Here is a 57671-nt window from a genome sequence, read left to right as displayed (position 1 = left end):
CATAGGCGTTGCCGGGGCCGACGATCTTTGCGACCGGCGCGATCGTCGCGGTGCCGTGCGCGAGCGCGGCGACGGCCTGCGCGCCGCCGACACGGTAGATCTCGGCGACGCCGCCGAGATGCGCGGCCGCCAGCACCAGCGGATTGAGCTTGCCGTCCGGCGAAGGCACCACCATCACGAGGCGCGAAACGCCTGCGACTTTCGCGGGCACCGCATTCATCAGCACCGAGGACGGATAGGCGGCAGTGCCACCGGGCACGTAGAGGCCGGCGGATTCAATCGCGGTGTAGCGCCAGCCGAGCTCGACGCCGAGCGGGTCGGTGAAGCGCTCGTCCTTCGGGAGCTGACGGCGGTGATAGGTCTCGATGCGGTCCCGCGCGAATCTCAGGGCCTCGACGGTCTTGGGGTCACAGGCCGCAACCGCGGCGTCGATCTCGGCTGCGGTAATGCGCAGGCCGGCCGCCTCGATATCGAGCCGGTCGAACTTTTTGGTCGCCTCGAGCAGCGCCGCATCGCCGCGGGCCGCCACGTCGTCGACGATGGCGCGGGTGGCGCGCTCGACGTCGGCCGATACCTCGCGCTTGGCCGCCAGGAAATCGCGGAATCGCTGCTCGAAATCGGCGCTCTGTCGGTCCAGGCGAACGGGCATGACGGCTTTCTTAGGAGGAATTCGGGTCCCTGCTCAATGGCGCGACGGATAATGGCCGTCAACCCTGTGCGTCGTCGTCCCGGCGAGGGCCGGGGCGACGGTGACTACCCCGGCGCCACGCCGAGATCGTCGGTGCCAAGATCGGTCAATTCGCACTCCAGGCACTCGACATCCAGCCGCAGCGCCCCGCCATGGCCGAACATCAGGAGGGCGCTGCCGCCCGGCGGGTCGGAGGCATAGAACTCGATCCCGAGCAGTTCCAGGGTGGCTTCCGGGGCCTCCAGGTCGATATTGCGCGACTTGCATGCCAGCACCCGGTCGAACCTGAGCGCGGCGATCAGCCGCCGCGAGCAGGTGCCGCCCGACAGTGTCTGCTCCCAGTCCAGCCGGCTCATTCCGACCACGAGCCGCTTCTCGCCCTGCCGCCAGATGATGTCGGAGGTCTGGACTCGGGCGTCCTGGACATGGGTCGAGATCACGGCAAGGTCGTCGGCGTCGAGCGCGATCAGTTTCAGCGGCGCGGGTGGGGACATGACGGTGGTTATAACGCCTTGCGGCCCAAGAGGTACCAAGAGGTACCAAGCGGTACCACGTGGCCTCAAGGAAACCCTGCTCAAGGGAACCGGCGAGCGCACGGCCAAAATATCGAAAACAACCCCATGCAAAGGAGATGACGGCGGCGGCGTTCGACAAGGCAACTTGACACGTCGGGCAAATCAGGGGTAATTTTTCTAATATTCCGAAATCACGCACCCCTCGCTCCACAACGGCCCCCGCCAAGGGGGGAACCCTACCGTCGGTGGCTGCCTCACTTTGGAGGCGGTGAAGCTGCGCGGCGTTGTGACAAGCGGTACGACGCGCAGCGCCGGCCGCCTCAGCCCTTGAAGAACGCCAGGAGATCGGCGTTGATGGTTTCCGCGTGCGTGGTCGGCATGCCGTGCGGAAAGCCCTTGTAGGTCTTCAGGATGCCCTTCTTGAGCAGCTTGGCCGAGAGCGGCGCGGAATCGGCGTAAGGCACGATCTGGTCGTCGTCGCCGTGCATCACCAGCACCGGCACGTTGATCTTCTTGAGGTCCTCGGTGAAATCGGTCTGCGAGAACGCGACGATGCCGTCGTAATGGGCCTTGGCGCCGCCCATCATGCCCTGGCGCCACCAATTCTGGATCACCGCTTCCGACGGCTTTGCGCCGGGGCGGTTGTAGCCGTAGAACGGGCCGGCGGGGAGGTCACGATAGAATTGCGTACGGCTGGCGGCGAGCTGGGCCTGCAAGCCGTCGAACACGCTCTTGGGCAGGCCGCCGGGGTTGGCCGCGGTCTGCACCATCAGCGGCGGCACGGCGGAGAGGATCGCGGCTTTCGCCACCCGGCTCTCGCCGTGGCGCGCGATGTAGTGCACGACCTCGCCGCCGCCGGTGGAATGGCCGACATGGATGGCGTTCTTGAGGTCGAGATGCGCGGTGAGCGCGGCGAGATCGTCGGCATAGTGATCCATGTCGTGGCCGTCGGCGACCTGCGCCGAGCGGCCGTGGCCGCGGCGGTCATGGGCGACGACGCGGTAGCCGCGCGTCACGAAGTACAGCATCTGCGCGTCCCAGTCGTCCGACGACAGCGGCCAGCCATGGCTGAACACGATCGGCTGGCCGGAGCCCCAATCCTTGTAGAAGATCTCGACGCCGTCTTTGGTGGTGATGGTGGGCATTTGAATTGCTCCTCTTGTATTCGTCATTCCGGGGCACGCGCAGCGTGACCCCGGAATCCAGATATTGGATTGCCAGATTCCGGGTTCGACGCTGCGCGTCGCCCCGGAATGACGACGGCTTGTCGGATCAGGCGAACGCCATCGGTCTGAAGCGGCGCCAGGCGCCGATGGTCAGCACCACGAAGAACACCAGCACGATGCCCTGCACCACGGCGAACACCGGACCGGACGGCGGCGCCGGCGGCACGGCCGGTGCGAGGGCGGCGAGCGCCGGCACCTTCAGGAACGACTGAATGACCAGCACGAAGACGTTGAAATAGAGCGAGATCATCGCGGTCACGATATAGACCGGGCGCCAGGCGCCCTTGAGCTGCATCGCATAGAGTGCAATGCAGGCGATCGCGAGCAGCACCAGCGAAAGCCCGCCGATGATGTGCGACGGCAGCAGCTTCTCGGTCACCAAAGGCGGGATCACGAAGCCGGTGGCGCTGGTCAGGATCGTCAGCACGAGGAAGATCGCGGTCAGCCCCGGCATCGCGCGCGAGCCGAGCAGCCCGAACATCACGAGCACGCCGGCGACGATTGCAATCAGGCTGATAATGACGTGCACGAGCACCAATGTCGTCATGTGGCGCACTCCCCGTTGAGACCCGCGTGCGAGGTTACGACGCGTGACGGAAAATTGCTACATGCTTCGATGGCAGGACGGCCGACATCTCATGAAGAATTTTGCCGGCGCCGGCGATTGCTGAAAATTTTCGCACGTATGTCACACGATGCGGCACGTGCGCCGTGTAAGAAGCCTCATCGATCATAGCGCGGGATCGGTCCGTTATGCGGCGTCTTGCGCTTCGACAGGTCGAACAGCACCTCGTCGACATAGCACCAGCCCCAGCCTTCCGGCGGATCGTAGCCCTCGATCACGGGATGGCCGGTGGCGTGGAAATGCGCCGTCGCATGCCGGTTCGGCGAGTCGTCGCAGCAGCCGACATGGCCGCAAGTGCGGCAGATGCGCAAATGCAGCCAGCGGCTGCCGCTCTTCAGGCATTCCTCGCAGCCGAGCGCGCTCGGCGTGACATCCTGGATGCCGGCGATATGGATGCAGCCTTTCGACATCATGCCTCCTACAGCGTCGGACTGCCCGCGTCGCCGAGATAGCCGTGCAGGGACGCCACGACCTGCGCGCCCTCGCCGATGGCGCCGCCGACGCGCTTGACCGAGCCGGAGCGGACGTCGCCGACGGCGTAGACGCCGGGCACCGTGGTCTCGAGCAGCGGCACGGCGCGCGCGCCTTCGCCGGTCTGCACGCCGGTCATCACGAAGCCGCCGCGGTCGACCTGCACGCCGCAGCCTTCGAGCCAGCCGGTCGCCGGATCGGCGCCGACAAACAAAAAGAGATTGCGGATATCCATGGTGAACTCGTCGGGCGCGAGCCGGCTGCGCCAGCGCACCCGCTGCAGCGTCTCCGCGCCGTCGAGCCCGATCATCTCGGTGTTGAACATCAATTCGATGTTCGGTGTCGCTTCGATGCGCTCGATGAGATAGCGCGACATGCTGGCGCCCAGGCCGCCGCCGCGGATGATCATGTTGACCTTGCGAGCATGCGCCGACAGGAACACCGCCGCCTGCCCCGCGGAGTTGCCGCCGCCGACCAGCACGACATCCTGGTTGGCGCAGAGCCGCGCCTCGACCGGCGAGGCCCAGTACCAGACGCCGCGTCCCTCAAAGGCATCGAGATTGTCGATCTCGGGCCGGCGATAGCGCGCCCCGCTGGCGACCACCACGGATTTCGCGCGCAGCGTATGCCCGCACGCGGTGTCGAGCACGAATGCGCCGGACGCTTTCGTGCAGTCGAGCGATTTGATCGAGACCGGGATCAGCATGTCGGCGCCGAATTTCTGCGCCTGGGTGAAGGCACGCGCGGTCAGGGCCTGGCCCGAGATGCCGGTCGGAAAACCAAGATAGTTCTCGATCCGCGCGCTGGCGCCGGCCTGGCCGCCGAAAGCGCGGGAATCGAACACCGCAACCGACAGGCCTTCCGATGCCGCATAGACCGCGGTGGCAAGCCCGGCCGGGCCGCTGCCGACCACGGCGACATCGTAGAGTTTTTCATGCGCGCTGTTGCCGATCATGCCGAGCGCCATCGCAAGCGCGGTCTCGGAAGGATTGCGCAGCACCGTGCCGTTGGGACAGACCACCAGCGGCAGCTCGGCGCGCGTCGGCGAATAGCGCGCGACGAGGTCGGCGGCATCCTTGTCGGTCTCGGGGTCGAGCAAGTGGTGCGGCTGGCCGTTGCGCGCCAAAAAATTCTGCAGCGAGGCCATATTGCCGACCGAGGCGGGGCCGATCAGCACCGGCCCGCCGGCGCCGCCCTGGATCAGATTGACCCGGCGCAGGATCAGCGCCCGCATGATGCGCTCACCGAGCTCGGCCTCGGCGACCAGCAGCGCGCGCAGCCGGTCCGACGGCAGCAGCAGCGTCTCGACATCGCCCTCGGCCCGGCCGTCGACCAGCGCCGGCTGGCCGGAGAGCTGGCTGAGCTCGGCCAGGAATTGCCCCGGCCCCTGGTCGATCACCGGGGTGACGTGGCCGAGCCCGTCGCGCTGGGTGATCGCGACCAGGCCCTTCAGCACGACGAACATGCCGGGGCCGGGCTTGCCGGTCTCGAACAGCAACTCGCCATCCTGGTATGCGCGCGGCTCGCCGAAGCGGCGCATCCGCTCGATCTCGTGCGCGGTCAGGGTCGGAAAGGTCTGCTCATGGCGCGGGAAGGCGTAGGCGGTTGCGCTCAGCCGGTTGATTGTCGTGTCTTCTACTACAGCCATGCCGGCGACCCGCTTCTCTTTGCCTACGTTCGTCATTCCGGGGCGTGCGAAGCACGAACCCGGAATCTCGAGGTTCCGGGTTCGCTTCGCGCCCCGGAACGACGTACCCTCATCACTTGCGCCATGCGGAAGTTCTCATTGGATCAGAACCGCGGCTTTAGCCTGTCACTTTGCCAGGCTCGCTTCCGCCATCGTCGTCCAGCGAGCCGTCATCTACCGGGCCGCCATCTAGCGAACCATGGGCGGCTTCGGAAGAGGCCGCATCATCACGACCGCGCGCCTGCGATTTCCGCCGCTTCAGGTTTTCGCGCAGCGCCAGCTTGAGACGATCCTGTCGTGAATCCTTCACGCGGGCTCCGGCCTGCCCGCCGCTTCTGTCCTGATCGCCTGTCATTGCAAAACTCTCGAACCGCCGCCGCCCTGCGCGAGGTGAGCATAGCCAATGGCGGGTGCCCGCGCACCCTGCCCGGTCGGCCAGTTGCGGCGATATGATTCGGCGGCAAGCGCAAATCGGAATAGTTTCGGCGCGATCGGGAACCCAATCCGGCCGAAATCGGCCAGATTGGCCGGAATCAACGGCGAGGCCGTCGATTTCTGCCGATTTCAAGGGCGACAGGGGCGCTGTTTCGCTTGCGCCAAAGGGAGGCCTGTGGCAAGAACCGCCCGCTTGGACGGGCCCTTGGGGCCGATTCAATTTTTCCCGGGCATGCTGCCGTAGCTCAGTGGTAGAGCACTCCATTGGTAATGGAGAGGTCGACAGTTCAATCCTGTCTGGCAGCACCAGCATCTTCATCGCACTGCGACTGAGCCGAAGACCTCCCCGCCCGCCCTGATCCCACTACCCCCTCGACAGCCCTCCGTCCTGAAAATCTACTTTTGGTTGATTTTCGGCCGGAGCTATACTTCTATGTAACTGTAGTTACATGGCGAATTTCAAGACTCCGCAATACGATTGGGAATTGGGGGATTTCACGTGCGCATCAAAACCTTGCTGCCGACGGCTCTTGCGCTGTTGGCATCCTCGTCCGCATTTGGCTTTGAGTTGGTCGATATTGAGCGTGCTTCGGGCTCGCCGCCGGTCATAAGAGCCTTCGACAGTCCCAGGGACGTCTTCGAATACGATCTCAAGGTCCGCAATCTCTGCGACAATGCGCAGAGCTTGAACAACGTGGCGTCGGGCTGGGTCGGAGCGAAGCGAACCGGCAACATATTCCAGGATGGGTTCAATATTCACGACAAGTCTGTCGCCCTGGCGGCCGTGGTGACCTTCCCGAACGCCAAGAGCAACGAGACCAAGCAGGTCAAAGTGCCGATCATAGCGAAAGCCAACTTTGGCGACGTTCAAATTCAGAACTGCGAAGGCACCATCATCACCGACGTTCCGGCGAACGCGAAAGTAAGGCTGCACTTTGAATACAAGCAGTCGGACACCATTCGATTCAACGACCCGACGAAGTTTGTGAGCGGGATTGCGACGGTCGGCACCAGTGCCGTCGCGTTGGGCTCCTTGGCCACGGGCACCGGTATTGGATCGGCGATCGTTCCTGTCGTCTCCTATTTGGAGAAGAACAGCAACGCCATCACCACGCTCAACAACGGGGTGAACTCGATCATGGCGTCGTTTGCGGAAACCAGATCGCCCGATCCCAGGCAGTATGAGATCAGGTCAACCGCCAGCAACATCAGCTACAGAAGCGGTCGAAAGACCGTCATCTCGATCGACAAGATCGTGCGTGACACCGGGCCGGATATTGACGGCGGAAACGGCTGGCTCGGAGTGGACAGGGCCTTTTCCGATCGCTACGGCGAGCTTCAAAGCCAATTCAACAATGCCCAGAATGCGGTTGATTCTCCCTGGTCGGCAAATCTGCCCAAGTTCTGCGCCAAGCTCAGAAGCTATGTGGATGGAGCGACCAAGGGAGACCGCTTCGCCTCGGCTCTCGGTATCGGATTTCACGCCTTCTACAACTCGACGGAGTATGGCGGGAAAACCTGTCTGAACTCATGGGAAATCGTCGCTCTGAAGGCGCACCACTTCGCTCCGCCGTTCCCTGGTGCCTGGCCGACCAATGCGACGCCATCCGCACCCGCGGTCGCTGCACGGTCTTTGCCAAGGCCGCCCGGCGCATCTGCCCGAATGGCCAACGCTCTCGCTTCACGCTGATGATCTGAACACACCCAGTCGGCGCCGAACGGAGGCGCCGGCAGGACGTGGCTACCGCCTCTCAGGGAGGATTATGCGATCCGGTTCCGGCGGCTACCGCCGGGCCTCAGCCGTCACGTGACCGCTCTATTATGACCGCTATCCGCGCAATCGGCCCTTCGCACCGCTTCCGCGGATCAACGCGCCAGCAGCGCGCCCATCCCGCCGATCGTCAGCACGACGTAGAACGCGAACACACTGCCGACCCATTTCCAATCGATCTGATCGTGTGCGGGGCTGAGGCTTTCGATGATGCCGTGCATGATGGTTTCCTTTCAGAAGCGTTTTCGAGCGAAGTGGGCACCCCTTCGCGTGAAGAAAACGCGTCAAAACAAGAATCTGGAGCCCCGTTCCGATTCAATCGGAACGGAAAAGGCTCTAGAAGTCGCCTGCGTGGCGTATAACCCGCGCCTCGAGCACGTCATGTGACTCACTTCACATTTTGCCATCGCGGAGCGGACCAAGCGTGACCGGCCCAGAACTGAAGAAATTGCGCGAACATCTCGGCGAGGCGCTGGGCCGCGAGCTGACGGCGGCTGACATGGCCAAGCTGTGCGGGTTATCGGCCGCCGGCGGCGCCGAGAAGCTGCGCAGATGGGAAGTCAGCGGCCCGACCCCGAAGGTTGCCGCCCTGCTGCGCGTGCTCGCGATGGCGAGCGAGCGCTATCCGATCCTGGAGAAGTTCGACATCTTCGATCGTCATGACGTTCCGGTCAGGGATCGCGCCGCGCGCCGCCAGGCGTTCCGCGAGCAGATGCGCGACGATGTGCGCAAGCGACTGGCCTGAAGCGCGACGAGATTGAGTTGAATCGTCAGCGCGCTTCAGCTCCTTGTTCGAGCATGATCGCTTCGGAAAACCGCTTCGCACTTTTCCGGATCATGCTCCAGCCGGCGGCTTGGTTAACAGGAACGCGGCTCGCGCGCACCGCGTTAAGCCTTGCTTCATTCCGCCTTAAGCGTTCGTTAGGCACAACAAAACGTTTCGCCGCAAAGGCTGCGACTTAACGCTCCGAGCAGCGTTCCGGTGACTGCATTTTATTCAAATGCGGTCTAAGGCGTCGCCGTGGATGGCGCCATTCACGCTGCGCCTCATGACTTGTCCGGAGACTGCCCCCATGAAGAAGTTCCTGCTCGCAACCGCCGCCGTCGCGGCGGCCGTCGCTGCCTTTGGCGCGACCGCCAACGCCGCCGATTTCAACCGTGGCTATTATCAGAAGGCGCCCGCGCCTGTTTACGCCGCTCCGCTCTACAACTGGACCGGCTTCTATCTCGGCGGCCATCTTGGCGGCGTGTTCTCCCAGAACAACAACTTCAACGGCCTCGCGCTGTCCGACTCCGACGCCCGCTTCATGGGCGGCGTGCAGGCCGGCTACGACTGGCAGCTGTCGCCGATGTGGGTGATCGGCCTCGAAGGCCAGTATTCCTGGGTCGGCGGCCATCAGCTCAACGCGATCTTCCCGGGCGGCTACGTCTACAACAACGACCAGCGCGGCCTCGGCTCGATCACCGGCCGCGTCGGCTACACCTGGGGCCCCGGCCTGCTCTACGTGAAGGGCGGCTATGCCTATTCGGACAACAACGAGAAGGTGACCGTGGGCGGCGTGCCGACCGGCTTCATCATCGACGGCGATCACCGCAACGGCTACACCGTCGGCGCCGGCCTGGAATACATGTTCGCCCCGAACTGGTCGGCCAAGGCCGAGTACCAGTACTACGACTTCGGCGACAGCCGCTTCGCCGCGCCGGGCGCGCTGGTGCCGGTCGGCAGCTTCCACAACGACGAGCACACGGTGAAGGCGGGCCTCAACTACCGCTTCAATCTCGGCAACCTCGGCGGCCCCGCTTACGGCCGCTACTAGAGCCATCCCCGTTCCGATTGCATCGGAACGGGGGCTCTAGATCCCTTGACGCGTTTTCTTCACGCGAACCGGAAACCCACTTCGCTCGAAAACGCTATTGAGAACACACCCACAACCAACAGTGGAAAAGGCCGGCGCAAGCCGGCCTTTTTGCATCCGATCGCGTGCATCGATTCCGCGCAGCGAACCGAGACGTCGCCACTGCGCGGCAGCCCTGAAAAATCCCGCAGATCGTCGCAATTTTCCCGATTTTGTTAACCGGCCGCACCGATACTCCCGCGCCGGGGAAACATCCAAGAGTAGTGGGCCAGGGGGCACAGGGGCAATGGCGTTTCGGTTCAAGCTCGGCAAACCAAATCTCAAGCGTATCCATCTGCCGCAGATGGGCGTCAGGGGCAGCCTGTTCGCGGCATTCGCTGTCATCGCAGGCATGGCGCTGGTGATCAGCGCAGGCGCCGGCATCGTGCTGCATCGGCTCGGCGGCACCATGACCGATCTCTCTGGCCGCGACATTCCGCGGCTTGCCGCGAGCCTGCAACTGGCCGCGCAAAGCGCTTCGCTCGCGGCGCAAGGCCCCGGCCTGCTCGCCGTGCAGAGCGAGGACGCGCTGAACGATCGCACCAGGAAGGTGCAGGACGTCGCGCGGCTCACCAACGCCAAGCTCGGCGAGATCATCGAGCTCGGCGCCGACAAATCCGTGGTCAGCGCGCTGCAGGAGAACGTCAAGAACACCGACGAGGCCACCAAGAGCCTAATCTCGGCGGCGCGCGAGCGGCTCGAGGTCGGCGCGCTGCGCGACAAGCAATACAACGCGCTGCGCAAGGCGCAGGCGGCGTTCGTCTCCGCCGCAAGTTCCGCGATGCTCGACGCGCAGACCCGGCTCAACGCCATCCTCGCCGCGGCCGAGGTGTCCGCGGACGACGCCACTGAAGCTGCCCGCACCGTCGGCCAGATCAGCAACGTGCTCGCCGCCGGCAATCTGATGGCCGCCGACATGACCGCGGCGCTGTCGGCCAATTCCAGCGAAACGCTCGATGCGATCGAGGCCGAGTTCAAGGCCGGGCGCGAACGCGTCAAGTCCAACCTCGAGGACTTTCCGAACAATCCGGCGATCGTGGCCGTGCGCGACACCGCCTCGCGGCTGCTGGTGCTCGGCGAAGGCAAGACCGGCGTGTTCAATCTGCGCGAGAAGGAGCTCGACTCCATCGACTATGGCCAGACCATCCTGGACGAGACCCGCAAGCTCAATGTCGGTCTCGGCATCAGCGTGCAGCAGCTCGTCGACGGCGTGCAGAAGGAGACCAACGCCTCGACCTTCCAGGCGCGGCAGGAGATTTCGCTCGCGACCATGGTGATGATCGGCCTCGGCGCGCTGACCCTGGTCGGCTCGGCGCTGTTCGTCTGGCTCTATGTCGGACGCAGCATCCTGCGCCGGATCGGCGGCCTGCAGCGCTCGATGCAGCTGTTGTCCGACGGCGACCTCGACACCGAGATCCCGCAGAGCCGCCAGCGCGACGAGATCGCCGTCATGGCCGACGCGCTGCAGGTGTTCCGCGAGAGCATGGTCGAGAGCCGCGAGCTCACGGAAAACCAGAACAAGGACCGCAGCGCCAAGGCGGAGCGCGCCTCGCGCATGGAAGCGCAGATCGTCACGTTCGAATCCAACGTCCGCAGCGCGCTCGGCAGCCTGCAGACCGCGGCGAATTCGATGCAATCGACCGCGCAGAGCATGTCGAACACCGCCGACCAGTCCAACGCGCTGGTGAACGCGGTCGCCTCCGCCGCGGAGGAAACGTCGGTCAACGTGCAGACCGTGTCGGCCGGCACCGAGCAGCTGTCCTCCTCGATCCAGGAGATCAGCCGCCAGGTCGTCACCTCGGCGGAGATCGCCCGCAAGGCGGTGGAGGAAGCCAGCGCCACCGACAGCACGATGCAGGGGCTCGCCGACAATGCCGCCCGCATCAGCGTCGTCGTCGACCTGATCCAGACCATCGCCTCGCAGACCAACCTGCTCGCGCTCAACGCGACCATCGAGGCGGCGCGCGCCGGCGAGGCCGGCCGCGGCTTCGCCGTGGTCGCCTCCGAAGTGAAGAGCCTGGCGAGCCAGACCGCAAAAGCGACCGAGGAAATCCGCCAGCAGATCGTCAGCATGCAGGAGGTGACGACGACGGCCGTCTCGGCCATCCGCAACATCTCGAGCACGATCGGCGAGATCAACGACGTCACCACGACGATCGCAGCCGCGGTCGAGGAACAGGGCGCCGCCACGCGCGAAATCGCCCGCAACATCCAGCATGCCGCCGGCGGCACCAGCGAAGTCTCCAGCAACATCGTCGGCGTCTCCACCGCGTCCGCCGAAGCAGGCGCTGCGGCAAGCGACGTGCTGAGCGCCTCGGACGCGCTCCGGCGCGAGGCCGACGTGCTGCGCTCGGAGATCGACGGCTTCCTGTCGAACATCCGCGCGGCGTAGATTGCGCGCGAAATTGCAGCCCTGACCTCCCCTTGAAAAGGGGAGGTCGCTTTGCTCTTCAGAGCAAAGCGGGTGGGGATCCGCTCTCTCGGCTTGCAGCGTCGCCTGCGGCTGACCCCCATCCCAACCTTCCCCCTTTCAGGGGGGAAGGAGAAGACAGAACCCGGCTTGCGCTTCGTTTGATCCGGGCTACGGAATTCCGGCGATTTCCCATCGCTTTCTCCGGACGACTATCTGATTTTTCGGCTGGCGCGGCGGGCAATGTGCCGCTAAGCCCGTAGCATGGACAAGAAGACCGACCCCGTGCACTCCTCGGCCGAGGCCCTGCGCTACCCCTGGGACCAGCATCCCGGCCACGACGAGATCGTCGAAGTCAGGCCCGGCGTGTTGTGGGCGCGGCTGAAACTGCCGTTCCGCCTCAACCACGTGAACATCTACCTGCTCGCCGACGGCGACGGCTATGCCATGATCGATGCCGGCTTCGGCAACGAGGAGACGATCGAGGCCTGGACCAAGCTGTTCGATGGACCGCTGAAGGGCATCAACATCACGCGCCTGATCGTCACCCACTCCCACCCCGACCATGTCGGGCTTGCAGGCTGGGTGGTCGAGCGGTTCGACTGCCCGCTGGTGATGTCGCAGGTCGAATATCTGCAATCGGTCTATCACCAGAACCGCGGCACCGAGGAGCGGCGCGAGGCGCAGCGGCTGTTCTTCCGCCGCCATGGCATGGACGAGTCGCTGACCGAGAAGCTGCTCGGCCGCGGCCAGGATTATCTCAAGCGCGTCTCGGTGCTGCCGCCGTCCTACCGCCGCATCTCGCATGGCGACGAGGTCGTGATCGGCACGCGCCGCTTCAAGGTGATCACCGGCGGCGGCCACGCGCTCGACCAGGTCATGCTGTATTGCGCCGACGACAAGCTGTTCCTCTCCGCCGACCAGGTGCTGAGCAAGATCTCGCCCAATGTCAGCGTCTGGGCAGTCGAGCCCGACCAGAACTCGCTCGGCGAATACCTGGCCTCGCTCGCGAGCCTCACCACCACCCTGCCCTATGATCTGCTGGTGCTGCCCGGCCATGGCGTGCCGTTCTATGGACTGAAGACCCGCATCAAGCAGCTCGCCGACCATCACGAGGAGCGCTGCCGCCTGATTGCGGAGGCCTGCCGCGAGATGCCGCAAACCTCGCGCGCCTTGGTGCCTGTCGTGTTCAACAAGCACGTGCTGGACGAGCACCAGATGGGCTTTGCCGCCGGCGAACTCGTCGCCCACGTCAACTATATGATCGTCGAGGGCCGGCTGACGGCCGAGATGCACGCCGACGGCATGCTGCGCTTCAAGACGACCTGAGCCCCGGCCGGGCGGCAAGCGTCGCCCGGCGATATGACCGAAATCGAGCCGAACGGTCCCCAGCTAGGGCAATTTGCCCAACTGCGGCGCATGCCCAGATGTGGGTCAATGCATGGACATTAGAGCTGGAAAAGCTCTAAGAAGAAGCAGTCATTCCGGTCAGGTTCCGCTTTCTGGGTTTGCCGATGGATTACAGCCAGTTCTTCAATACCGCCCTCAACCGCCTGCATGACGAGCGGCGCTACCGGGTGTTCGCCGACCTCGAACGGATCGCGGGACGCTTCCCGCACGCCACCTGGCATTCGCCGAAGGGCAAGCGCGACGTCGTGATCTGGTGCTCCAACGACTATCTCGGCATGGGCCAGCACCCGAAGGTGGTCGGCGCCATGGTCGAGACCGCGACGCGCGTCGGCACCGGTGCCGGCGGCACCCGCAACATTGCCGGCACGCACCATCCGCTGATCCAGCTCGAAGCCGAGCTCGCCGACCTCCACGGCAAGGAAGCCGCGCTGCTGTTCACCTCGGGCTATGTCTCGAACCAGACCGGCATCCCGACCATCGCAAAGCTGATTCCGAATTGCCTGATCCTGTCGGACGAGCTCAACCACAATTCGATGATCGAGGGCATCCGGCAGTCCGGCTGCGAGCGGGTCGTGTTCCGCCACAACGACGTTGCGCATCTCGAAGAGCTGTTGAAAGCGGCCGGCCCCAATCGGCCGAAGCTGATCGTCTGCGAGAGCCTCTATTCCATGGACGGCGACGTCGCGCCGCTCGCCAAGATCTGCGATCTCGCCGAGACGTATGGCGCGATGACCTATGTCGACGAAGTCCACGCCGTCGGCATGTACGGCCCGCGCGGCGGCGGCATCGCCGAGCGTGACGGCGTCATGCATCGGATCGATATCGTCGAGGGCACGCTGGCAAAAGCCTTCGGCTGCCTCGGCGGCTACATTGCAGGCCGCGCCGAGATCATCGACGCCGTGCGCTCCTACGCGCCGGGCTTCATCTTCACCACCGCGCTGCCGCCGGCGGTCTGCTCGGCCGCGACCGCCGCGATCAAGCACCTGAAGAGCTCGAACTGGGAGCGCGAGCGCCACCAGGACCGCGCCGCCCGCGTCAAGGCGATCCTCAATGCCGCCGGCCTGCCCGTCATGTCGAGCGACACCCACATCGTGCCGCTGTTCGTCGGCGATCCCGAAAAGTGCAAGCAGGCCTCCGACCTCCTGCTCGAAGAGCACGGTATCTACATCCAGCCGATCAACTATCCGACCGTCGCCAAGGGCACTGAGCGCCTGCGCATCACGCCCTCGCCCTATCACGACGACGGCCTGATCGATCAGCTCGCCGAAGCGCTGCTCCAGGTGTGGGACCGCCTCGGCCTGCCGCTGCGCGAGAAGTCGCTGGCAGCGGAGTAACCCTATCCGTTTCCGACCCCTAATTTGGGCCGGCCGTGCATCGCGCGGCCGGCCCTTTGCGTTATAATCCTGACAACCGGCCCTTCCCCAGCGGCCGGGACAGGAGATGAGCAGCGATGCTGCACGACTGGGGCGTAATCGCCACGGCGTTCGCCTACATCGGATTGTTGTTCTTCATTGCCAGCCGCGGCGACCGCACGTCGCCCGGCGAGCGCGGCCGTGCCAGCCAGTGGATCTATCCGCTGTCGCTGGCGATCTACTGCACCTCCTGGACCTTCTTCGGCTCGGTCGGCTTCGCCACCCGCACCTCGACCGACTTCCTCGCGATCTATCTCGGCCCGATCCTGATGATCGGGCTCGGCGCCGGCGTGTTGCGCCGCGTGATCCAGCTCGCCAAAACCCACAACATCACCTCGATCGCCGACTTCATCGGGGCCCGCTACGGCAAGAGCCAGGCGGTGGCGGCGACCGTCGCGCTGATGGCGATCATCGGTTCGGTGCCCTACATCGCGCTCCAGCTCAAGGCGGTTGCCTCCTCGCTCGAGACGATCCTGAGCGAGGACCAGGCCTTCTCGAAAATCCCTGTCGTCGGCGACGTGGCGCTGATGGTGACGCTGTCGATGGCCGCCTTCGCGGTGCTGTTCGGCACGCGGCAGACCGATGCCACCGAGCACCAGCACGGCCTGATGCTGGCGGTCGCGACCGAATCCATCATCAAGCTGATCGCCTTCCTCGCCGCCGGCATCTTCGTCACCTTCTGGATGTTCTCGCCGCATGAGCTGATCGAGCGGGCGATGAAGACGCCGGAAGCGGTGCGCGCGATCAACTATTCGCCGTCGATCGGCAACTTCCTGACCATGACGCTGCTGTCGCTGTGCGCGATCATGCTGCTGCCGCGCCAGTTCCACGTCAGCGTGGTGGAGAATTCCTCCGATGCCGAGGTCGGCCGGGCGCGATGGCTGTTCCCGCTCTACCTCGTCGCCATCAATCTGTTCGTGATCCCGATCGCGATCGCCGGCCTCGTGACCTTCCCGTTCGGCGCCGCCGATCCCGACATGTACGTGCTGGCGCTGCCGATGGAAGGCGGCGCCGATCTGCTCAGCGTCGTCATCTTCGTCGGCGGCCTGTCGGCGGCGACCGCGATGGTGATCGTCGAATGCGTCGCGCTCTCCATCATGGTCTCGAACGACCTCGTGGTGCCGCTGGTGCTGCCGCGCAGCGACGACGCCAGCGCCGGCCAGAAGGACTTTGGCGATTTCCTGCTGAAGGCGCGCCGCTTCTCGATCTTCGCCATCATGGTGATGGCCTATTTCTACTATCGCGCGCTCGGCAATACCCAGCTCGTCGCGATCGGCCTGTTGTCGTTTGCCGCGATCACCCAGCTGGCGCCGGCGTTCTTCGGCGGCCTGTTCTGGCGCAGAGCCACCGCGCGCGGCGCCATCGGCGGCATGCTGGTGGGCTTTGCGGTGTGGCTCTACACGCTGTTCATTCCGAGCTTCATGGATTCCTCGACGGCCGGCATCATGCTGCTCCAGCACGGCCCGTTCGGCATCGAGGCGCTGCGGCCGCAGGCGCTGTTCGGCGCCGACCTGCCGCCGCTGATGCACGGCGTCATCTGGTCGCTGTCGCTCAACATCCTGACCTATGTGCTGCTGTCGCTGGCGCGCCAACCGTCGTCCATCGAGCTGTTGCAGGCCGATCTGTTCGTGCCCAATACGCTCGCACCGATCTCCCCGAGCTTCCGCCGCTGGCGCACCAGCATCACCGTGCAGGACATCCAGACCACGGTGGCGCAATATCTCGGACCCGACCGCACCCGCGAGGCCTTCGCCTCCTTCGCCGTCGACCGCAACATCGTGCTGCTGGCGTCGGCGCCGGCCGATTTCGAACTGCTGCAGCACGCCGAGCACCTGATCGCGTCCTCGATCGGCGCGGCCTCCTCCCGCCTCGTGATGTCGCTGCTGCTGCGCAAGCGGACGGTCTCCGCCAAGGCCGCACTGAAGCTGCTCGACGACTCGCACGCGGCGCTGCATTTCAACCGCGAGATCCTCCAGACCGCGCTCAACCACGTGCGCCAGGGCATCGCCGTGTTCGATGCCGATCTGCAACTGATCTGCTCCAACCGGCAGTTCTCTGAATTGCTGGGGCTGCCGCAGCATCTGGTGCAACTCGGCATCCCGCTGTCCGAGATCCTCGAATTCATGGGCGCGATCAGTCCGCCCGCGGCCGGCGACGGCGACAGCCTGCTGCAGGCCCGCCTGCGCGCCTACACTACCGAGGGCGAGCCTTATCTGGAACGCTTCACCGACCGCCATCTGGTGATCGAGGTACGTGCCAACCATATGCCCGGCGGCGGCTTCGTCATCACTTTCACCGACGTCACGCCCACTTTCGAAGCCGCGGAAGCTCTGGAGCGCGCCAATGCGACGCTGGAAAAGCGCGTGCGCGACCGCACCGAGGAGCTGACGCGGCTGAACTCCGAGCTGGCACTGGCCAAGAGCGCGGCGGAAGACGCCAGCATCTCCAAGACGCGTTTCCTCGCCGCCGCCAGCCACGACATCCTCCAGCCGCTGAACGCGGCGCGGCTCTATGTCACGAGCCTGGTCGAGCGTCAGCACGAAGGCGAAGAGACGCGGCTGGTCGAGAACATCGACGAATCGCTGCAGGCCATCGAGGAGATCCTCGGCGCGCTGCTCGACATCTCCAGGCTCGATGCCGGCGCGATGACGACCTCGATCTCGAGCTTCAAGATGGCCGATTTGATGCGCTCGCTGGAGATCGAGTTCGCGCCGATCGCGCGTGCCAAGGGACTGGAGCTCAGCTTCGTGCCCTGCTCGCTGCCGGTCGAGTCGGACCGGCTCTTGCTGCGGCGCCTGCTCCAGAACCTGATCTCGAACGCGATCAAGTACACCCCGCGCGGCCGCGTGCTGGTCGGCTGCCGCCGCCGCGGCGCCTCGCTCAAGATCTGCGTCTACGATACCGGCGTCGGCATCCCCCCGGTCAAGCGCGGCGAGATCTTCAAGGAATTCCATCGCCTGGAGCAGGGGGCGCGGATCGCGCGCGGCCTGGGTCTCGGCCTGTCGATCGTCGAACGGCTGGCGCGGGTGCTCAACCACCGCATCGCAATCTCGGCCAATGTCAGCGGCGGCTCGGCGTTCTCGGTCACCGTGCCGGTCGCGACCGCAGTCAACCATACTGCGGCCGTCACCACCGCGACGCCGCTGTCGAAGACGCCGATGAGCGGCGCACTGATCGTCTGTATCGAGAACGATGCGGCCATCCTCGACGGCATGCGCACGCTCCTGAAGGCCTGGGACGCCGAGGTGATCGCGGTGCTCGACGCCGACGGCGCCATCAGCGCGATCGAGGCCGCCGGCGGCCGCGTCACCGGCCTGCTCGTCGACTATCACCTCGATCGCGGCAACGGCATCGCCGCCATCCGCGAGATCCGCCGCCGCTTCGGCGACGCCATCCCTGCGATCCTGATCACCGCCGATCGCAGCCCCGCCGTGCAGGTCGCCGCGCGTGAGGAGAAGGTCGCCGTGTTGAACAAGCCGGTGAAACCGGCCTCGCTCCGCGCCCTGCTCGGACAGTGGCGCACCCAGCAGATGGTCGCGGCGGCGGAGTAGCGCGCGGCGGCGCAATCCGGGCGCGCATCTCGCTTTGGATCATGATGCAATTGGATCGAATCGCATCATGAAGGCGCCGCAAGGACACTGCGCTCCCTCCCGCAAGCGCGAGAGGTGAAGCGAGCCTGCGGAGTGGCCGGCTCAACCGAAAATCACATGCTCCAGCAAGATCGCCAAGCGTCGGTTCAGTTCGGTCCCATTCCGGCCGACGCCGGGTGCCCTGGCACCTGAAAGCGCTTGCCTGTGTCGGTAACGTTGGTTCCGTCGACCTTGAGGATCGAGAAATCCTGGCTGAGGTAGTTCCCGACCAGGATGTATTTTCCGTCAGGCGTGAAGACCGCGGCCTCAGGCAGTCCACCGACTTCGATATCTCCGGTCTTGGTCACTTTCTTGCCGTCGATCTTCAGGACCGAGACGCTGCCGTTCTTCTCATGGAAGAACGCATTCTTCATGTTCGAGCCGCGCAGGATCACCGAGACTGCGAGATCCCCCTTCGGACTGACGGCAAGCCCCTCCGGCCCATCGCCGACCACCACGCGATCGATGATGCGCGGCGGCTTCGCTTCGAGATCGATGACGCTGGCCGTGTCGACGCTGCCGTCCGACGCGCCTGCGTTGCCATTGTCCGACGTCAACGCGATCTTGCTGTTCGGGGCCACTGCGACATTGTAAGGCCATTGGCCGGCCGGCAGGTCCATCTTGGTGTAGGTGACCTTGTCGCCGGCGATATCGAGCACCGATATCTTGTGCGCGGGAAAACGCACGGCCAGCGCGTGCTTGCCGTCAGGCGCGAACACGGCATGCGCGACACTGTCAGGCATCGATATCGTGTCGGTGATCTTGACGTCAGTGCCGTTGACCGAAAGTACGCTGATCGAATTGTCCCCGCGGTTAGCGACCAACGCCATCTTGCCATCGGGACTGAAGCTCAATCCCGATGGCTGCTTTCCGCCGGCAATGGTCGCGGCCAGCTTGGGCGGGGTCGCCTTGAGATCGATCACATAGATCTTGTTATCCGGCACCTGCTTCAGAGCGTCGCCTTCCTTCACCACGTCGACCGAATCCGCGACCAGCGCCACGGTTCCGGTCGGATCAATAGCGACGTTGACCGGGGGGCCGACTACCGAGTTCTTCAATGGGAGAGAAGCCGCAATCTTCGGGTTCTCGGGATCGGCGAGATCGACGATCAGCACTTGATCCTTGCCGGGCGCTGACAACACCGGCTTGCCGTCGTCGTCCCACAACAGCTTCTCATCCAGGCCGACGATCATCAGCGGCTTGGCCTGAGCACAATTGAAAGAGCTGGTACCGAGAAGGACTGCCGCAGCCAGAGATAGTCCGGCGACGCGAGTGACGGAAATCATGGCGTTCTCCCCAAAAGCACGCGGCCTCTCACGGGCCGATGCCGGACAGGATACTCGGTTTTCGACCGATGCGCAGTTTGAATGGGATCTGGATGGCTTCGCGAAAGCGTGCCATCGGGCGCGCTTTCGCGCCACCCGCCGGCTCGCGATGCCATGGCCCGAGCCCGGCAATCACAGCTGGAGTTGCTCGAGACTACGTCGGCGGCGTGCCCTGGCGCCATTGGCCGCCGGCGATCTTTGCGGCGGCGATTACGGCTTGGGTGCGGCTCTCGACGCCGAGCTTTTGCAGGATGGCCGAGACATGCGCCTTGATCGTGGCCTCGGAGACGCCGAGCTCATAGGCGATCTGCTTGTTGAGAAGGCCCTCCGACAGCATCATGAGGACCCGGACCTGCTGCGGCGTCAGCGTCACCAGGCGGTCGCGCAGACGGGTCATGTCGGGATCGGCCGCAGCCGACAGGTCGGTGTCGGGCGGAACCCAGACGTCGCCCTCCATCACCTTCATGATGGCATCCCGCAGCGTCTCGACGCCGAAGCGCTTGGGAATGAAACCGGAGGCGCCGAAGTCGAGCGAGCGGCGGATGGTTCCGGCATCGTCACTGGCGGAGACGATGACGACGGGGATCGCGGGATATTGCGCGCGCAGATAGATCAGACCGGAAAAGCCGGAGATCCCGGGCATCGAGAGGTCGAGCAGGATCAGGTCGACCTCCGAGGTCTGTTCCAGCAGCCCGGTCAGGTCCTCGAAGGATCCGGCCTCGTCGATCCTGGCCGACGGGAGAACACCCGCCACCGCCTGTCGCAGCGCATCGCGGAACAAGGGATGGTCATCGGCGATGACGAGATGAGTATTGGCAGCAGCAGTCATCTCAGTCCCACAAGCGGGCTTAACCCGCGTCGCCCGGTTTTCGCCCGCGCGGCAGTATCACGCAAGCGCTTGATAATACCAGATGCCAACGCAGTTAACCCGCGCAGCTTGTGCGCCGCAATAGACGCATGCGGAGGCGTTCCATCCTGCTCTTCCTTCTGAAGATAGGTTCGATCCTGAAAAGGCCAAAAGTCTTATTGGGGCGGGTTTCACTGCGATGTTACCTTCATCTCAAGCCGAGGGCCCATTCGGGCCTCACCCGCCAGCCGGGGGCGAGCATGGCAGCAATATTTCGGGGGGAGCTATCCAGATGTCTACAATGACTGCAAGTTCGGCGCGGCCCGCCGGCATGACGAAAGACGAACGGTTCGTCATTCTCGCCTCCTCGCTCGGTACCGTGTTCGAGTGGTACGACTTCTATCTCTACGGTTCGCTGGCAAGCATCATCGGCGCGCAGTTCTTCTCGGCCTATCCGCCCGCAACCCGCGACATCTTCGCGTTGCTGGCGTTCGCCGCCGGCTTCCTGGTCCGCCCCTTCGGCGCTATCGTGTTCGGCCGCATCGGCGACATCGTCGGCCGCAAATACACCTTCCTCGTCACCATCCTGATCATGGGTCTGTCGACCTTCATCGTCGGCCTGCTGCCCAACGCGGCGACCATCGGCATCGCGGCGCCGATCATCCTGATCATCTTGCGTCTTGCCCAGGGTCTGGCGCTCGGCGGCGAATACGGCGGTGCCGCGACCTACGTCGCGGAGCATGCGCCGAACGGCAAGCGCGGCTACTACACCTCCTTCATCCAGACCACGGCGACGCTCGGCCTGTTCCTGTCGCTGCTGGTGATCCTGTTCACCCGTTCCGCGCTCGGCGAAGCGGACTTCGCGGCCTGGGGCTGGCGCATCCCGTTCCTGGTCTCGGTGCTGCTGCTCGGCGTCTCGGTCTGGATCCGGCTTCGCCTCAACGAATCGCCGATCTTCCAGAAGATGAAGGACGAAGGCAAGACCTCCAAGGCGCCGCTGACCGAGGCCTTCGCGACCTGGAGCAACGCCAAGATCGTGATCCTCGCGCTGCTCGGCCTGACCATGGGCCAGGGCGTGGTCTGGTACACCGGCCAGTTCTACGCGCTGTTCTTCCTGCAATCGATCCTGAAGGTCGACGGCTATACCGCCAACCTGCTGATCGCATGGTCGCTGCTGCTCGGCACCGGCTTCTTCATCGTATTCGGCATGCTGTCCGACAAGATCGGCCGCAAGCCGATCATTCTCGGCGGCTGCCTGATCGCGGCGCTGACCTTCTTCCCGATCTTCAAGATGATCACCACCAACGCCAACCCGGCGCTGGAGAAGGCCATCGAGCAGACCAAGGTCGAGGTGGTGGCCGATCCCGCAGGCTGCGGCGACCTGTTCAACCCGGTCGGCACCCGCGTCTTCACCGCACCTTGCGACACCGCGCGCGCCTTCCTTGCCCAATCGTCGGTGAAATATTCGACGGTGCCGGGCCCGGCCGGCTCGCCGGTGAAGATCCTGATCAACGACAAGGAAGTGCCGTATACGGACGCCAAGACGTCGAACCCCGCAATTCTCGCCGCGGTGCAGGCGGCGGGCTATCCGAAGGCGGGCGACGCCGGCATCGTGAAGATGTCGCATCCGCTCGACATCTTCCGCCCGCAGGTGGCGGCGATCATCGGCCTGCTGTTCATCCTGGTGCTGTTCGTCACCATGGTGTACGGCCCGATTGCCGCAATGCTGGTCGAACTGTTCCCGACCCGCATCCGCTACACCTCGATGTCGCTGCCCTACCACATCGGCAACGGCTGGTTCGGCGGCCTTTTGCCGGCGACCGCCTTCGCCATCGTGGCCTCGACCGGCGACATCTATGCCGGCCTCTGGTACCCGATCATCTTCGCGTCCATCACCGTCGTGATCGGCGCGCTGTTCATTCCGGAAACCAAGGACGTCGACATCACCAAGACCTGACCGTCGACATCGCGATCAAATCAAACTGCATCGGCCGCGGAGCGATCCGCGGCCGATGTCATTTGGAGGCCAGGTCTAAAAAGATGGGTCGCGCGCGTCAGCGCGTGGCGCCGATGAATTGCAGCACGATCTCGCGGCGGTGCGGGCGGCTGCGATGCTCGACCAGATAGATCGCCTGCCAGGTGCCGAGCGCGAGCCTCCCGTTCAGGACCGGGACCTGGAGCGAAGTCTGCGTCAGCATGGTCTTGATGTGCGCGGGCATGTCGTCGGGCCCCTCGGTGTCGTGACGCCAGCCGCCGTCTTCGGGCGCCGCACGGTCGAGCGCCGTGGTGAGATCGACCAGCACGGAGGGATCGGCGTTCTCCTGAATCGTCAGCGAGGCCGAAGTGTGGCGGATGAACAGCGTCACCGCACCCTCGCCGGCGCGCGCCTCGCGCAGGAATTTGGCGACCTCGCGCGTGATGTCGGTGAAGCCGGCGCTCGACGTTTCGACGGTCAAGCGCGACGACACGATGCTGGTTGCCGCGACGGAGGATGGCGCCGAGTGCGTGATGGTCCTCGATGAGTTCATCTGTAACTCTCACTATGTCGTCCCAGCGAAGGCCGGGACCCATAACCACCGATGTTCATTAAAGCGCGATGAGATTAGGATGAATCGTCATCGCGCCTTAGGTTGTTGTTTAAGCATGATCTTTTCGGAAAACCGCTGCACACTTTTCCGGATCATGCTTTAGTTCGGCAGGACATCAACTCCGAGTCATCGAAATCGAGAGGCCGCGGCGTATGGGTCCCGGCTTTCGCCGGGACGACGCTGTCGTAACAGTGTCAGCACAAAATCAAATCTTGCCGCCATTGACGTCGCTCTGCACGCGGTTGGCCATGTCGATCAGCCGCCGCCAGGCCTTTTCCAGGAACGACATCACGCGATCGACGTCCTGGTCGCTCGGCAGCGGGATCTCGATCTTGCGCTCGCCCTCGGCGGCCTTGGGCTCCGCCTTCTTCAACTGGTCGGATTTCGGCAGCGCCTCGTCGATCTTGCCCGACGGTGCGCGCGCGGCGAGCTCGCCCTTGAGCTTGTCATTGTCGGCTTGCAGGCGCCCGATCTCGGTGTCCAGCGCCGCCCGCTCGTCCGGCACCATGTAACAGGCCCAGCCGGCGCTGTTCTTGGTGCAGGTCGATACCGTGCCGGTGCGCGTGTCGAGCCGCAGAAAACCATCGCCGGCGGGTGATAATGCGTAGCGGCCATTTTCGGTGTCCGGCGCGGTTTGCGCGATCGCCGCGCCGCCGCTTGCGATCAGGATGGCAGCAATTGCGATGGACAATTTCGACGGCGACATCGCGATGGGCATGGCTTGCTCCGCCTCAACCTGATTCCTGCCCTAGACCACAGAGCTATAGGGCTTGCGGCCCGACTTCAACGCGTCTTCAAGCAATTCGATCCGGTCCTGGCCCCAGAACACCTCGCCATCGAGCACGTATCCGGGCGAGCCGAACACGTCGGCGTCCAATGCATTCTGGCGATTCTGCTCATAGGCCGCGCTGATCGCTTCAGTGCCGGAGCGCTCGACCAGTTGCCGGCCGGGCAAACCGGCATCGTCGGCGAGCTTCACCAGCGTCGCAGGATCAGCAAGATTAAGCTGCTGCTCCCACACCGCGGGATAGGCCCGTTGCAAGAACGGCTCGGGGTCGAGGCCGGACTCGAGCATCGCGATCACCACGCCATCGGCGAGGCGCCCGTTGAACGGCCAGTTGGCCGGCTGCAGATGAAAATTCAGCCCCCGCTTGTCGCGCCAGCGCTGCAACTCGATCATCCGATAACGCTGCCGCACCGGATGGCGCTTGGCGAGCGGCAGTCCGCCGGTCTCCGAGAACAGATCGACCAGCAGCACGGGCCGGTAATTTACCTTGAGATCGTAAGTGCTTACGAGTCGAACGAAGGGCTTGTGGCCGATATAGGCCCAGGGGGATTGCAGCGAGAAGTAGTAATCGATCTGGCGCGGCATGCGGAACCTGACTGCGTGAGAGGACGGGACTTTCGGCGATCCCAGCAGAGCGGGAAAAGCCGCGCAATATCGCTCAATGCCACGCAAGCTGTTGCACTGCGATCACTGCGTCACTCTGACCTTGAATATCTCCAAATAAAGCCAGCAGAATCAAAGCAATAACTGGTTACGACGCAATCTTGACTTGATTAGACGCGGTAAGTATGGTCCGCGCGGCTTTTGAGGGTGACGGGCGCAATTTCCATCATCCGCGGCATCGGTTAGTGTTTCCAGCATGGCTGAGAACACCAACGACGGCGCAAATGGAAGTCGCGATCAATCGCCTCCTGACGAAGCTGCGCTTTCCGCAAGGCTCGGAAGTCTCGATCATCGGTTGTCAGAAATTCGCGACAGCCGCAGGAGCAAGACTGATCAATCCGGTACTGAAGGCGGGGACAGAGCGGCCAGAGCCTCGGCGATGGCGCTTGGTTTCCGGTTATCCTCGGAGTTGATCGCCGGCGTCGCTGTCGGAGGGGGGATTGGCTGGGGGTTCGACCGCTTGCTGTCGACATCGCCTTTCGGCTTCATCGTGTTCCTGTTGCTGGGCTTCGCCGCCGGCGTGGTGAATGTGGTGAGGTCCGCGGGCGTGGCCTCGGGCAAGCGCTGAGCGCTGGCGGGAAGTCACGACATTTGAAATTCGATTACCGGCACGATAGCCGGTGGACCAAGAGCCGCGCGGATGAAAATCGACCCGATCCACCAGTTCAACGTCGAACCGCTCTTCACGATCGGCCGTATCGGCGACCAAACGATCGCCTTCACCAATGCCTCTCTCTACATGTTCATCGCAGTGCTGCTGATTGCGCTGCTGATGCTGGCGAGCGGCCGGGAACTGGTTCCTGGTCGCCTGCAGTCTGTGGCCGAACTCTCCTATGAGTTCGTGGCCAGCATGATCCGGAGCACTGCCGGCGCGGACGGCATGCGGTTCTTCCCGCTGATCTTCTCACTTTTCATGTTCATCTGCGTGTCGAACCTGGTCGGCATCGTTCCTTACACGTTCACTGTCACGAGCCACCTCATCGTCACCGCGGCGCTTGCGCTGCTGGTGTTCTTCACGGTGCTGATCTACGGCCTCTACAAGAACGGCCTGAAATTCTTCAGCATCTTCGTCCCCCAGGGCGTTCCGGGCTACATCCTGCCGCTGGTCATGGCGATCGAGGTGCTGTCGTTCTTCCTGCGCCCGGTCTCGCACAGCGTTCGACTTTTCGCGAACATGCTGGCCGGCCACATCGCTCTGAAGGTGTTCGCCGGCTTCGTCGCCATGCTGGGCGCCTCGCTTGGCGTGGTCGGCTGGATCGGCGGCGTGATGCCGCTGGCGCTCGCCGTCGCGCTCACCGCGCTCGAACTGCTGGTCGCGTTCCTGCAAGCCTATGTGTTCGCGATCTTGACCTGTATCTACCTGAACGACGCCATTCACCCTGGACACTGAGCGGTCCGGGGAATCTCCACCCACCAATCTGTCTATCTTTCTCAAGGAGCTACATATGGAACCGGCAGCAGCAAAACTTATTGGCGCGGGCATCGCGTGCATCGGCATGGGCGGCGCCGGCATCGGCGTGGCCTTCATCTTCGGCAATTATCTGTCCGCCGCCATGCGCAACCCGGCAGCTGCCCAGGGCCAGTTCGGCAACCTGATTTTCGGCTTCGCCGTGACCGAAGCGCTCGGCATCTTCTCGCTGCTGATCGCTCTGCTGCTGCTGTTCGTCCCGCTCTGAACGGCACCCCGGTTCCGCTCTGCGGTAACCCGGTTCCGCTTTGCGGTAACCCCTTCGCGCCGCCCAAGGGTCGTTCCAAGGGCGGCGTGCATGACAGCAACAGGAGAACACCATGGCTGAGAGTCATGGCGAGGCAAAAGGCCAGAAAGCCGGCGCCCACACCGAGACCGACGGCGGACATCACGGCGGAGCCTTTCCGCCGTTCGATTCGTCCAATTTCGCCTCGCAGCTGGTGTCGCTGGCGATTGCATTTGTCGCGCTCTACCTGATCGTGTCGCGTATCGCCCTGCCGCGCGTCGGCGGGACGATCGATGCACGTCAGAACAAGATCGAGGGCGATCTGGCCGAGGCGCAGAAGCTGAAGGACGAGTCCGACGCGGCGCTGAAGGCCTACGAGACCGAGCTGGCGAATGCGCGCGCCAACGCGCAGGCGATCGGCAACGAGACCCGCGAGAAGCTGAACGCGGCCTCGGAAGCCGAGCGCAAGGCGCTGGAAGCGAAGCTGGCGGCAAAGCTCGCCGACGCCGAGAAGCAGATCGCAACGACGAGGACCAACGCCATGAGCAACGTCCGCGGCATCGCGGCGGATGCGGCCGGCGCCATCGTCCAGCAACTTGCCGGCGTCACGCCGGACGCCAATGCGGTCAACAGCGCCGTCGACGCGTCGCTGAAGGGATAGACGATGTTTTACGAACCGGAAACCTGGGTTGCGATCGCCTTCGTCATTCTGCTGGTCGTGTTCGGCTATCTCGGCGTCCATCGCACCCTGCTGACGGCGCTCGACCACCGCGCCGAGCGCATCAAGGCCGAGCTGGAGGACGCCCGCCGTCTGAAGGACGAGGCCAATAAGCTGCTCGGCGAGTACAAGGCGCGCCGCGCCAGCGCGGAGCGCGAGGCCGAGGAGATCATCTCCAGCGCCAAGGCCGAAGCCGAGCGGATCGCGGCCGAAGCCAAGACCAAGATGGAAGATTTTGTCGCGCGGCGGACCAAGACCGCCGAGAGCAAGATCGCCCAGGCCGAGGCCCAGGCCGTGGCCGATGTCCGCGCCGCCGCGGCCAACGCCGCCGTGACCGCCGCCTCGACCATCCTGTCGCAGTCGGTCAAGGGCTCGGTTGCCGACGACCTCGTCGGCAAGGGCATCGCGGAAGTCCGCTCCAAGCTGAACTGACGCGATCTCAACTCCTTAAAAAAAGGCCGGCGCGAGCTCATCGCGCCGGCCTTTTGTTTTGTCCAAATTCGTCCGTTTGACGCGTTTTCTTCACGCGACCGGTATCCACGTCGCTCGAAAACGCTCTGTTACTTCTTCTTGTGCGGCGCGCGGGCCTTGGGCTCCGGCTTCAGGGCCTGCGGGTCGAAGCCGATATAGAAGATGTAATTGTCGTTGTCGGCCGGCGACGGCGCCGGATAGACGACGTCCTCGGCAACCAGGCTGAATGGCACGCTGCCGCTTTCGTCCATCTGCACCGTGGTGGTGTAGGCCTTGGTCATGATCGTCTTCTCGCCGACGCCGCCCTGCACCACGGCGACGCGCAGCGGCACCTGAATGCTCGGTGGCGCGCCCTGGGGACCGACAATGATCCGCCCCTGGATGCCGATCTTGGCCGTGATCTGGCCGCTGTTCAGATTGCATTGCCGCGCTGTGCGCGTGATCGAGGCCAGGAACTTGACGTCGTTGCCGACCGCTTCCTTGCCGTTCGCGGCCACCGAATAGGTCGAGGCCCCGGAGCGGATCTGCACCGGCGGGCAGGTCAGTTCAGCGTCGGCATCGTTGAGCTGCTGCGGCGCCGCGGGCGTCGCCGGCTTGTCCTGGTCGGACGAGCTGCCGCCGAACAGGCTCTTGAAGCGGTCGCTCAGCGACTGCGCGGAAGCTGCCGAAGGCAGCAGCGTGGCACCGAGACCGATCGATACCGCCGCTGCGAGCGCGAACCTGATCACCCTTTCACCCATCAATATCCTCAAATTTCCCAACCGGGTTCCCTGTTTCGCGGCCGTTATAGCAAGGCAATGGCGGCGAACCCAAGGCATCGAGGGCGGCACCGCCCTCCGCAAAAAGGCTTACGGATCAGCCGCGGAAATCCTCGTGCAGCAGGCCGAACAGCAGGTGATCCTGCCAGATCCCATTGATGCAGAGATAACGGCGCGCCAGGCCCTCGCGCGAGAAGCCGCACTTCTCCAGCACCCGGATCGACGGCGCATTGGTGGGGATGCAGGCGGCCTCGACCCGGTGCAGATTGAGCTCGCCGAACAGCGTCGGCAGCAGCACCCGCAGCGCGGCCGTCATGTAGCCGCGATGGGCATGAGGCTGGCCGACCCAATAGCCGATGGTGCCGGCCTGCACGATGCCACGCCGGACGTTGGCAAGCGTGATGCCGCCGACCATCACCCCGTCCAATTCGCGGAAGATGATGAACGGATAGGAGCGGTCGGCGGCGATATCCTCGGTGTAGCGGCGCAGCCTGCGGCGGAAGCCGGCGCGGGTCAGGTCGTCGGAGGGCCAGATCGGTTCCCACGGCGTGAGATAGGCGCGGCTGAATTCGCGCAATTGCGCCCATTGCGGGAAATCCGACATCTGCGGCGCGCGCAGCAAGAGCCCGTGACCGCGCGGCATCAGTGCAGCGGGTCCATTGGACGGCAAACGAAACAGGGCCATGGCCCAACACTCCCCCGCCCATTCGGGCGTGACACCCTGCCCCGAGCCTCGCGGCCCCCTTAGTGCAGCAGCGTCTTTGCCTTCGACTTCGTCAATCCTTCCGCAAAAGATACGGCCGTGTCCAGACCCCTGCCACTGCCCAATGCGACAACGGCGGGCCGGCTCCGCGACAGCAGCGCACGCGCCGCGTCCCTCGTCGATTCGATGCTGACGGCATCGATCCGGGCCACCAGTTCCTGCGCCGTCTGCGGCCGCCCATAGGCGAGCACATGCCGGGCAAGCTGCTCGGCACGGGAGGAGCAGCTCTCCAGGGCCATCAGCAGGCCCGCCTTCATCTGCGCCTTGGCCCGGGCGATCTCGGCCTCGGTCAGCGTCTCCACCGAATCATTCATGATGTCGACCACGACCTCCATCATCTCCGGCGCGTCGGCCGGGTCGGTGCCGGTGTAGAGGCCGAAGAAGCCGGTGTCGGTATAAGGCGCGTGGAAGGTGTAGATGGAGTAGCAGAGGCCGCGCTTCTCGCGCACCTCCTGGAACAGGCGCGACGACATTCCGCCGCCGAGGATGTTGGTGAAGACCTGGAGCGAGAACAGCGACGCGTCGCTCTGCGGCACGCCTTCCAGCGCCAGCGTCAGATGCGCCTGCTCGAGCTCGCGATGCACCACCCGCGAGCCGCCCGTGCCGAACATCGCGGCCTGCGGCTGCGGCGCCGGCGTGGCGTCGAAGCTTGCAAACTTCTGCGTGACGTCCTCGACGATCCGCGCGTGATCGACCGCGCCGGCCGCCGCCACCACCATGTCGGGCCCGCGATAGTGCGTCGAGAGGTAGCCGCGCAGCATGTCGCGGTTGAAGGCGCGCAGGGTCTTGGCAGTGCCGAGCAGGGAGCGGCCCATCGGCTGGTCAGGATAACAGAGCTCGTTCAGGTGCTCGAACACGACATCGTCGGGCGTGTCCTGCGCGGCACCGATCTCCTGCACGATCACGTTCTTCTCGCGCTCCAGCTCGTCGGGCTCGAAGGCGGGATTGGCGAGGATGTCGGCGAGCACGTCGAGCGCGAGCGGCACGTCGGCCTTCAGCACCCGCGCGTAGTAGGACGTGGTCTCGGTCGAGGTGCCGGCATTGAGGTCGCCGCCGACCGCCTCGATCTCCTCGACGATCTCGCGCGAGGAGCGCTTGGTCGTACCCTTGAACGCCATGTGCTCGAGCAGGTGCGAGATGCCATGCTCGTTCGGCTTCTCGTCGCGTCCGCCGACGCCGGCCCAGACGCCGAGCGCCGCAGTCTCGAGATGGGGCATCTCGTCGGTGACGACGGTCAGGCCGCTCGGCAGCTTCGTGATTTCAACGCCCATCAGGCAACTCCCTGCTTGGCAGCACGGCTGACCGCCAGCACGAAGCGCTCGACCTCGGCGGAATCATTCTTCATGACCGTGATATGTTCGAATTTGCTCATCAGGCCTCCGAGCCAGACCGGCAGCTGCGGACGCACCCCGCAGGCGGCTTCCACCGCGTCGGGGAATTTGGCCGCGTGCGCGGTCGACAGCACGATGTTCGGGATCTTGGAATCCGAGGTATCGCGGTCCGCGACGGCGAGCGCCACCGCCGTATGGGGATCGACCAGTTCGCCTGCTTCGCGCCAGGCGGCGCGGATCGCAGCCGCAGTCTCGGTCTCGTCGGCGCGCCCTGCATCGAACTCCTCGCGGATCGCGGCGAGCGTCGCGTCGGGCAGCACGAAACGTCCGGACTGCTTCAGCGACTCCATCAGCCGGCGCACGCCTGCTGCATCGCGCCGGCTCGCCTCGAACAGCAACCGCTCGAAATTGGACGAGATCTGGATGTCCATCGACGGCGACGCCGTCGCGTGCACCTCGCGCACCTCGTAGATTCCGGTCTTCAGCGTCCGCGCCAGGATGTCGTTGACGTTGGCGGCGATGCGCAGGGTCCGCACCGGCAGCCCCATGCGCTTGGCGACGTAGCCGGCGAAGATGTCGCCGAAATTGCCTGTCGGCACCGTGAAGTCAACAGTGCGCTGCGGCGAGCCGAGCGCGACCGCCGAGCTGAAGTAATAGACCACTTGCGCCACGATGCGCGCCCAGTTGATCGAGTTGACGCCCGACAACGCCACCTGGTCGCGGAAGCGATGGTTGTTGAACATCCCCTTCACGATCGCCTGGCAATCGTCGAAGGTGCCCTCGATGGCGAGCGCATGGACGTTGGCCGCGCCCGTCGACGTCATCATCCGCCGCTGCACCTCTGAGATGCGGCCGTGCGGAAACAGCACGATGAGATCGACATTCTCGAGTCCCGCAAAGGCTTCGACCGCCGCACCGCCGGTATCGCCGGAGGTGGCGACCACGATGGTGGTGCGCTGGCCGCGCTTGGCGAGCACATGGTCCATCAGCCGCGAGATCAGCTGCATCGCGACGTCCTTGAAGGCGAGCGTCGGACCGTGGAACAGCTCCAGCACGAACTGGTGCGGCGACATCTGGCGCAGCGGCACCACCGCGGGATGGCGGAAGGTGGCATAGGCCTCGTTCGCCATACGACCAAGCTCGGCGTCCGAAATCTCGCCGCCGGCGAAGGGACGAATCAGCTCGACCGCGACCTCCCAATAGGGCCGGCCGAAGAAGCCGGCGATCATCTCGGTCGGGAGCTGTGGCCAGGTCGCCGGCACATACAGGCCCCCGTCGCGGGCAAGCCCGGTCAGCATCACGTCACAGAAGCCGAGTTCGGGGGCCTCGCCCCGGGTCGAGATATAACGAGTCAAACTGCCCTCCAAAGGCTTCGATCCGAGCCTTAAGCCTTTGATATCATGGAATTATCGAGTTCGCCTCGTGCGACCCGAACGGTTCACCATAGAAGATCGGACCGGCAATGGGTAGCCCGAAGCGCTGCGGGGTCGCCCAGACGCGGGGGGTGGTGTTGCCCGCGACTGACCATCACCGGCTCCGCATTCACCGCCGTCGTCCTGGCGAAAGCCGGACCCATAACCACCGCACTCGGTGATGAACGGGATGGCGGCCCCAGCATCGCGCAGCAATTAAGATTTGGGGTAATGGGTCCCCTGAGTTCGCAAACGAAGTGCAACACTTCCTTGAGGAGGTGTTGCCATGGGGCGGACTTACAAGCAGCTCTCTCTGGACGACCGATGCGAGATTGCCTGCCTATCGGCCAATGGCAGCTCGGTCCGGCAAATCGCGGCAGCTCTGGATCGCTCGCCATCAACGGTCTCTCGGGAACTGAGGCGCAATCGGGGGAGCCAGGTCGGCTACAAGCCAAACTATGCCCAGCACCAGATGCGAGCGCGGCGCTGGACGGGCGGACGCCTCGAACGGGAGCCCGGCCTGCGCCGCGCGGTGTTGGAACGCCTTCGCCGGGGCTGGTCGCCCGAGCAGGTCGCCGGCCGGCTGGCCCGCGAGTCCGGGCGCAAGGTGATCTCGCACGAGACCATCTACCGCTTCATCTATGCCCAACTCAGGCGCACCACGGATTTCAACTGGCGGCGCTATCTGCCGCGCGCCAAGAGCAAGCGCGGCCGCCGCGGCAAGAGGGGCGGCAGCCCCGCAAGCTTCATCGAAGGCCGTGTTTCCTTGGCAAATCGGCCGATCGAAGTGGCCGACCGCAGCGTGCCCGGACACTGGGAGGCCGACCTGATGATGTTCTCGAAATACGGTCAGGCCGTGCTGACCGTGCACGAGCGCACCTCGCGTCTGCTGCTCGGCATCCGCCTTGCCAGCAAGGTCGCGCGCGGTGTCGCCCGCCATCTCGTGGGCTTCTTCGCGACCCTGCCACAGGAGCTGCGCCAGACCGTGACCTTCGACAACGGCACCGAGTTCGCCGGTCACCTGGCGCTGCACCGCCTCTCGATCGAGACCTTCTTCTGCGATCCCCACGCCCCCTGGCAGAAGGGCGGCATCGAGAACGCTATCGGCAGGATGCGCCGCTTTATTCCCCGCAAGACCGATCTCGTAACCCTCTCGACCGCCAAATTCCGCCAGTTCATCGCCGCCTACAACAACACCCCGCGCAAATGCCTTGACTACCGCACGCCTGCCGAGGCCTTTGCTCAAGTGTTGCACTTCGAATGTGAATCTACCTCCCCGCTTTCGCCAGGACGACGAGGAGTTTGCTGCACGGCATTTCTTCGTCATTCCGGGGCTCGCGAAGCGAGAACCCGGAAGCCATCGGGCCACATCACATGGGTAAAAATGGATTCCGGGTTCATGCTCCGCACGCCCTCAGGTGCGCGATTGCGCACCGGGGAATGACGACGGAGGAAGACGCACACCCCCTACCCCTTCGGCGGCGCCAGCGGCTGGACGATCTCCTGGAACGGCGGCAGCGCCTCGCAGCGCGCGGCGTGGGCCTTGAGCGCCGGATAGCGCGCGTCGAACAGGTGCGGATGCGCCTCGCCGGTGAAGCGCAGCGCGCAGGCCACCGCGACGTCGGCATGACCGATGCGATTCTCCAGCCAGTACGGCGTCTGCACCGCCGCGCGCTCCTGCTCCAGCACCGCGAGCACGCCCGCGATCTGCGCCTCGCAGCGCTCGACCCAGAGCTTCAACTGCTCCTTGCGCAGCACGTGCTCATAGACAAGGCTCACCGCCTTGTCGGCGAGCCCGGTCGCCAGCGCCGTGATGCGCAGATGCTTGCGCCGCCCCTCGCCCGAGCGCGCGATCATCGCCTTGTCCGGACCGACCAACTCGTCGAGATAATCCAGGATCGCGCCGCTCTCGATCAGCGCCTCGCCGTCGTCGAGCACCAGGGTCGGCACCCGGCGCAGCGGATTGTACGGCGCGATCTTGTCGGCGTCGCCGAAGGTCGACCACGGCTTGTGCTCGAAGGCAATCCATAGAGCCGCAGCGCGATCGCGGTGCGGCGGACAAAGGGCGAGTCGTACTGGCCGATCAGAAACATCTGGCATCTCGTCGGTCATGCCGCGGCAGGCCGTTGCCGCGAAAGCAGGGCTTTCGAAGGTGTGGCGGCCAAGCCGGGGTCAAAGGTTGCGCTTTGCACCATCCTAGATGGGCCGCGCGGCGTTGCAAGACACTGAGTCATTCCAGTGACGCATGCCGGCAATTGACCCACATATTCAGTGTCGTCCCTGCGAAAGCAGGGACCCATAACCACCGGCCCCCGTTGTGGTGAAGGCTGGAGCCCCAGCGACGCAAACCAACTCACTTCGGTGGTTATGGGTCCCGGGTCGCGCTTGCGCTTGCCCGGGACGACGGCGGAGTTTGTGGCAGCAGCTACCCGATCACCGGCACATGCCTCGCCGAGTCGCGCGGCAGTTTACCGTCGAGCCTCGGATCATCCGCCACCTCGATCTGCCGCTTGAACGCACGAAAGCCGGAGCGCTGATAGAACGCGACGGCCGATGGATGGTCGAAAGTGCAGGTGTGGACCCAGACGCGGCCGACGTCGCGTGACCACGCCATCTCCAGCGCGCGGTTCATCAGGAAGCGGGCGGCGCCGGTGCCGATCAAGGGTGCGGTGACGCCGAAATAGAGCAACTGGCATTCGCCGGCCACGCTGAAATCAAGTTCGAGCAGGCCCTCATCCTGGCCGTCGACGGCCAGCCCGTAGAGCTCGTTGCCGGGGCCGTGGATCCTCGAGGCGAGATCAGCGTCATCGAGCCCGGTGCGGGTGAACCACAGCCACTCCTCGCCGACCCGGCGATAGATATCGCGATACCAGTCGAGCGCGGGCGGATCGACCTTGCACAGGCGCCACGCGCCGGGCGGATCATCGCGCAGCGGCGGACGCGCGGTCATTTCCAGATGGGTGACGACGGCAGCGATCTTGCCGTGGGGGATGTCGGAGTAACCGTCGGGCAGCAGCATCACGCGACCTCTGTTGCAGGCTGTCGGCGGGACATAACCGCACGTCGCCGCGGATGCAATGCAACGCTGCGCGCAATGCCTGGTCAGGAGAATCAGACGAGGTAATCCGCCGCATCCGCTGCTGCTCATTCGAGCGGCCAGGTCCAACGAGCGGGATAAATCAGTTTGAACGCGCTTTGAGGGAGGGCTCCCCAAGCCCTCCCGTACTCGGTTAGTTGCCGACCCATACGTTGCCGTTGGCGTCGAAATCGTTCTTCGGGTTGTAGCCGGACTCGCGAAGACTCCGCATACGCATCGCGCGGTCGCTGACGTCGCCATTGAGACTGGCGTTGGCATTGAGCACGGCAGGACTTAGTGTGGTACCCATCACGAGACGCTGGTGGGCCCTGTTTTGCGCCGTGCGTGCATCGGCGAGTGCCGCCGTGGACAGAGAAGCAACTGCGATCGAAACAAGAATGATTTTCGTCATGGTCAGCTCCTGTGAAGTAACCAGCTGAGCTTTCAATCGCTTCCAGAAAATACGTGCTCGCGCCGGATGTGAAAACCGTCACAGGCCGGCGGCGATCACGATCGGTCAGACTAGCAGGCAGAGGCCGACGCTTCTTGGACCCCCGCGCACAGCGTCGCGGGAAGTCCATGCGCAAATCGCAAACGTCAACTTGTAGTGATCCCGATGCGCCGCCACGTTGATGGCACAAAGTGAATAGTGGCTGACCGCCGCAGTCCGCGTCGGCATTCGCATGGATGAATCCCGGGTCGCGCTTCCGCCTTCAGGAGAAGCAGGAAAAGTGAGCGCGGTGCTCGCCACACGTTTGACGTCGTCCTGGCCTAGTGCGCAATTGCGCACGGGAGCCGGGACCACTACCACAGGACTACGTTGTTGAACGACGCTGTGGCCTCGACATCGCAAGACAATTGGCATTCGTGGTTATGGGTCCCGGCCTTCGCCGGGACGACGGCGGAGTTTGTGGCGCAGCCAGTGAGACGTACTCGCCCCCTCACCTCGGCGTCAGCGTGATCGCCTCCGCGGTTGCGGCTACAGCGGTGCTGAACACTCGGTGTCGTCCCGGCCTAGTGCGCAATTGCGCACGGGAGCTGGGACCCATTACCACAGGGTTGAGTTGATAAGGCAAGCTGCGGCCTCAACATCGCAAGACAATCAGCATTCGTGGTTATGGGTCCCGGGTCGCGCTTCGCTTGCCCGGGACGACAGTGGAGTTTTGGGCGACCGCCCTGCTCACCTTGGCGTCAGCGTGATCGCTTCCGCGGTTGCGGCTTCGACGGCGCTGCGGCTGTAGAGCAGCGGCACATACTGGCCCGTCGCCCATAGCGGCGCGAGGTCGCGGTAGTGGCCGCTGAAGGGATCGCCGGATTGGCCGGGCGTGTTGACGGCGCGGCTCGCATCCCAATTGCCGACATCGAGCACCATGCGGAATGAAGCGCCGGAGATCAGATGATAGTCGGAGCGGCGATAGGTGGCGGCGCGCGGCACGTTGGCGGCGCCGCCAAAGGCGAGCGGGCCGACCTGCATCTGCGCCGCGGTCGCCTTGTCGGCGAGCGGCATCAGCGCGTGATTGAATTGCGCGACATGCAGCCGGCCCCAGCGCCAGGACGCATCGCTCCCGAGCTTGCCGGCAACATCGGCGACCGCCTCGCCGAGACTGTCGCGCAGCACGCGGTCGCGCTCCGCTGCCGGATCGCTGCCGAGCGCCGCGTCCGGCTTTTCGAGATAGCCGACAATGGCGGAGATGCTGGAGGCCTCCGGCGCGATCAGTTCGGCCGCCTTCGGCGCGGTGGTCTTGAGCAGCACCGGGCCGAGATGGTTTGCGATCCACACCTCGTAGACCGCGGCGGCCGCGCTATCGGCCGCATCACGCGCATCCCACGCCTTGAGCAGATCGAGGCCCTTCCTGACGTTCGCGTCATCCGACGTGAGCGGCTTCAGCAGCGCGACGAGGCGCCGCGCGAGCATGCCGGTGTCGTCGTTCTGCAGCGCCATCGCGTCCGCCAGCGTCACCTTGCTGTTGGCCTGCAGCACCTCGGTGATGCGCTGCCAGCGCGCGCTGTCGGCCCATTCGAATCCGACCCTGCGCTCACCCACCGGATAATCCGCCGGCAGATTCATCTGGTTGGCGGTGGCGATAAAGCCCTGCTTCGGCTGATACAGCTTCGGCAACTCGTCGAGCGACAGAAAGCCCTGCCACTCGTAGCGGCCGTCGCCGGGCACCGGCATCAGGCCGTCGAAACTGGTGCGGCGCGGCGTCTTGCCGGCGGCGACCCAGCCGATGTTGCCTGACGTGTCGGCATAGACCTGGTTCTCCGACGGCGCGCCCCAGCGCCGCATCGCGCCGAGGAAGCCGTTCCAGTTCTTCGCCGTCATGTAGTCGGACGAGCCGAAATAGGCCGAGGTGCCTGGCTCGAACCAGATCGAGCGCACCGCGAAGGCATGCTTGTTGTCGGCGTCGACGAAGATCACCGGGCCGTGGCGGGTGAACTTCAGCTCGAGGTCGCGGTCGGCCTCGCCCTTCACCGCTTCCTTCTCATGCACGATCCGCATGTCCTCCCAGCCGCTGCCATAGCGGTACTGGTTCGGATTGTCGGGGTTGAGCTCGTAGACGTAGAGGTCTTCCTGGTCGACGTTGAAGATGGTCAGCCCGAACGCGATGGTGTCGTTGTGGCCGATCGAGATGCCCGGCAGCGCCGGCTCGCCGGCGCCGATCACGGAGATGCCGGGCGCGTTGAGGCCGACGATGTAGCGCAGCGACGGCACCGAGTGCTCGCGATGCGGATCGTTGGCGAGGATCGGACGTCCGGTCGCGGTGCGCGTTGCCGCGATCACCCAGTTGTTGGAGCCGATGGTGTCGCGCTGCTGGTCGGCCTCGGCGAGGTACGTGTCGGGATCATGCGCCAGCGCCGCCTTCTGGTCCTTCGGCGCGGCGAACTTCACCGGCCGCGTGGCAAGATCGTAGGCGGCGAGCACCGCCTTCGGCACGCTGCAGGGATCGAGCCCGTCGGGGATCCTGGTGGTCCAGGCGGGCTCCAGCTTGACGCGGAAACGATCGGCATCGAGGCCTGCAGCGCAGGCCACCCGCGAGCGCTTCACCTCGGAGGCGACGTTGCGCGTGAGACCGTGGCTGCGGACGCGCACGACATCCTCCGCCGACCACAGGTCCGGCATCGTGCCTGCGATCCTGAACTCGATCGGCAGCGCGCGCTTGCCCGCCTGGACGTCGGCGACATAGGCGTTGACGCCGGCGACGAACGCCTCTGCATAGGATTTCGCCTTCGGGCCATAGGCGGCCCATTCCGCATTCATGTCGCCGCGATAGAGGAACAGACGCAGCGCCTTGTCCTGCTCGGCATAAGCGGGGCCAAAGTCCTTCGCCAAGAGGCCGAGCCCGCGCTTGCGCCAGAGATCGATCTGCCAGAGCCGATCGCGCGCGGCATTGAAGCCCTGCAGGAAGAACAGGTCGTGCTCGTTGCCGGCATAGATGTGCGGGATGCCCCAGACATCGACGAGGATCTGCCCCGGCGCCTTCAGCCCGGCGACGTCGGTCTTGACCTCGCGCGCCGCGACGAGCGGGCTCGGCTTCTCACGCGCGGTGGCGGGTGCAGCAAGTATTGCGGCGCAGAGTGCGGCAGTGAGTAGCTTGGCGACGCGGTTGAGATCCGTGTTCATGTTGTTCTCCGATGGTTGTTATTGATTGTTGTGCACACTTGGCGAGATTGAGCAGCAGCCGCAGCGAAGCTTCGCCCCCTCTCCCGCTTGCGGGCGCGACGGGCAAAGCTCGCGCTGAGAGGGTCAGGGTGGGGGTTTCGCCGCTTGCGACACTCTTGGTGAGGAGAGAGCCCCCGATCCGTAGCGCATCCGACGATGCGCTACGACCTAAGAGCGAGCTTCGCTCGTCTCGACCCCGCAAGCGGGAGAGGTGCAGCGAGCTTGCCGCAACATCAGTTCATCATTCCCCCTCGTCGCTCGCCAGCACGCCCTTTACCGCGCGGGCCCAGCCTGCGAGCTTGCGCTCGCGCGTCGCCTGGCTCATCGCCGGCCTGAAGCGGTGCTCGAGCCGCCAGTTGTCGGCGAATTTTGTCGGCTCGGGATAGACGCTCGCCTGGAGGCCGGCGAGGTAGGCGGCGCCCAGCGCCGTGGTCTCCTGGATCACGGGGCGATCGACCGGCGCGTCCAGGAGATCGGCGAGGCGCTGCATGGTCCAGTCCGACGCCGTCATCCCGCCGTCGACGCGGAGCACGGTGTTGGCGGCGTTGGCCTCCGGCCAGTCCGCGCGCATCGCGGCCCAGAGGTCGTAGGTCTGGTAGCAGACGCTTTCCAGCGCGGCGTGGGCAAGCTCGGCCGGGCCGGTGTTGCGGGTGAGGCCGAACAACGCGCCGCGCACGCGCGGATTCCAGTAGGGCGCGCCCATGCCGACGAAGGCGGGGACGAGATAGACGCTCTGCATGGAGTCCGACTGATCGGCGAGCGGACCGGTCTCGGCGGCATGCTTGATGATGCCGAGGCCGTCGCGCAGCCATTGCACCGCCGAGCCTGCGACGAAGATCGAGCCTTCGAGCGCGTAGGTGCGCTTGCCGTCGAGCTGATAGGCGACGGTGGTGAGCAGCTTGTTCTTGGAGACGACCGGCGTGGTGCCGGTGTTGAGCAGCGCGAAGCAGCCGGTGCCGTAGGTGGACTTCATCATGCCCGGGCGGAAGCAGGCCTGGCCGATGGTGGCGGCCTGCTGGTCGCCGGCAATGCCGGAGATCGCGATCGCGCCGCCGAACAAATCGGGCGTGCTCTCGCCGAAGCGGGCGGAGGAATCCTTCACCTCGGGCAGCATCGAGCGCGGCACGCCGATGATCTCCAGCAGCTCGTCGTCCCACTGGCCGGTGTGGATGTTGAACAGCAGCGTGCGCGAGGCATTGGTGGCGTCGGTGGCGTGCACCTTGCCGCCGGTGAGGCGCCAGAGCAGGTAGCAATCCACGGTGCCGAACATCAGCTCGCCGCGCGCGGCGCGCGCCCGCGCGCCGGGGACGTGGTCCAGGATCCAGGCGACCTTGGTGCCGGAGAAATAGGGATCGATGATCAGGCCGGTCTTCCTGGAGATCACCGGCTCGCGGCCCTCTGCCTTGAGTTTCGCGCAGATGTCGGCGGTGCGGCGGTCCTGCCACACGATGGCGCGGTGCACGGCCTGGCCGGTGGCGCGGTCCCACACCACCGTGGTCTCGCGCTGGTTGGTGATGCCGATCGCGGCAATATCCTTGGCGCTGATGCCGGCCTGCTCGATCGCCTCGCGGCAGACCATCACGGTCGAGGTCCAGATGTCCTCCGGCTCGTGCTCGACCCAGCCCGAGGCCGGAAAGTGCTGCGGGAACTCTTGCTGCGCGACGGCGGCGATGGAGATGTCGCCGCGAAACACCATGGCGCGCGACGATGTGGTGCCCTGATCGATGGCCAGCACGAAAGACATGAGCGTTTCCTTTGGCGCTTAGGAGAATGCGTCAAGGCCAAAGGAGCGGATTACCGTGGCAAGGTCAAGCTTGGGAAGGTGGTGGTGAGCGACCCGTGGCCCTAAGGCGCGAGTGGCGCCACACGCTCCGCTGTCGTCCCGGCCTAGTGCGCAATTGCGCACTAGGCCGGACGACATTGAATGTTTGGTGCCGCTGGTGATTCATGCACCTACATCTCTGACGCGCGCCAACGGGTCCGCGAAGAGAGAGCCGATCACATCGGCCGGTACGTCCGCACGTCCGCGGGCACGTTCACCCCGAGCTTGATCTGGCCGACGGAACGGATGATGTCGTCACCCAACAGCTGAGCGAAGCAGGCATAGCCCCAATCGTTCATGTGCAGGCCATCGGCGATCACGAAGCCCTCGACCGGAATGGCCTGCTTCTCATGCCAGTCGCGCATCACCTCGAAGCGCGGGAAGATTCCGACGTGACGGAGCTCGGCGACCTTGCTGAGCAGCTTCACCATCTTGCCTGCGCTCTCGGCGCGCTGGTTGACGGCCGGCGAATATTGCGGATCGACCAGCACGATGTCGGCGCCTGACGCCTGAAGGCGCGCCATGCCGTCCTCCACCATCTTGGCGGTTTCGCCGGGATCGAGATTGCGCAGCACGGCGTTGGTGCCGACCTGCCAGATTACCATGTCGGGATGGACGTCGATCACTTCGGTTTGCAGCCGCGCCATCATCTCGGGCGCGTCCTCGCCGCCCTTGCCGCGATTGAGCACGGTGATGTCGGCGGACGGATACTGCCGGCGCAACTGTCCGGCCAGCCGGTTCGGATAGGTGAATTCCGGCGCCGACGATCCATAACCCTGGGTCGAGGACGAGCCGAACGCGATGATGACGACCGGCTTGCCGGCGGCGAGCTTGGCCGCGACATGCGGCAGCGAGCCGGTGCTGTTCGGCACGCCCTTGGGCTGATGACAGGGCACGCGGTGGAAGATGTCGCTGGCTGATTTCGCGGCCTGCTTCACCCTGTCGAGCGCCTTCGCGGCGACGCCGGGTTGCGGCGGATTGGTCGCATCGGCCGTCGCAGCGGGCTGCATCGCATCAGGCTTTGCAGCCTCGGTCTTGCCGTCGGACGAAAGCGCTGCATGCTGGTCGGTCTGCGCGCGCGACGGCACGACCGCGAGCAGCGTCAGCACCGCAACGGCGCAGAGACCTCGCCCTGCGGAAGCGCGAAAAGGGAAGGCAAAACGCATTTACTCTGCTTCCTTAATTCTGCTGCACCGGGCCCAGATGGGCCGCATCGATCACGAATTTCGCCAGTGCGCGGCCGAGACAGGCATGAACCTTCTTGGCCAGATCGACACCATGCGAGGTGCTGAACAGGTCAAAATATCCGGCGTCGCTCCACTGCTTCATAATCGCGAACCGGTCGAACAGCGGAACGTCGTGCTGCTGTGCCACCACCTTCATGTTGTCGAGATAGGGCGGCGCAGAGATCATCGTCTCCGTACGCGGGCTGTATTGCAGATTGACCAGCACCACGTCAGTCCCGGCGTCCCGCAACGCAACAACGCCTTCGTTGATGGCGGTACGGAAATCGTCGGGATCGACCGCTCGCATAGCATCGACGGTTCCGGTCTGCCAGATAACCAAAGTAGGCTTTTTTGCTTTAACAAGCTTAACAAGAGTTCCCGCGGTCTCCTCGGCGGTGCTCTTACCCTGTAGTTCTACGGATAGATCGATCGTCGATGACGGCAACGCTTCCTTCAGCGCCGCCTGCAGCGTGGCCGGATAGGCGCTCGCCTCGTTGCCCTGGATGGTCGAGGAGCGGCTGCCGACCACCAGCACGTTGAGCGGCCGGTTGGACTTGATGGCGTCGGTGACCTTGGGCAGCGAGCTCTCGCTCGTAAGCAGATAGGCAGGCACGTCGCAGGGCGGCGGCGGTGGCGGCTCCGCGGTGTCGCCGGCGCGCGCGGGCGCCGCCGCCAAACCGGCCGTCAGGCAGGCTGCGAGCAGCGTCAGGCCCAGCATCGTCCGCGCGGACTTCATGCTCCCCCTCCCGCCAGATCGGCGTTGCCGGCGGCGCCTTTTTTCGAGGCGCCTTTGTCGGCGGAGTGCTTGTACCACGAAATGATCCACGCCATGCCGCACATGATGAGGATGCCGCAGACGCTGATCAAGGCGTGCAGTGCGGCACCGCCAGAGACTTCGGCAAGCACGAAGTGACCGGCGAAGGCGAGGAAGACCCCGAGGCAGAATATCTCAAGGGAATGCTGGCCGCACAGGATTAGCGGCCGCAGCCAGGGCGACTTCAGGCCCGGCCAGTCCCGCGGCAGGAAGCGCACCGTGAGCGCGGCCAGCGCCAGGAAATGCGTGAAGCGCAGCACGTCAAGATCGGTCTTGTTGATCGGATACATCCATTGCTCGACCAGCTTCGGCATGAACTGGGAGAGCTGCGGCACATACCAGGTCAGCGTCACGTAGAACGACGCGACGAGATAGGCGATCGCGAGCCACATCGTGACGCGTGACGACAGAATACGCGACATGCGGCGCGCACCTCCGAGCGCGCACCAGGCTCCGAACACGAACAGCAATTGCCAGGCAAAGGGATTGAAGGCCCAGAAGCCGTTCGGATAGGCCGACAGATAGAGATCGTACTCCCAGGTGACCGCGTAGAGCAGGACCGAAAGGCCGAGGGTGACGTCGGGCCGCCATTTCATCGACCACAGGATCAGGGGCAGCGCCAGCATCAGCACGATGTAGAGCGGCAGCACGTCCATGTTGACGGGACGAAAGCGCAGGAGCAGCGCCTGCACGATGGTGACGTCCGGCTGCTTGAGGAAGTCCATGATGCCCATCTCTTCGGTGTAGAGCGGGTTCTCGAACCTGGTCGCCACATAGGAGATTTCAGCAAGGAAGATCGTGAACAGGAAGACGTGGGCGACGTAGATCTGCCAGACCCGGCGCAGGATGCGCGCGGTGGCGATGACGACGCCGCTCTCCAGCATCGCCCGGCCGTAGACGAAGGCGGCGGTGTAGCCGGAGATGAAGATGAAGATCTCGGTGGCGTCGCTGAAGCCGTAATTGCGGATCGTGAACCAGGTCAACAGACTCGGCGGCAGGTGGTCGATGAAGATCAGCCACAGCGCGAGCCCGCGGAACAGATCGAGCCGGAGCTCGCGCTCGCCGATGGCGGGCAGCGTGATGGCCGGCGCAGCAACCTTCGCCTCGGCCTCAGCCTTTACTTCGGTCTTGGCGTCGGCCGCCGGCGAACCGGCTATGGGGTCGGCAATCGAGCTCATCAAACACCGTGTCGGCTGCGGACGCCCCGCACGCCGTGCTGAAAAGATAATATCGGTCCGCGAGTTGCCGACAAAGCACGGAGTGCGGCGGCATGCGGCCGCGCTTTAGAGGGGAACTATGTTGAAACCGCGATGAACGGACCGCCCCAAATCCGGCTTTCCAAGTCCCGCTTTCCAAGTCCGCCTTTTCACGGCCTGGCAGGCGATTGGTTCCGGCTGACCAATTGGCTATGATAGCGCCCTGTTTGAGCATGATCCGGTCGAAAACGGAGCATGCGCCAGGACCATCGGATTGAGCCGCATGTACCGCGCCGTTACCCGCCAGATCGAAGTCACCGTCGAGCCGAACTTCATGCCGGAGCGCTCGTCGGTCGACCGGCGCGAATATTTCTGGTCGTACAAGATCGTGATCGTCAATTCGGGCCCGGAAACGGTGCAACTGCGGACGCGGCACTGGATCATTACCGATGCCTCCGGCCGCCAGCAGGAGGTGAAGGGCGAGGGGGTGGTCGGCGAGCAGCCGATCCTGGCCCCCGGCGAGCGCTTCGAATACACCTCCGGCGTGCCGCTCTCGACCGCCTCGGGCTTCATGACCGGCCGCTACCAGATGGTCAGCGAAACCGGCGAGCGCTTCGAGATCGACGTGCCGACGTTCTCGCTCGACAGTCCGAGCCCGGGCGGGAAAAGGGTGCTGAACTGACGCCTGCGTAGCCCGGATGGAGCTAAGTGCAATCCGGGGCAGGTGCATCCGCGGTTGGACCGACCCCGGATTTCGCTGCGCTTCATCCGGGCTACGATGACGAACGCGCCTACTCGACGCCGGCTTCCTGCGGCGTGAACTGGTACACCGACGAGCAGAACTCGCAGGTGACGACGACCTTGTCGTCCTTGACCATTGCGGCACGATCGTCCGGCGAAAAGCTCTTGAGCATCGAGGCGACCGCATTGCGCGAGCAGGAGCACTGCGCCTTGAGGACCGTTTGCGGATTGAACACGCGCACGCCGCGCTCGTGGAAGAGACGGTAGAGCAGCCGCTCCCCCGAGAGTTCGGGATCGATCAGCTCGACGTCTTCGACCGTCGAGATCAACGACTGGCCCTCGACCCAGGCGTCATCGTCCGGCACGCTATGCGTGGTCGTGCCTTCAGGCGCATCGCCGGGATGCAGATCGGCCTGCCGGGCGCGCTCCGGCGCCTTCGGCAGAAACTGCATCAGCATGCCCCCGGCCCGCCAGCGATGCTTGCCGCCGTCGCTCGAGCGCCACTCCTCGCCGACCGCAAGGCGCACGCGCGTCGGGATCTGCTCCGAGCGCAGGAAATATTCATGGGCCGCCTCTTCCAGGCCGCCGCCGTCGAGCGCGACCAGTCCCTGGTAGCGGCTGGTGTTGGAGCCCTGATCGATGGTCATCGCAAGGTGGCCCTTGCCGAGCAGCTCGCCCGAGCTCTGGCCATTCTTGAGGCGCGATGCGTCGTAGCGCGCATAGGCGCGCAGCCGGTCGGGCGCCTGGAAATCGACGATCAGAAGCGAGACCGGACCGTCGGTCCGGGTCTGCAGGATGAAGCGGCCCTCGAACTTGACCGACGACCCGAGCAGCGTGGTGAGCACGATCGCCTCGCCGAGCAGCTTGCCGACCGCGGGCGGATAATCGTGCTTGTGCAGGATCTCGTCGAGCGCGGGTCCGAGCCGGGTTAGCCGGCCACGCAGATCCAGCGCGCCGACCTCGAAGGCCAGCACGGCATCGTCGACAGGAACCGCTGAGGGCGCGCGAACCGGCGCCTCGGGCGTGATTTTGATGTCGGGGGATTGTGAAACCATGGCGCTCTATCTGGGGTCTCGGACCGCAAAACGAAAGGGGTTCAGCAGAACGGATCTATCCGTCGTCACTGCGAAAGCAGGGACCCATAACCACCAATGTGAGTTGCTGCATTCAGCTGGGGCTCCAGCTTTCGCAAAATTTACATCGGTGGTTGTGGGTCCCGCCCTTCGCCGGGACGACAGCATTGAATGGGCGCTACGCGACCGCGTCGAAGCACCAGGCCAGAATGCCCTTCTGCGCATGCAGGCGGTTCTCGGCCTCGTCGAAAACGACCGATTGCGGACCGTCGATCACGTCATCCGTGACCTCCTCGCCGCGATGGGCCGGCAGGCAGTGCATGAACAGCGCATCGGGCTTGGCCAGCGACATCAGCTTGGCATTGACCTGATAGGGCTTGAGCACGTTGTGGCGGTGCTCGCCCTCCTTGTCGCCCATCGACACCCAGGTGTCGGTGACGACGCAATCGGCGCCGCGCACGGCGGCTTCCGGATCGGTGCCGAGCACGATCGGCGCCCCTGACGTCTTGATCCAGTCGCGCATTGCCTTCTTCGGCGCGAGCTCCGGGGGTGTTGCGACGTTGAGCTGGAATTTGAAGCGCTCGGCGGCATGCGCCCAGGACGCCAGCACGTTGTTGTCGTCGCCGGTCCAGGCCACCGTCTTGCCCTCGATCGGGCCGCGATGCTCCTCATAGGTCATGAGGTCGGCCATCACCTGGCAGGGATGCGACCGCCGCGTCAGGCCGTTGATCACGGGCACGGTCGCATAGGCCGCAAGTTCCAGCAGCGCCTCGTGATTGAGGATGCGGATCATGATGGCATCGACATAGCGCGACAGCACCCGCGCGGTGTCGGCGATGGTCTCGCCGCGACCGAGCTGCATCTCGGCGCCGGTGAGCATGATGGGCTCGCCGCCGAGCTGGCGCATGGCGACATCGAACGACACCCGCGTCCGCGTCGAGGGCCGCTCGAAGATCATCGCCAGCGTCTTGCCTTCGAGCGGCCTGACCGGCTGGTGCGCCTTCTGCTTCGCCTTCATGGCGGCTCCGGCGGACAGCATGTTGCGCAGCTCGCCGAGCGGCAGCTCGTTGATGTCGAGGAAGTGACGGACCGGCTTGCTCATCATCCAGCCGCCTTCTTCGGCTGCGCCGCCGACAATGTCGCGCAGGCGCGCTCGAGCGCGGTGATCGACGTATCGATCTCGGCCTCGGTCACGATCAAGGGCGGCAGGAAGCGCACGACATTGTCGCCGGCTCCGACGGTGAGCAATTTTTCGGCGCGCAGCGCCGCGACGAGATCGCCCGAGGGCACCACGGCCTTGATGCCGATCAGGAGCCCCTCGCCGCGCACCTCGCTGACGACATCGTGATGGCGATCGATCACGGAGGCGAGCTTCTGCTTCAGCAACAGCGACATTTTCTGCACGTGATCGAAGAAGCCGGGCTTGAGCATGACGTCGAGCACGGCGTTCGCAGCCGAGATCGCGAGCGGATTGCCGCCGAAGGTCGAACCGTGCGAGCCCGGCCCCATGCCGCGCGCAGCGTCAGCGGTGGCGAGCACCGCGCCGATCGGGAAACCGCCGCCGAGCGCCTTCGCAAGCGACATCACGTCGGGCACGACGCCGGTGCGCTTGTAGGCAAAGAGTTCGCCGGTGCGGCCCATGCCGGTCTGCACCTCGTCGAAGGCGAGCAGCAGGCCCTTCTCGTCGCAAAGCTGGCGCAACGCCTTGAGGAACGCCGGCGGTGCCGAACGCACGCCTCCCTCGCCCTGGATCGGTTCGATCAGGATACCGGCGGTGTTCGGGCCGATCGCCTTCTTCACGGCTTCCAGGTCGCCATGTGGCACCTGGTCGAAGCCGTCCATCGGCGGACCGAAGCCCTCGAGATATTTTGCAGAACCGGTGGCGGCCAGCGTCGCCAGCGTGCGGCCATGGAAGGCGCCCTCGAATGTGATCAAGCGATAGCGCTCAGGATGCCCCTTGGAGAAGTGATGGTGGCGCACCAGCTTGATCACGCCTTCCAGCGCCTCGGCACCGGAATTGCAGAAGAATACGAAGTCGGCAAAACTTTCATTGCACAGACGCGCCGCGAGCTTCTCGCCGTCCGGGCTCTGGAACAGGTTCGACATGTGCCAGAGCTTCGTCGCCTGCTCCTGCAACGCCTTGACCAGCGTGGGATGCGCATGGCCGAGCGCATTCACCGCCACGCCGGAAGTGAAATCGAGATAGCGATCGCCATTGGTCGCGATCAGCCAGGCGCCCTCACCGCGCTCGAAGCCGAGATCGACCCTGGCGAAGACGGGGAGCAGATGCGACGTGGCAGCGTTGGTCATGGCGATCACTGACGGTTTGAAGCCGACAATTGCCGCGCGCCTTGACGCCAGCGCAGCAACGGCCAGCTTCGGAAAACAAAACGGCCGCCTTTGCGGGCGGCACGTGGCGGGCATTCTATGCTGCGGTCAGTAAGTGTCAATCGCCACGAAGTGGCCTTCCTGCAATGCGAAACGAGCGCAATCCGGAGCATTCCGGTGCGGTGGAAAACCCTCATCGAACTGCTTAACTGTGTGGGAACATGTGGACGCGAGTCGGCGGACTCTTGCGCGGGAGTCACGCCATATTGTAGCGTTTGGACTGTCAGATACGACATCTCGTGCAGCGGTACTGGACCCTCTAAGTAGCCTTCGTGTCTCGCGTAAACGTTCGGGCGCAACACCGTGCCCGGCGAGGGCTAAGGGATTCTGGCCGCAGGGATATTTGTCCAGATTGGCTCGCAGCGCCGCTCCAACGATTGGCCGGCGCTACGCGAAGGGAAGAATGCAATGACGGTTTTGACCTGGTCCGATGATCGCGTCGAGCAGCTGAAAAAGCTCTGGGAGGCCGGACTTTCGGCCAGCCAGATCGCGGCGGAGCTCGGCAATGTGACCCGCAATGCCGTGATCGGCAAAGTGCACCGGCTCGGCTTGTCCGGCCGCGCCAAGAGCCCTTCGTCGGCAGCGCCCCGGCCGCGCAAGGCGCGCCCCGCGCAGCACATGATGCGGGTGACCCGCCCCGTTGCCCGCGGCAACACCGCGCTGGCGCAGGCCTTCGAGGTCGAGGTCGAGGCCGAACCCGTCACCTACGACAACGTGGTGCCGATGAGCCAGCGGCTGTCACTGCTGGAGCTGAACGAGGCGACCTGCCACTGGCCGGTCGGCGATCCATCGAGCCCGGATTTCTTCTTCTGCGGCGGCAAGGCGCTCTCCGGCCTGCCCTACTGCGCCCAGCATTCGCGCGTGGCCTACCAGCCCGCCGCCGATCGCCGCCGGCCGTCGGCGAAACCGCAGATCAAGTGAGCACTCGGGAAAACGTCGGAAGAACTCAAAAACAAATCCCCGCGAAAGCGGGGATTTTTTTGTGTGACGTAGCTCGGCTATATGCCCAGCGTCGTCCCGGCGCATGCCGGGACCCATACGCCGCGGCCGGCGCAATCGGCAAGCGGCCAGACGGCTCTCTAACAACGCCCATTCGTGGTTATGGGTCCCTGTGTCTTGGAAGTCTGTCAGGATGGGTTGGGCGGGAAGCCGTTGGGTCCTTGGCGCTTGACGCCGTGAGCCGGCTCGGCCTCCCGCCCGTTCCATTACCAACCTGAACAGTTGCACGAGGCTGCGCCAACAGACCTCGCATCACAGGGACAGGCACCGTGATCATACCCCCTCGTTATGTCGGAATCGACGTCTCCAAGAAGCATCTCGATATCTTTGATGAAGCTGACGGCGTGTCCAGGCGCATCGCCAACGCGGCACAGGCCATCACACAGCAGGTGGCGCGTTGGCGATGCGATGCGCTGGTCGTCTTCGAGGCCACGGGCGCCTATGACCTCGCGCTTCGCGAGGCCCTAAGCCAGGCCGGTGTCCGCTTCGCTCGGATCAATCCGGCTCGAGCTCGCGATTTTGCGCGGGCCAGCGGCCAACTTGCCAAAACCGATCCGATCGATGCACGGATGCTGGCGGCCTTTGGCCGGGTCATGCAGCCGGCAACCGAGCGGGCCGCCAATCCCGCCCGCAACGCTTTGGCAGGGCTTGCAAAACGGCGGGACCAACTGGTTCTCATGCGCGCGCAGGAGAAGAACCGGCGCAGCGAGGCCGACGACCGCGCCATGGCCGAACGGATCAGTCGGCTCATTGAGGTTCTCGACGGCGAGATCGCCGAGATCGAGGCCGATATCAACGCATTGACCAAGGCCGAGCCGGAGATCGCGGACGATGCGCGGTTGATGCGCTCACTGCCGGGCGTGGGTCCCGTGGCTTGCATGCAGCTGATCGCGAAGATGCCGGAACTTGGACATGTTGGAGCGAAGCAGATCGCCGCGCTCGCGGGCCTTGCCCCCTTCAACGTCGACAGCGGCGCCTTCCGTGGAAAACGCAAGATCGCCGGCGGCCGAAAGCGCGTTCGTGACGCCCTCTATATGGCGGCTCTGAACGCGGTTCGTCGGGCCGATCCATTCAAGGCCTTCTACGCGCGGCTGCGACAGGTCGGCAAACCAGCCAAGCTCGCTCTCATTGCCGTCGCCAGGAAGCTCCTAACGGTCCTCAACGCCATGATGCGCGACAGAAAGCCCTACCTGCAGACCAAGCCGACATAACAGTTGCCGGCTCCCGTGCGCAATTGCGCACTAGTTGTGGCCGTTACGGCTGCGGCTCCGCCTTCGCAAACCGATCGTCCAGCGCATAACCGGCGCCACGGACGGTGCGGATCGGATCCTGCTCGCGGCCGAGATTGAGCAGCTTGCGCAGGCGGCCGATGTGGACGTCGACAGTGCGCTCGTCGATGTAGATGTCACGGCCCCAGACGCTGTCGAGCAGCTGCTCGCGCGAGAACACGCGGCCGGGATGCTCCAGGAAGAACTCCAGCAGACGGTATTCGGTCGGGCCGAGATCGATCGGCCGGCCCGAACGCGCCACGCGGCGCTTGTCGCGGTCGAGCTCGATATCGCCATAGGCGAGCACGGTGGCGAGCCGCTCGGGGCTGGCGCGCCTGAGCAGGCCCTTCACGCGGGCCAGCAGCTCCGGCACCGAGAACGGCTTGACGATGTAGTCGTCGGCACCGGTCGCAAGTCCCCGCACCCGCTCGCTTTCCTCGCCGCGCGCGGTCAGCATAATGATCGGCAGCTGCTTGGTTTCGGGACGGGTGCGCAGCCGCCGGCACAGCTCGATGCCCGACAGGCCCGGCAGCATCCAGTCGAGCACGATCAGATCGGGAATGTGCTCCTTGAGGCGGGTGTCGGCATCATCGCCGCGCATCACCGTCTCGACGTCATAGCCTTCCGCATCGAGATTGTAGCGCAACAGCGTCGTCAGCGCTTCCTCGTCTTCGACTACCAGAATGCGTGCGCTCATCGGTTTAAGTTCTTTCTCTGTGGTGATCCGTTGCCCAGACGCAAACCGAAACGCTTACTTCCTTGAGCATAGTCCCCGCGGAAACGAGTTGTCGAAGGACAATCCGGTTCCGCGCTTGCCGATCAAGCCTCAGCTGCCCGGCACCGTCGTGGCGAAGGTCGTCATGTCGCCCTTCGGCCGCTTGTCGGTGATCGCCTGGCCCTCGATCATGTAGAACACGGTCTCGGCGATGTTGGTGGCGTGGTCGCCGATCCGCTCGATGTTCTTGGCACAGAACATCAGATGGATGCAGAACGAGATGTTGCGCGGATCCTCCATCATGTAGGTGAGGAGTTCGCGGAACAGCGAGGTGCAGATGGCGTCGACTTCCTCGTCGCCCTTCCACACCGCCATCGCCGCCGGCAGATCGTGCGCGGCATAGGCGTCCAGCACCGACTTGACCTGCTGCTGCACGAGGTCGGTCATGTGCTCCAGGCCGCGGAACAGCTTGAGCGGGTGGAAGTCGGTCTCCAGCGCGGCGACACGCTTGCCCATGTTCTTGGCGAGATCGCCGATCCGCTCGAGGTCGGTCGCAACGCGCATGGCCCCGACGATCTCGCGCAGATCGACGGCCATCGGCTGGCGGCGGGCGATGGTGAGCACGGCGCGCTCCTCGATGTTGCGCTGCAGATTGTCGATCTCGATGTCGGCGGCGACGACGCGCTGACCGAGCGTGACGTCGCGGCGGATCAGCGCGTCGACGGAATCGACGATCATGCGCTCGGCGATGCCGCCCATCTCGGCGACCAGGCGCGTGAGTTCCTGGAGGTCGGTATCGAAAGCCTTTGCGGTATGTTCAGAACCCATGGCTTGTCTCCCTCAACCATGGTCCCGGGGATCATGGTTTCGTGTCCTGAATTTTAGCATGACCTGATCGGAAAACCGGTTGCCACTTTTCCGGATCATGCGCCGGTCAGCCGAACCGGCCGGTGATGTAATCCTGCGTGCGCCGGTCGCTCGGCGACGTGAAGATCTTGCTGGTGTCGTCGAACTCGATCAACTCGCCGAGATACATGAAGGCGGTCTTGTCGGAGACGCGCGCCGCCTGCTGCATGTTATGGGTGACGATCGCGATCGTGTAGTTCTCGGACAATTCCTGGATCAGCTCCTCGACCTTGGCGGTCGAGATCGGGTCGAGCGCCGAGCACGGCTCGTCGAACAGGATCACCTCGGGCCGCACCGCGACGGTGCGGGCAATGCAGAGGCGCTGCTGCTGGCCGCCGGAGAGCGACAGGCCGGAGGCGTTGAGCTTGTCCTTGACCTCGTTCCACAGCGCGCCGCCGCGCAGCGCCTTCTCCACGCGACCGTCCATCTCGGACTTCGAGATCTTCTCGTAGAGGCGGATGCCGAAGGCGATGTTCTCGTAGATCGTCATCGGGAACGGGGTCGGCTTCTGGAACACCATGCCGACCCGTGCGCGCAGCAGATTGAGGTCGAGCTTGGGGTCGAGCATGTTGGTGTGGTCGAGCAACAGCTGGCCGGTGGCGCGCTGGCCCGGGTAGAGGTCGTACATCCGGTTGAAGATGCGCAGCAGGGTCGACTTGCCGCAGCCGGACGGGCCGATGAAGGCCGTGACGCGATTGGTGCCCAGCGCCAGATTGATGTTCTTCAGCGCATGGTGCTCACCGTAGTAGAAATTGAGGTTGCGCGCGGTGACCTTCGGCGGCGCTTCCGGCAGCGGAACCTGGGGAACGTGGCCCGCGGCAGTCGTGGAGACAGAAAGCTCGGTCATTTTGCGGCCCTTTCGGCACCAAGGATACGCGCGCCGATATTCAACGCGAGCACGGTGAATGTGATCAGCAGCGCGCCGCTCCAGGCGAGTTGCTTCCAGTAGGCGTAGGGGCTCTGCACGAAGTTGTTGATGGTCACCGGCAGGTTGGCCATCGTCTTGTCCAGGCCGAGGCTGAAGAATTGGTTCGACAGCGCCGTAAACAGCAGCGGCGCGGTCTCGCCCGCGACGCGAGCCGTGGCCAGCAGCACGCCGGTGATGAGGCCCGAGCGCGCCGCACGGTAGGCGATGCGCTTGATCACCAGCGAACGCGGCAGACCGAGCGCGGAGGCCGCCTCACGCAGCGGGTTCGGCACCAGCAGCAGCATGTCCTCCGTGGTGCGCACCACCACCGGGATCACGATCACGGCGAGCGCCAGCGCGCCGGCGATGGCCGAGAAGCCTCGCATCGGAACCACGACCGCACCGTAGATGAACAGGCCGATGATGATCGAGGGCGCCGACAAGAGGATGTCGTTGATGAAGCGGATCACTGAGGTCAGCTTGTCGTTGCGGCCGTACTCGGCGAGATAGGTGCCGGCGAACATGCCGAGCGGCGCGCCAATGCCGACGCCGATCACGGTCATGATCACCGAGCCGACGATGGCGTTGCGCAGGCCGCCCTCGGTCGATCCGGGCGGCGGCGTGTTCTGGGTGAACAGCTGCACGCTGAGGCCGGCAAGGCCGTTATAGAGCAGCGTGATCAGGATCAGGGCCAGCCAGGTGACGCCGAACAGCGCGGCGCCGATGCAGAGGCCGCGGATGACGATGTCCCAGCGGCGGCGGCGCGAATTATAGATCGGGTTCATGGCTTCACTTTCCGGCCTTGGTTTCCAGGCGCATCAGCATCAGCCGCGCGGCTGCGAGCACGAAGAACGTCAGCACGAACAGGAGCAGGCCGAGCAGGATCAGGCCGGACTGGTGCAGGCCGTCGCTCTCGGCGAACTCGGATGCGATCGCCGCCGAGATCGTGGTGCCCGGAGCGAAGATCGACGAGGAGATGCGGAACGAATTGCCGATGATGAAAGTCACCGCCATCGTCTCGCCGAGCGCGCGGCCCAGCGCCAGCATGACGCCGCCGATGATGCCGACGCGGGTATACGGGATCACCACGCTGCGCACGACTTCCCACGTGGTGCAGCCGACGCCGTAGGCGGCTTCCTTCAGCACCGGCGGCACCGTCTTGAACACGTCGACCGAGATCGAAGTGATGAAGGGCAGCACCATGATGGCGAGGATCAGCGCGGCATTGAACAGGCTGAGATAGGACGGGGGACCTGCGAAGATCGCGCCGAGCACGGGCACGCCGTCGAACACCTTGATCATGAAGGGCTGGAAGGTGTTGGCCAGGAACGGGCCCAGCACGAAGAAGCCCCACATGCCGTAGATGATCGAGGGAATGCCGGCGAGCAGCTCGATCGCCATGCCGATCGGGCGGCGCAGCCATTGCGGACAGAGCTCGGTGAGGAAGATCGCGATGCCAAGCCCGACGGGAATGGCGATCAGCATCGCGATGAAGGAGGTGACGAGCGTGCCGTACATCGGCCCGAGCGCGCCGAGCACGGGCGGATCGGCCGAAGGGGCCCAGCGCTGCGTCCACAGGAACGACAGGCCGTATTCCTTGATCGCCGGGAGGGCGCCCACGATCAGCGAAATGATGATGCCGCCGAGGATCAGCAGCACCGAGATCGCGGAAAGCCGCGTGATCCAGTAGAAGGTGATGTCACCGAGCTTGAACGCGCCCAAGGCCTTGGCGCGATCATACGGTCCCGCGGCTTCCATCACATCGCTCTGAACAGCCATGTCTGCCACGCCAATCCCCTCTTTAGTATGCAAAAGCCACGCAAACCGCTACGCCCCGAAGCGATCTTCACTGACGCATTTGGCCGGGCGTCGTCGTTCCAGCCACGCCCCTTGAGGCGCGAACCCCGGCCTCGATCCCGCGCTTGTTGCCGCGGTGATGGAGACCGGGTCTTGGTCGCTCGACCTGTGCCTCGATCGAGTCGGCACAGGTCCTGTCGCAGCGTCGGACTTAGCTCTTGATGTCCGACGACCAGGTCTTCTCGATCAGCTTGACGACCGAGTCCGGCATCGGGATGTAGTCGAGCTCTTCGGCCGCCTTGTCGCCCTTCTCGAACGCCCACTTGAAGAACTTGATGGCTTCCTGGGACGCCGCCTTGTCGGTCGCATCCTTGTGCATCAAGATGAAGGTCGCGCCGGTAATCGGCCACGACGTCTCACCGGGCTGGTCGGTCAGGATCACATAGTAGTTCTTGGAGCCGGCCCAGTCGGCGTTGGCGGCTGCAGCCTGGAAGGCCGCAACAGTCGGCTGCACGGTCTTACCAGACTTGTTGATCAGGGCACCGTAGGTCAGCTTGTTTTGCTTGGCATAGGCATACTCGACATAGCCGATCGAGTTCTTGGTCTGGCTGACATTGCCCGCGACGCCTTCATTGCCTTTGGCGCCAACACCCGTTGGCCACTCGACCGCGGTACCGGCACCGACCTTCGACTTCCACTCGGCATTCGACTTGGAGAGATAGTCGGTGAAGTTGAAGGTGGTGCCCGAACCATCCGAACGGCGCACGACGGTGATCGCATCGCCCGGCAGGGTCAGCTTCGGATTGAGCTTGGCGATCGCCGCGTCATTCCACTTGGTGATCTTGCCGAGATAGATGTCGCCGAGCACTTCGCCCGACAGGACCAGGTCACCCGGTTTGATGCCTTCGAGGTTCACGACCGGGACTATCGCGCCCATTACCATCGGCCACTGCACGAGACCGTCCTTCTCGAGCTGCTCGTGCTTGAGCGGCGCGTCGGTGGCGCCGAAGGTCACCGTCTTGGCCTGGATCTGCTTGATGCCGCCGCCCGAACCGATCGACTGGTAGTTCAGACCGTTGCCGGTCTCCTTCTTGTAGGCGTCAGCCCACTTCGAATAGAGCGGGAACGGGAACGTCGCGCCGGCGCCGGTGATGTCGGCCGCAAAGGCTGCCGTCGAAGCGGCGATCATGCCGGCTGCGACGATTGCTTTGATGAAATTCATGGGTGGTCTCCATCCTGTGAGCGAAGCGCCGAATGCGCCCGATCGCGCTCACGCCGGTCCATCTAGGAGCGGTCGGTGCTGCTTTTACGAAGGTTGGATGACAGTTGGATGACAGCGCTAAGCTTCTGAAAACGCTTAACTTTGAGTTGGTAACGGGGTCTTCGCCTGGGGAAAACACGCCGTGAAAGTGGCGCCCTGCCTGGGCACGCTCTCGATCAGAAGCCGGCCGCGATGACGGTTAAGAATATGTTTCACCAACGATAATCCGAGCCCGGTCCCGCCTTGCGAGCGGCTGTCGCCGACGTCCACCCGGTAGAAGCGCTCGGTCAGCCGCGGCAGGTGCTCGGGCGCGATGCCGGGGCCGAAATCGCGGACCAGGACCCGGATTTCCGGAGCCCCCTCGCCCGATGCGCCCGAAACGGCCTGATTCAGCGACACGATGACGCGTCCGCCGGAGGCGCCGTATTTGAGCGCGTTCTCGATCAGGTTCTCGAACAGGCGGAGCAGTTCCTCGCGGTCCCCCGCGATCATCACCGGCAGCTCCGGCAGATCGATCTCCACCTCGACCTGGCGCTCGCGCGCCAGCGGCTCGAGCCCGTCGGCGACCTGGCGGATGATCGGTATGAGGTCGACCAGGGTGTCGGGCCGGACATGGGCCGACAGCTCGACCCGCGACAGCGACAGCAGATCGTCGATCAGGCGCGCCATGCGCGTGGCCTGGTTGTGCATGATACCGAGGAAGCGCTCGCGCGCCTTGGGATCGTCCTTGGCCTGGCCCTGGAGCGTGTCGATGAAGCCCGACAGCGCGGCCAGCGGGGTGCGCAGCTCGTGGCTGGCATTGGCGACGAAATCGGCGCGCATCTCCTCGACCCGGCGCAGCGGGGTCTGGTCGTGGAAGGTCATCAGCATGCATTTGTCGGCGCCGCCGAAGCTGGTCGGCACCGGAACCGGCGTGATCATGAGCTCCATCCAGCGATCGACCGGAACATGGTCGAGATAGGTCGCGCGCCGCGGCTCGGTGGTGGCGATCGCCTCGCGCAGCGCCGTGATGATCTCCGGCGAGCGCAGCGCGAACTGGGCGAGCTCGTTCCTGCGCAGCGCCGGTGCCAGCTGGGCGGCCGCGGCGTTGAGATGGATGACGCGGCCGGCGCGGTCGAGCAGCACCGCCGGATCCGGCATGCCGGCGACGACCGCGCTGACGGCGGCGGCCTCGACCGGATTGACGCCGCGGACATCCTCGCGCGAGGTTCCGGCATCATGCAGCCGCCACGGCACCAGCGCCGCGGCCGCGATGCAGACGAACACGGCGCAGGCGCGCACCAGCGACAACTCGCCGAGCGCGACCACCACGCTCAAGGCCAGCGCTGCGGCAAGCAGGATCAGCGCGGAATGGCGCAACCGGTCGGGCCAGGGCGAGAAGATGGAGGAATGCGAATCGTCAATTGCCATCGCGGCGGCTTTCATCCCGTCGGTTCATGTCTCGCCCAGGCGCGGTCACATCGACCTTCCCTCGGGAGGCATCGGGCCGCTTCATCAGACCCCGGAGTCACCGCGCTTGCGAACCAGAACCGCCTCATGGTGCGGCTCGGCGCGGGGACCCGAATCAGCCTGCGGCAGCCGTTTGAGTCGGGCGCCGATGATAACTTCGCGAAGCGTCAGCAAGATTACAGATAGGACGAAGGGAGACAGATAATAGAGGACGCGGAACAGCAGCATGCCGCCCAGAAGCTCCTCCCGGTCCATCTGCCAGAGGCCGACCAGCATGGCGGCGTCGAACACGCCTAGCCCCCCCGGGGAATGGCTGGCAAAGCCGAGCAGGGTGGCCGAGACGAAGATCACCGCGACCACGACGAAGCCGACATGGGGCTCGTCCGGCACCAGGACATACATCGCCAACGCGCAGAAGCCGAGATCGACGATGCCGATCGCGATCTGAAGCAGCGTCAGCGGGCCGCCCGGCAGCACCACAGTCCAGGGGCCGCGGCCGACCACCCGCGGCTGGGTCCAGACCCAGACCACGTAGCCGATCAGCGCCACGATGATCATCAGCGCCAGCGTCCGGTTCAGCCAGGGCGGAAGCTGGTCGATCGAGGCGGCAGCCTCCGGGTGATAGGCGATGCCGAGGCCGAGCACGGCGGCATTGCCAAGCCAGAAAGTCAGGCCGGCGAGGAAGCAGATTTTTGCGACGTCGATCGCGTTCAGCCCATAGGCCGAATAGATGCGGTAGCGCACCGCGCCGCCGGTGAAGACGCTGGCGCCGACATTGTGGCCGATCGAATAGCTGGTGAAGGCCGCGAGCGCATTGATGCGATAGGGCACATGGGCATGG

At 64.8% G+C, this 57671-nt stretch carries 52 protein-coding genes, 1 tRNA gene and 1 pseudogene (2 of these 54 running past the window's edge); 18 read left to right on the top strand and 36 right to left on the bottom strand.

Annotation, left to right across the window (positions count from 1 at the left end; all coding sequences use genetic code 11):
* From hisD to RX327_RS04680, 7 genes are all read right to left on the bottom strand, one after another.
* Positions 1–649, bottom strand: the 5' portion of a protein-coding gene (hisD, locus tag RX327_RS04710) for a histidinol dehydrogenase (RefSeq protein WP_317249627.1). 647 nt of this gene lie to the left of the window's left edge; only the first 649 of its 1296 coding nucleotides appear in the window; the start codon lies at positions 647–649; its stop codon lies beyond the left edge, outside the window.
* Between the two features lie 104 nt (positions 650–753).
* A complete protein-coding gene (locus RX327_RS04705; RefSeq protein ID WP_317249626.1) occupies positions 754–1182 on the bottom strand; it encodes a DUF2948 family protein in 429 nt (142 codons plus the stop codon).
* Positions 1183–1523: 341 nt separating this feature from the next.
* Positions 1524–2348, bottom strand: coding sequence for an alpha/beta hydrolase (locus RX327_RS04700; RefSeq protein ID WP_317249625.1), 825 nt, complete (start codon positions 2346–2348; stop codon positions 1524–1526).
* A gap of 127 nt (positions 2349–2475) precedes the next feature.
* Entirely contained in the window at positions 2476–2976 is a 501-nt protein-coding gene (locus RX327_RS04695; protein WP_317249624.1) for a hypothetical protein, read from the bottom strand.
* A gap of 176 nt (positions 2977–3152) precedes the next feature.
* Entirely contained in the window at positions 3153–3464 is a 312-nt protein-coding gene (locus tag RX327_RS04690; RefSeq protein ID WP_193395177.1) for a UBP-type zinc finger domain-containing protein, read from the bottom strand.
* 8 nt (positions 3465–3472) lie between these two features.
* Positions 3473–5173, bottom strand: a complete 1701-nt coding sequence (locus RX327_RS04685; protein ID WP_317249623.1) for an FAD-dependent oxidoreductase — start codon at positions 5171–5173, stop codon at positions 3473–3475.
* Positions 5174–5330: 157 nt separating this feature from the next.
* A complete protein-coding gene (locus RX327_RS04680) occupies positions 5331–5567 on the bottom strand; it encodes a hypothetical protein (RefSeq protein ID WP_152977373.1) in 237 nt (78 codons plus the stop codon).
* Between the two features lie 314 nt (positions 5568–5881).
* On the opposite strand from RX327_RS04680, the gene RX327_RS04675 reads away from it, so the two are divergent.
* Together RX327_RS04675 and RX327_RS04670 are read left to right on the top strand one after the other, a co-directional pair.
* Positions 5882–5956: transfer RNA gene (locus RX327_RS04675), tRNA-Thr, on the top strand.
* Between the two features lie 190 nt (positions 5957–6146).
* Positions 6147–7337, top strand: a complete 1191-nt coding sequence (locus tag RX327_RS04670; protein ID WP_050382331.1) for a hypothetical protein — start codon at positions 6147–6149, stop codon at positions 7335–7337.
* Positions 7338–7513: 176 nt separating this feature from the next.
* Here RX327_RS04670 and RX327_RS04665 read toward each other — a convergent pair whose 3' ends face one another.
* Positions 7514–7639 (bottom strand): hypothetical protein, encoded by a 126-nt coding sequence (locus RX327_RS04665; protein ID WP_283809382.1) that lies wholly within the window; start codon positions 7637–7639, stop codon positions 7514–7516.
* Positions 7640–7842: 203 nt separating this feature from the next.
* On the opposite strand from RX327_RS04665, the gene RX327_RS04660 reads away from it, so the two are divergent.
* From RX327_RS04660 to RX327_RS04635, 6 genes are all read left to right on the top strand, one after another.
* Positions 7843–8163 (top strand): hypothetical protein, encoded by a 321-nt coding sequence (locus RX327_RS04660; protein WP_317249622.1) that lies wholly within the window; start codon positions 7843–7845, stop codon positions 8161–8163.
* A gap of 328 nt (positions 8164–8491) precedes the next feature.
* Positions 8492–9235 (top strand): outer membrane protein, encoded by a 744-nt coding sequence (locus tag RX327_RS04655; protein WP_317249621.1) that lies wholly within the window; start codon positions 8492–8494, stop codon positions 9233–9235.
* Positions 9236–9560: 325 nt separating this feature from the next.
* Positions 9561–11705, top strand: a complete 2145-nt coding sequence (locus RX327_RS04650; RefSeq protein WP_317249620.1) for a methyl-accepting chemotaxis protein — start codon at positions 9561–9563, stop codon at positions 11703–11705.
* Positions 11706–11987: 282 nt separating this feature from the next.
* Positions 11988–13052: an MBL fold metallo-hydrolase gene (locus tag RX327_RS04645; RefSeq protein ID WP_317249619.1), complete on the top strand. Its 1065-nt coding sequence runs from the start codon at positions 11988–11990 to the stop codon at positions 13050–13052.
* Between the two features lie 185 nt (positions 13053–13237).
* Positions 13238–14467 (top strand): 5-aminolevulinate synthase, encoded by a 1230-nt coding sequence (gene hemA / locus RX327_RS04640; RefSeq protein WP_317249618.1) that lies wholly within the window; start codon positions 13238–13240, stop codon positions 14465–14467.
* A gap of 116 nt (positions 14468–14583) precedes the next feature.
* On the top strand, positions 14584–18096 hold the full coding sequence (locus tag RX327_RS04635; RefSeq protein WP_317249617.1) for a PAS domain-containing hybrid sensor histidine kinase/response regulator: 3513 nt from the start codon (positions 14584–14586) through the stop codon (positions 18094–18096).
* Positions 18097–18281: 185 nt separating this feature from the next.
* Here RX327_RS04635 and RX327_RS04630 read toward each other — a convergent pair whose 3' ends face one another.
* On the bottom strand, positions 18282–19460 hold the full coding sequence (locus RX327_RS04630) for a YncE family protein (RefSeq protein WP_317249616.1): 1179 nt from the start codon (positions 19458–19460) through the stop codon (positions 18282–18284).
* 193 nt (positions 19461–19653) lie between these two features.
* A complete protein-coding gene (locus RX327_RS04625; RefSeq protein WP_317249615.1) occupies positions 19654–20328 on the bottom strand; it encodes a response regulator transcription factor in 675 nt (224 codons plus the stop codon).
* Positions 20329–20677: 349 nt separating this feature from the next.
* On the opposite strand from RX327_RS04625, the gene RX327_RS04620 reads away from it, so the two are divergent.
* Positions 20678–22303 carry an MFS transporter gene (locus RX327_RS04620; RefSeq protein WP_317251203.1) on the top strand — a complete coding sequence of 542 codons (1626 nt, stop codon included), beginning with the start codon at positions 20678–20680 and terminating at the stop codon, positions 22301–22303.
* 97 nt (positions 22304–22400) lie between these two features.
* On the opposite strand, the gene RX327_RS04615 is transcribed toward RX327_RS04620, so the two are convergent.
* The 3 genes from RX327_RS04615 to RX327_RS04605 form a co-directional block, all read right to left on the bottom strand.
* Positions 22401–22874, bottom strand: a complete 474-nt coding sequence (locus RX327_RS04615) for a secondary thiamine-phosphate synthase enzyme YjbQ (RefSeq protein WP_317249614.1) — start codon at positions 22872–22874, stop codon at positions 22401–22403.
* Between the two features lie 265 nt (positions 22875–23139).
* Entirely contained in the window at positions 23140–23652 is a 513-nt protein-coding gene (locus RX327_RS04610; protein WP_317249613.1) for a hypothetical protein, read from the bottom strand.
* A 30-nt stretch (positions 23653–23682) separates the two neighbouring features.
* A complete protein-coding gene (locus tag RX327_RS04605; RefSeq protein ID WP_317249612.1) occupies positions 23683–24306 on the bottom strand; it encodes a 2-hydroxychromene-2-carboxylate isomerase in 624 nt (207 codons plus the stop codon).
* Positions 24307–24580: 274 nt separating this feature from the next.
* Between RX327_RS04605 and RX327_RS04600 the strand changes: the two genes are divergently transcribed.
* The 5 genes from RX327_RS04600 (at position 24581) to RX327_RS04580 (ending at position 27228) form a co-directional block, all read left to right on the top strand.
* A complete protein-coding gene (locus RX327_RS04600; RefSeq protein ID WP_317249611.1) occupies positions 24581–24952 on the top strand; it encodes an AtpZ/AtpI family protein in 372 nt (123 codons plus the stop codon).
* A gap of 72 nt (positions 24953–25024) precedes the next feature.
* Entirely contained in the window at positions 25025–25774 is a 750-nt protein-coding gene (locus RX327_RS04595) for a F0F1 ATP synthase subunit A (RefSeq protein ID WP_317249610.1), read from the top strand.
* Between the two features lie 55 nt (positions 25775–25829).
* Positions 25830–26060 carry a F0F1 ATP synthase subunit C gene (locus RX327_RS04590; RefSeq protein WP_317249609.1) on the top strand — a complete coding sequence of 77 codons (231 nt, stop codon included), beginning with the start codon at positions 25830–25832 and terminating at the stop codon, positions 26058–26060.
* 112 nt (positions 26061–26172) lie between these two features.
* Positions 26173–26739 carry a F0F1 ATP synthase subunit B gene (locus RX327_RS04585; protein ID WP_028333735.1) on the top strand — a complete coding sequence of 189 codons (567 nt, stop codon included), beginning with the start codon at positions 26173–26175 and terminating at the stop codon, positions 26737–26739.
* Positions 26740–26742: 3 nt separating this feature from the next.
* Positions 26743–27228: an ATP F0F1 synthase subunit B gene (locus RX327_RS04580; protein ID WP_028333736.1), complete on the top strand. Its 486-nt coding sequence runs from the start codon at positions 26743–26745 to the stop codon at positions 27226–27228.
* 128 nt (positions 27229–27356) lie between these two features.
* Here RX327_RS04580 and RX327_RS04575 read toward each other — a convergent pair whose 3' ends face one another.
* From RX327_RS04575 to thrC, 4 genes are all read right to left on the bottom strand, one after another.
* Positions 27357–28007 carry a hypothetical protein gene (locus RX327_RS04575; RefSeq protein WP_317249607.1) on the bottom strand — a complete coding sequence of 217 codons (651 nt, stop codon included), beginning with the start codon at positions 28005–28007 and terminating at the stop codon, positions 27357–27359.
* Between the two features lie 115 nt (positions 28008–28122).
* Positions 28123–28710 carry a GNAT family protein gene (locus RX327_RS04570; RefSeq protein ID WP_317249606.1) on the bottom strand — a complete coding sequence of 196 codons (588 nt, stop codon included), beginning with the start codon at positions 28708–28710 and terminating at the stop codon, positions 28123–28125.
* Positions 28711–28769: 59 nt separating this feature from the next.
* The gene (locus RX327_RS04565) at positions 28770–30059 is read right to left on the bottom strand and encodes a pitrilysin family protein (RefSeq protein WP_317249605.1); all 1290 of its coding nucleotides are present in this window, start codon (positions 30057–30059) and stop codon (positions 28770–28772) included.
* A complete protein-coding gene (gene thrC, locus RX327_RS04560; RefSeq protein WP_317249604.1) occupies positions 30059–31474 on the bottom strand; it encodes a threonine synthase in 1416 nt (471 codons plus the stop codon). The genes RX327_RS04565 and thrC overlap by 1 nt, the downstream gene beginning before the upstream one ends.
* A gap of 343 nt (positions 31475–31817) precedes the next feature.
* Here thrC and RX327_RS04555 point away from each other — a divergent pair, with 343 nt between their 5' ends.
* The gene (locus RX327_RS04555) at positions 31818–32975 is read left to right on the top strand and encodes an IS30 family transposase (protein ID WP_317249603.1); all 1158 of its coding nucleotides are present in this window, start codon (positions 31818–31820) and stop codon (positions 32973–32975) included.
* Between the two features lie 23 nt (positions 32976–32998).
* On the opposite strand, the pseudogene RX327_RS04550 reads toward RX327_RS04555, so the two are convergent.
* The 8 genes and pseudogenes from RX327_RS04550 to RX327_RS04515 all read right to left on the bottom strand — a co-directional run bounded on the left by RX327_RS04550 (position 32999) and on the right by RX327_RS04515 (position 43308).
* Positions 32999–33624 (bottom strand): annotated as a pseudogene (locus RX327_RS04550) (glutathione S-transferase family protein).
* Between the two features lie 332 nt (positions 33625–33956).
* Complete coding sequence (locus RX327_RS04545) at positions 33957–34550, bottom strand: GNAT family N-acetyltransferase (protein WP_317249602.1); 594 nt, start codon at positions 34548–34550, stop codon at positions 33957–33959.
* A gap of 211 nt (positions 34551–34761) precedes the next feature.
* Positions 34762–35019: a hypothetical protein gene (locus RX327_RS04540; protein WP_152977611.1), complete on the bottom strand. Its 258-nt coding sequence runs from the start codon at positions 35017–35019 to the stop codon at positions 34762–34764.
* Between the two features lie 768 nt (positions 35020–35787).
* On the bottom strand, positions 35788–38229 hold the full coding sequence (locus RX327_RS04535) for a penicillin acylase family protein (RefSeq protein ID WP_050384731.1): 2442 nt from the start codon (positions 38227–38229) through the stop codon (positions 35788–35790).
* Between the two features lie 280 nt (positions 38230–38509).
* Complete coding sequence (glpK, locus tag RX327_RS04530; RefSeq protein WP_317249601.1) at positions 38510–40012, bottom strand: glycerol kinase GlpK; 1503 nt, start codon at positions 40010–40012, stop codon at positions 38510–38512.
* A 254-nt stretch (positions 40013–40266) separates the two neighbouring features.
* Positions 40267–41256, bottom strand: a complete 990-nt coding sequence (locus tag RX327_RS04525) for an SGNH/GDSL hydrolase family protein (protein WP_317249600.1) — start codon at positions 41254–41256, stop codon at positions 40267–40269.
* Between the two features lie 13 nt (positions 41257–41269).
* Positions 41270–42052: an SGNH/GDSL hydrolase family protein gene (locus RX327_RS04520; RefSeq protein WP_410712138.1), complete on the bottom strand. Its 783-nt coding sequence runs from the start codon at positions 42050–42052 to the stop codon at positions 41270–41272.
* Positions 42049–43308, bottom strand: a complete 1260-nt coding sequence (locus RX327_RS04515; RefSeq protein ID WP_317249598.1) for an OpgC domain-containing protein — start codon at positions 43306–43308, stop codon at positions 42049–42051. The genes RX327_RS04520 and RX327_RS04515 overlap by 4 nt, the downstream gene beginning before the upstream one ends.
* Positions 43309–43609: 301 nt before the next feature.
* Here RX327_RS04515 and apaG point away from each other — a divergent pair, with 301 nt between their 5' ends.
* Complete coding sequence (gene apaG, locus RX327_RS04510) at positions 43610–44008, top strand: Co2+/Mg2+ efflux protein ApaG (RefSeq protein WP_317249597.1); 399 nt, start codon at positions 43610–43612, stop codon at positions 44006–44008.
* 109 nt (positions 44009–44117) lie between these two features.
* Here the strand turns inward: apaG and RX327_RS04505 are convergent, their stop codons facing one another.
* From RX327_RS04505 to RX327_RS04495, 3 genes are all read right to left on the bottom strand, one after another.
* Positions 44118–45122 carry an Hsp33 family molecular chaperone gene (locus RX327_RS04505; RefSeq protein WP_317249596.1) on the bottom strand — a complete coding sequence of 335 codons (1005 nt, stop codon included), beginning with the start codon at positions 45120–45122 and terminating at the stop codon, positions 44118–44120.
* A 196-nt stretch (positions 45123–45318) separates the two neighbouring features.
* Complete coding sequence (gene argF, locus RX327_RS04500) at positions 45319–46242, bottom strand: ornithine carbamoyltransferase (RefSeq protein WP_317249595.1); 924 nt, start codon at positions 46240–46242, stop codon at positions 45319–45321.
* Positions 46242–47450: an aspartate aminotransferase family protein gene (locus tag RX327_RS04495; protein ID WP_317249594.1), complete on the bottom strand. Its 1209-nt coding sequence runs from the start codon at positions 47448–47450 to the stop codon at positions 46242–46244. The genes argF and RX327_RS04495 overlap by 1 nt, the downstream gene beginning before the upstream one ends.
* Positions 47451–47936: 486 nt before the next feature.
* Here RX327_RS04495 and RX327_RS04490 point away from each other — a divergent pair, with 486 nt between their 5' ends.
* Positions 47937–48449 carry a GcrA family cell cycle regulator gene (locus tag RX327_RS04490; protein WP_317249593.1) on the top strand — a complete coding sequence of 171 codons (513 nt, stop codon included), beginning with the start codon at positions 47937–47939 and terminating at the stop codon, positions 48447–48449.
* 347 nt (positions 48450–48796) lie between these two features.
* A complete protein-coding gene (locus RX327_RS04485) occupies positions 48797–49738 on the top strand; it encodes an IS110 family transposase (RefSeq protein ID WP_283089494.1) in 942 nt (313 codons plus the stop codon).
* 43 nt (positions 49739–49781) lie between these two features.
* Here the strand turns inward: RX327_RS04485 and phoB are convergent, their stop codons facing one another.
* The 8 genes from phoB to RX327_RS04445 form a co-directional block, all read right to left on the bottom strand.
* A complete protein-coding gene (phoB, locus tag RX327_RS04480) occupies positions 49782–50492 on the bottom strand; it encodes a phosphate regulon transcriptional regulator PhoB (RefSeq protein ID WP_317249592.1) in 711 nt (236 codons plus the stop codon).
* A gap of 129 nt (positions 50493–50621) precedes the next feature.
* Complete coding sequence (gene phoU / locus RX327_RS04475) at positions 50622–51338, bottom strand: phosphate signaling complex protein PhoU (protein WP_317249591.1); 717 nt, start codon at positions 51336–51338, stop codon at positions 50622–50624.
* Between the two features lie 106 nt (positions 51339–51444).
* Positions 51445–52263: a phosphate ABC transporter ATP-binding protein PstB gene (gene pstB / locus RX327_RS04470; protein ID WP_317249590.1), complete on the bottom strand. Its 819-nt coding sequence runs from the start codon at positions 52261–52263 to the stop codon at positions 51445–51447.
* Complete coding sequence (gene pstA / locus RX327_RS04465; RefSeq protein ID WP_317249589.1) at positions 52260–53108, bottom strand: phosphate ABC transporter permease PstA; 849 nt, start codon at positions 53106–53108, stop codon at positions 52260–52262. Before pstA ends, pstB begins: the two co-directional genes overlap by 4 nt.
* A 4-nt stretch (positions 53109–53112) precedes the next feature.
* Positions 53113–54102, bottom strand: a complete 990-nt coding sequence (pstC, locus tag RX327_RS04460) for a phosphate ABC transporter permease subunit PstC (RefSeq protein ID WP_317249588.1) — start codon at positions 54100–54102, stop codon at positions 53113–53115.
* 229 nt (positions 54103–54331) lie between these two features.
* On the bottom strand, positions 54332–55342 hold the full coding sequence (pstS, locus tag RX327_RS04455) for a phosphate ABC transporter substrate-binding protein PstS (protein ID WP_317249587.1): 1011 nt from the start codon (positions 55340–55342) through the stop codon (positions 54332–54334).
* Between the two features lie 135 nt (positions 55343–55477).
* Positions 55478–56791, bottom strand: a complete 1314-nt coding sequence (locus RX327_RS04450; protein ID WP_317249586.1) for an ATP-binding protein — start codon at positions 56789–56791, stop codon at positions 55478–55480.
* Positions 56792–56875: 84 nt separating this feature from the next.
* Positions 56876–57671, bottom strand: partial view of a lysylphosphatidylglycerol synthase domain-containing protein gene (locus RX327_RS04445; RefSeq protein WP_317249585.1) — the 3' portion only. It continues 260 nt past the right edge of the window; only the last 796 of its 1056 coding nucleotides appear in the window; its start codon lies beyond the right edge, outside the window; it ends in the stop codon at positions 56876–56878.

It is taken from the genome of Bradyrhizobium sp. BEA-2-5 (assembly GCF_032918025.1).
In the GTDB taxonomy this organism is placed as follows: Bacteria; Pseudomonadota; Alphaproteobacteria; order Rhizobiales; family Xanthobacteraceae; genus Bradyrhizobium; species Bradyrhizobium pachyrhizi.
The sequence above is the reverse complement of the archived record's forward strand: the minus strand, read 5'-3'. Positions and strand labels throughout refer to the sequence as shown.

Coding starts and splice junctions, on each gene's coding strand:
- RX327_RS04545 (WP_317249602.1), bottom strand. CDS start 34,550: ATGCTGCTGCCCGACGGTTACTCCGACATCCCCCACGGCAAGATCGCT.
- RX327_RS04615 (WP_317249614.1), bottom strand. CDS start 22,874: ATGAACTCATCGAGGACCATCACGCACTCGGCGCCATCCTCCGTCGCG.
- RX327_RS04690 (WP_193395177.1), bottom strand. CDS start 3,464: ATGTCGAAAGGCTGCATCCATATCGCCGGCATCCAGGATGTCACGCCG.
- RX327_RS04705 (WP_317249626.1), bottom strand. CDS start 1,182: ATGTCCCCACCCGCGCCGCTGAAACTGATCGCGCTCGACGCCGACGAC.
- pstS (WP_317249587.1), bottom strand. CDS start 55,342: ATGAATTTCATCAAAGCAATCGTCGCAGCCGGCATGATCGCCGCTTCG.
- RX327_RS04700 (WP_317249625.1), bottom strand. CDS start 2,348: ATGCCCACCATCACCACCAAAGACGGCGTCGAGATCTTCTACAAGGAT.
- RX327_RS04595 (WP_317249610.1), top strand. CDS start 25,025: ATGAAAATCGACCCGATCCACCAGTTCAACGTCGAACCGCTCTTCACG.
- RX327_RS04685 (WP_317249623.1), bottom strand. CDS start 5,173: ATGGCTGTAGTAGAAGACACGACAATCAACCGGCTGAGCGCAACCGCC.
- RX327_RS04515 (WP_317249598.1), bottom strand. CDS start 43,308: ATGAGCTCGATTGCCGACCCCATAGCCGGTTCGCCGGCGGCCGACGCC.
- RX327_RS04580 (WP_028333736.1), top strand. CDS start 26,743: ATGTTTTACGAACCGGAAACCTGGGTTGCGATCGCCTTCGTCATTCTG.
- RX327_RS04680 (WP_152977373.1), bottom strand. CDS start 5,567: ATGACAGGCGATCAGGACAGAAGCGGCGGGCAGGCCGGAGCCCGCGTG.
- RX327_RS04625 (WP_317249615.1), bottom strand. CDS start 20,328: ATGACTGCTGCTGCCAATACTCATCTCGTCATCGCCGATGACCATCCC.
- RX327_RS04695 (WP_317249624.1), bottom strand. CDS start 2,976: ATGACGACATTGGTGCTCGTGCACGTCATTATCAGCCTGATTGCAATC.
- RX327_RS04665 (WP_283809382.1), bottom strand. CDS start 7,639: ATGCACGGCATCATCGAAAGCCTCAGCCCCGCACACGATCAGATCGAT.
- glpK (WP_317249601.1), bottom strand. CDS start 40,012: ATGTCTTTCGTGCTGGCCATCGATCAGGGCACCACATCGTCGCGCGCC.
- pstA (WP_317249589.1), bottom strand. CDS start 53,108: ATGAACCCGATCTATAATTCGCGCCGCCGCCGCTGGGACATCGTCATC.
- phoU (WP_317249591.1), bottom strand. CDS start 51,338: ATGGGTTCTGAACATACCGCAAAGGCTTTCGATACCGACCTCCAGGAA.
- RX327_RS04490 (WP_317249593.1), top strand. CDS start 47,937: ATGACGGTTTTGACCTGGTCCGATGATCGCGTCGAGCAGCTGAAAAAG.
- RX327_RS04555 (WP_317249603.1), top strand. CDS start 31,818: ATGGGGCGGACTTACAAGCAGCTCTCTCTGGACGACCGATGCGAGATT.
- RX327_RS04570 (WP_317249606.1), bottom strand. CDS start 28,710: ATGGCCCTGTTTCGTTTGCCGTCCAATGGACCCGCTGCACTGATGCCG.
- RX327_RS04540 (WP_152977611.1), bottom strand. CDS start 35,019: ATGACGAAAATCATTCTTGTTTCGATCGCAGTTGCTTCTCTGTCCACG.
- RX327_RS04645 (WP_317249619.1), top strand. CDS start 11,988: ATGGACAAGAAGACCGACCCCGTGCACTCCTCGGCCGAGGCCCTGCGC.
- RX327_RS04605 (WP_317249612.1), bottom strand. CDS start 24,306: ATGCCGCGCCAGATCGATTACTACTTCTCGCTGCAATCCCCCTGGGCC.
- argF (WP_317249595.1), bottom strand. CDS start 46,242: ATGAGCAAGCCGGTCCGTCACTTCCTCGACATCAACGAGCTGCCGCTC.
- RX327_RS04650 (WP_317249620.1), top strand. CDS start 9,561: ATGGCGTTTCGGTTCAAGCTCGGCAAACCAAATCTCAAGCGTATCCAT.
- RX327_RS04525 (WP_317249600.1), bottom strand. CDS start 41,256: ATGCGTTTTGCCTTCCCTTTTCGCGCTTCCGCAGGGCGAGGTCTCTGC.
- RX327_RS04495 (WP_317249594.1), bottom strand. CDS start 47,450: ATGACCAACGCTGCCACGTCGCATCTGCTCCCCGTCTTCGCCAGGGTC.
- RX327_RS04590 (WP_317249609.1), top strand. CDS start 25,830: ATGGAACCGGCAGCAGCAAAACTTATTGGCGCGGGCATCGCGTGCATC.
- apaG (WP_317249597.1), top strand. CDS start 43,610: ATGTACCGCGCCGTTACCCGCCAGATCGAAGTCACCGTCGAGCCGAAC.
- RX327_RS04635 (WP_317249617.1), top strand. CDS start 14,584: ATGCTGCACGACTGGGGCGTAATCGCCACGGCGTTCGCCTACATCGGA.
- RX327_RS04520 (WP_410712138.1), bottom strand. CDS start 42,052: ATGAAGTCCGCGCGGACGATGCTGGGCCTGACGCTGCTCGCAGCCTGC.
- RX327_RS04535 (WP_050384731.1), bottom strand. CDS start 38,229: ATGAACACGGATCTCAACCGCGTCGCCAAGCTACTCACTGCCGCACTC.
- phoB (WP_317249592.1), bottom strand. CDS start 50,492: ATGAGCGCACGCATTCTGGTAGTCGAAGACGAGGAAGCGCTGACGACG.
- RX327_RS04655 (WP_317249621.1), top strand. CDS start 8,492: ATGAAGAAGTTCCTGCTCGCAACCGCCGCCGTCGCGGCGGCCGTCGCT.
- pstC (WP_317249588.1), bottom strand. CDS start 54,102: ATGGCTGTTCAGAGCGATGTGATGGAAGCCGCGGGACCGTATGATCGC.
- RX327_RS04585 (WP_028333735.1), top strand. CDS start 26,173: ATGGCTGAGAGTCATGGCGAGGCAAAAGGCCAGAAAGCCGGCGCCCAC.
- RX327_RS04505 (WP_317249596.1), bottom strand. CDS start 45,122: ATGGTTTCACAATCCCCCGACATCAAAATCACGCCCGAGGCGCCGGTT.
- RX327_RS04565 (WP_317249605.1), bottom strand. CDS start 30,059: ATGGGCGTTGAAATCACGAAGCTGCCGAGCGGCCTGACCGTCGTCACC.
- pstB (WP_317249590.1), bottom strand. CDS start 52,263: ATGACCGAGCTTTCTGTCTCCACGACTGCCGCGGGCCACGTTCCCCAG.
- hemA (WP_317249618.1), top strand. CDS start 13,238: ATGGATTACAGCCAGTTCTTCAATACCGCCCTCAACCGCCTGCATGAC.
- RX327_RS04630 (WP_317249616.1), bottom strand. CDS start 19,460: ATGATTTCCGTCACTCGCGTCGCCGGACTATCTCTGGCTGCGGCAGTC.
- RX327_RS04575 (WP_317249607.1), bottom strand. CDS start 28,007: ATGGGTGAAAGGGTGATCAGGTTCGCGCTCGCAGCGGCGGTATCGATC.
- RX327_RS04620 (WP_317251203.1), top strand. CDS start 20,678: ATGACGAAAGACGAACGGTTCGTCATTCTCGCCTCCTCGCTCGGTACC.
- RX327_RS04610 (WP_317249613.1), bottom strand. CDS start 23,652: ATGCCCATCGCGATGTCGCCGTCGAAATTGTCCATCGCAATTGCTGCC.
- RX327_RS04600 (WP_317249611.1), top strand. CDS start 24,581: ATGGCTGAGAACACCAACGACGGCGCAAATGGAAGTCGCGATCAATCG.
- RX327_RS04450 (WP_317249586.1), bottom strand. CDS start 56,791: ATGGCAATTGACGATTCGCATTCCTCCATCTTCTCGCCCTGGCCCGAC.